Source organism: Paenibacillus macerans (assembly GCF_050565405.1).
Taxonomy (GTDB): domain Bacteria; phylum Bacillota; class Bacilli; order Paenibacillales; family Paenibacillaceae; genus Fontibacillus; species Fontibacillus macerans_B.
The window spans coordinates 1-55,745 of the sequence record NZ_JBNYYG010000024.1 but is presented as its reverse complement, the minus strand read 5'-3'; the positions used below and the strand labels follow the sequence as shown (position 1 = coordinate 55,745).

Below are 55,745 nucleotides of genomic sequence, written 5' to 3'. Positions count from 1 at the left end.
CTTAGAAACAGCTTCGTGATCAAAAGTTGATTTTTAAACTACCTTACACTGAAAGGATAGTGCAGTATGGCATTGCAGATCTATAACACCTTAACCCGGGCGAAGGAAGAGTTCGTCAGCCTGACGCCGGGAAAAGTGAATATGTATGTTTGCGGACCCACCGTATACGGTTATATTCATATTGGTAACGCGCGGCCGATGATCTTTTTTGATATCGTGCGAAGTTACCTGGGGAATCAGAAATACGAAGTCAACTATGTCGTCAACTTCACGGACGTCGATGACAAGCTGATCCGCAAAGCCGAAGAAATGAACACGACCGTACCCGAAGTGGCCGAGATGTTCATTAAGGCGTACTACGAGGATTTGGACGGGCTCGGGATCCCCCGGGCTACGGCCAATCCGCGAGTAACGGATAATATGGGCGTCATCATCGACTTCATCCGGGATCTGGAGCAAAAAGGCTTCGCCTATGAAAACGGCGGGGACGTATTTTACCGCACGAAGAAGTTCCCGGAATACGGCAAGCTGTCGGGGCAAAACATCGAAGAGCTGCAGTTCGGCATCCGCATCGATGTGGACGAGCGCAAAGAGCATCCGGAGGATTTCGTGCTGTGGAAAGCCGCCAAGCCGGGGGAAATCTACTGGAGCAGCCCTTGGGGCGAGGGGCGGCCGGGTTGGCACATCGAGTGCTCGGCCATGTCCCGGAACATGCTCGGCGATACGCTGGACATTCACGGCGGGGGCCAGGACCTGCAGTTCCCGCACCATGAGTGCGAAGTTGCGCAGTCGGAAGCCGTTACCGGCAAACCGCTGGCAAATTATTGGATGCATAACGGTTATATTAATATCGGCGGGGAAAAAATGTCGAAGTCCCTGGGCAACGGCATTCTCGTGAAGGACTTGCGCGCCCAATACAAGCTTGAGGCGATTCGCTACTTCATGCTATCCACCCATTACCGCAACCCGCTGAATTTCACCGAAGAAACGATGCAGCAGGCGGAGCGCAGCGTTGAGAGGATCAGCCATGCGGTGAACAATCTTCGCCATCGTTTGAACGCGGCCGTCCAAAGCGGATCGGACCAAGCAACACCGGCTTGGATCGAGAAGCTGGAGGCCGTCCGTCGGTTGTTCCATGCCAAAATGCAGGACGATTTCAATACTCCGGACGCGATCACGGCGGTGTTCGAATGGGTCAGCGAAGTAAACGGCCTGCTTCAGCAGCCGGTCGTTAGCCGTGCCGATCTGCAGGCCGCCCTGCAGCTGTTCGAGGAGATGAACGGCGTGCTTCGCATCGCCATGCCGGCCGAAACCGAGCTGCCGAGCGAAGAGATCGAAGCGCTGATCGCTGAGCGGACCGAGGCGCGGAAGGCTAAAAACTGGGTGCGTGCCGATGAAATCCGCGACCTGCTCGACGCCCAGGGCATCGTGCTCGAGGACACGCCGCAGGGCATGAGATGGCGGCGCAAATGAGCGGGGCGGACGGGCAACAAGGCCGTACTCCCGCGGAAGCCGGAGGGCCGGAAGAGGCTGCGCAGGCCGAGGCCTCACCGCCTCTACCGTCGCCTGCGCCGCAGCCGGCCCCGGAAGCGGCGCCGCCGCTCGCCCCGGAGGCTGCCACCGAGGCCTTCGGGGGGCCCGCAGCGCTCTGGTTTCCCGACGAGCCGTCCAAGCCCGCCCGGCTGCTGCCGCCGCTGGCCTTGGCTTATATCGGCGACGCCGTCTACGAAGTAGCCGTCCGCCAGCATGTGATAGCCCGCGCCAATTTGCGGCCGCACCATCTGCACGGCCAGTCGACGAAGTACGTTTCGGCCAAGGCGCAGGCGGAGCTGCTGGCGCTGCTGGAGCCGTTGCTGAACGAAGAGGAGAAAGACGTCGTACGGCAGGGCCGCAACGCCAAGTCGGGTACCGTCCCGAAAAACGCGAATGTGCTGGATTACCGCCTGGCTACCGCTTTTGAATGCCTGGTCGGCTTTCTCTACTACGCCGGAGCGCATGACCGGCTTCGCTGGCTGATCGCCCAAGGCTTCGCCCATTTGGAGAACAGCCGAAATTCATGAGGAATGCGGCAAATGATTAATTCAGGAGGAATTCGTTTGGAGGACCAAGAATGGATCGGCGGCAAGCACTCGCTGCTCGAAGCGCTGCATGCCGGAAGAACGATCAATAAAATATGGGTGGCCGAAGGCGCCCAGAAACATTTAGCCCAGCCGATCGTGGCCGAGGCCAAAAAACACGGCATCGTCGTGCAGTTCGTAGACAAAAGAAAGCTGGACCAGCTGGCTCCCGGCCTGCAGCACCAAGGCGTCGTCGCTCAGGTTGCGCCTTATGCCTACGCCGAGGTGGACGACCTGCTGGCCAAAGCCGCGGAACGCGGGGAGGCCCCGTTTCTGCTGATCCTGGACGAGATCGAGGATCCGCATAACCTCGGCTCGATTTTAAGGACGGCCGAATGCACCGGGGCTCATGGCGTCATTATTCCGAAACGCCGTTCCGCGGCAGTGACCGCGACCGTATCCAAAACATCCGCCGGCGCGGTGGAGTATGTTCCCGTGGCCCGGGTCACCAATCTGGTGCAGACGATGGAGCAATTGAAGGAAGCGGGAGTATGGATCGTCGGTACGGATGTCGGGGCAAAAGAAGAGATGTACCGGAGCGGCAATGTGCTGACCGGTCCGGTGGCGATCGTCATCGGCAATGAAAACAAAGGCATGGGCCGCCTAGTGCGGGAGACCTGTGATGTTCTGCTGAAGCTTCCGATGAACGGCCGATTGAACTCCTTGAACGCCTCGGTCGCCGCAGGGGTTATCATGTACGAAGTGCTGCGCAGACGACGCGCTGAAGGATAAAGGCCATGCGCGAACTGCGCGATGTGCTTCTGGTTGACGGGTACAACATGATCGGCGGGTGGCCCGAGCTGGCGGAACTCTCCAAGGAGGACCTGCAGGGGGCCCGGGACAGGCTGCTCGAGCGGCTCGCCGATTATCAGGCTTTTTCCGGAAAAAAAGTGATCGTCGTCTTCGACGCTTACCGGGTGCCGGGACTGGGGAAGATGTACGCGCAGAACAAGGTGGAGATGTATTTTACCAAGGAGAAGGAGACCGCGGACGAATGCATCGAACGGCTGGTCGGCGAGCTCAGCCACCGGCGGCGGCAAATCTACGTCGCTACCAGCGACATGGTGGAGCAGCATGTCATATTCGGCCAGGGCGCCCTGCGCATTTCGGCCCGGGAATTGCTGATCCAGGTGGAGCAAAGCGAGAAGGAGATCCAGACCAAAATCGCCGAACGCAGTGCGAAATCGAGCCGCAATACCGTAGACTCCAAGCTGAGCCCGGAGCTGCGCCAACTGTTCGAACGATGGAGAAGGGAATGAAAGCCATTTCTATTGATTCTGCTTCCAAATACCCTTGACAAAGTTCGACTTTACATCTTTTGGTACTTTTGCGGTTGACGCTAATATGCACCTTCATATATACTGTTCGTATTACTTGACTGAGTGACGGAGAACCGTGCGTTGCAGCCGGAGGGATTGTGGTGAGTGTCAAACTCGAATCATGGGTAAGGTTTGACTATGAGATCCAAAATGACGAAGACATTGTCGAAGCGGTCCGCGATGGCGACAGTGAAGCGCTGGAGTACTTGATTAACAAGTACCGCAGTTTTGTACGCGCCAAAGCCAGATCCTATTTTCTCATCGGCGCCGATCGCGAAGACATTATCCAGGAAGGCATGATCGGACTCTACAAATCGATCCGCGACTTTCGGGGAGACAAGCTGGCATCGTTCAAAGCGTTTGCCGAGCTGTGCATTACGCGCCAGATCATTACGGCCATCAAGACGGCGACGCGGCAGAAGCACATTCCGCTGAATTCGTACGTTTCTTTGGACAAGCCGATTTACGATGAGGACTCTGACCGGACTTTGCTGGATGTTATTTGCGGTTCCCAGGTAAGCGACCCGGAGGAATTGATCATTAACCAGGAGGAGTTTACCGGCCTGGAGGACAAAATGTCCGAAATTCTCAGCGATCTTGAGCGGAAAGTCCTCATGCTTTACTTGGATGGGCGTTCCTATCAGGAGATCGCGGTGGATCTGAATCGTCATGTGAAATCGATCGACAACGCCCTGCAGCGCGTGAAGCGCAAGCTGGAACGCTATTTGGAAGTGCGGGACGGCAGCTTTTGAACTCTTTTCCTCTTAATAGACCTTATAACGAAGAATAAACGAGGGTGCTCTCTTTGCGGGCAGCCCTTTTTTTGCCAAGATTCCCCCACGCCGGAATTGCCGGTTTATAACCGACATCAGTCCTTGACGCCGCTATATCCACGACTTCATTTTCATGTTCCCGCCTCCTGGTAGGCAGGCCGAATTCTCCCCGCAGGGTTTATCTTCCAAAATAGTGAGCCATACTGTTAATAATCGAAGAGGTTAGCTTGATGTCTCGTTGACACGGGTAGTGCCATGTGATAAAGTGTTTTAGGTAGGCCTAATTTTGTGTTCCCTTTTTTAAGTGTGGACACTTTACTTTAGGTCAATATAGAGACGCTCATTTAGAATGTCTTCGGGAGGTGCACATCATGCGGGTAATTATTACGTTGGCTTGTACGAACTGTAAACAAAGAAACTACACGACAACGAAAAACAAGCGTAACCACCCCGACCGCATGGAGATGAAGAAATTTTGCAAGTTTTGTAACGAGCAAGTTCCTCATCGCGAAACCAGATAGTCTTTGGAGGTGTAATCGCGCATGAAACGTAGTTTCAAGTCGTTGTTTTCTTTTTTCTCTGAGAGCTGGGCTGAGCTTAAAAAGGTTCGCTGGCCTAATCGTAAAGAGCTGACTAATTATACGCTGATTGTGCTCGGTACAATTACCGTTGTCGCGATTTATTTTTGGGTTCTGGACATCGGCATCTCTGCTGTGATCGAAGCGATAATTTAAGAAGGGTCCATAGGTGGCTTGATATGGAAAAAAGATGGTATGTCGTTCATACCTATTCCGGGTATGAGAACAAAGTCAAAGCCAATTTGGAAAAGCGCGTCGAGTCCATGGGCATGGAAGACAAGATATTCCGCGTTCTTGTTCCGATGGAAGAAGAAGTGGTGAACAAAGACGGGAAGAAGAAGACCGTCATGCGCAAAGTTTACCCCGGTTACGTCTTGGTGGAAATGATCCAAACCGACGATTCTTGGTACGTTGTCCGCAACACGCCGGGAGTCACGGGTTTTGTCGGCTCAACGGGTTCCGGTTCCAAGCCTACGCCCCTGCTTCCCGAAGAAGTGGAGCAGATCCTGGCGCACATGGGCATGGAAGAGCCGAAGCCGGTCATCGAATTCGAGCTCAAAGAATCCGTACGCATCAAAGTTGGTCCGTTTGCCAATTTTGTCGGCTCGATCGAGGAGATTTTGACCGAGAAGAGCAAAGTCAAGGTTCACGTCAACATGTTTGGACGAGAAACCCCGCTTGAACTGGATTACACTCAAGTGGAGAAGATATAAGTAAGTGCTCAAAAAATCAGATGATTATTTGAGCTGCTTCTAAAGGTTTCTTAGGGTTTCAAAGTGGGAGGGACTGTCAGGTTCCGTCTACCACAATTAGGGCAAGGAGGTGTTTTACATGGCGAAAAAAGTTATCAAAGTGGTAAAACTGCAAATTCCTGCGGGTAAAGCGAACCCTGCACCTCCGGTAGGTCCGGCGTTGGGTCAAGCGGGTGTCAACATCATGGCATTCTGTAAGGAATTCAATGCACGTACCGCCGATCAAGCAGGTTTGATCATTCCGGTTGAAATTTCGGTGTTTGAAGACCGTTCTTTTACATTCATCACCAAAACTCCTCCGGCAGCCGTTCTGCTTCGCGTTGCAGCGAAGATCGAGAAAGGTTCCGGCGAACCGAACAAGAAGAAAGTAGCTACCGTGAATCGCGACACCGTTCGTCAAATCGCGGAGCAAAAAATGCCTGACCTGAACGCAGCGTCCGTGGAAGCGGCTATGCGCATGGTTGAAGGTACCGCTCGCAGCATGGGCATCACGATCCAAGACTAATCTTGGGATCGACGGATGAGGTTCTATGAACCCATCCCCGGATGGATTGCTATGTTGCGAAACGCGTTAACATAGAAATTCATCCTAAGTGGGAGGAATTTCCGCTAATACCACAAAGGAGGACGAATTCATGGCTAAACACGGTAAAAAATACCTGGAAGCCGCTAAGCTGATCGACAGCGAAGCGACATATGAGCCTTTGGAAGCCGTTGAACTGGTGAAAAAGGCAGCGACTGCGAAATTCGACGAAACCGTTGAAGCTGCAGTTCGTTTGGGCGTAGACCCTCGTAAACAAGACCAAGCCGTTCGTGGTGTGGTTGTCCTGCCGCATGGCACGGGTAAAACCCAACGCGTTCTGGTATTCGCCAAAGGCGACAAAGCAAAGGAAGCGGAAGCGGCCGGAGCTGACTTCGTCGGCGATCAAGACATGATCAACAAAATCCAACAAGGCTGGTTCGAGTTCGATGTCTGCGTAGCTACACCGGACATGATGAGCGAAGTTGGTAAACTCGGCCGTCTGCTCGGCGGTAAAGGCCTTATGCCTAACCCTAAAGCAGGCACGGTTACGTTTGACGTAGCTAAAGCCGTTACAGAAATCAAAGCGGGTAAAATCGAGTATCGTCTGGACAAAGCAGGCCAAATCCATGCGCCGATCGGTAAAGTATCCTTTACTTCCGACCAATTGAACGAGAACCTCAAAGCTCTCGTCGACGCATTGAACCGGGCTAAGCCGGCTGCCGCTAAAGGCGTGTACTTGAAGAATATCGCGATTTCTTCGACCATGGGCCCAAGCGCTCGCGTTAACACAGCCGTTTACAGATAATACCTTCCGCGTCTTGCGGGTAAGGGATTGACACGCAAGTGACGCCCTTGGTATACTGAGTGAGTTGTTTTGATGTGAGACTTAAATAAGAATATGCTTACCGTAGACAGTAGGTGCCGTAAGGCTTAATCTCCTACCGAGGTGTTGTGATAGAACGTCGATGCATGCAGCTTTGCTGTTGTATAAAGATGATCCATCAAGCCTTCGTGATTCTACGGAGGCTTTTTTCAATGCCTTTAAGTGGCATGAAAGGCTCATGTAATCTAATAGGAGGTGTACAGTTTGGCAAACGTAAAAGTGATTCAAGCAAAACAGGAAGCCGTTGATGCCGTAACGACGAAGCTGCGCGAAAGCGTAACGACGGTTGTTGCCGACTACCGCGGACTTAATGTTGCTCAAGTTACGGAACTTCGCAAACAGCTTCGTGAAGCTGGCATCGAGTTCCAAGTGCTTAAGAATACGCTTGTTCGTCGTGCTACAGCCGCTGCAGAACTTACTGAACTGGACGAAGTGTTGACCGGTCCAACGGCCATCGCGTTCAGTACGGAAGATGCAGTAGCTCCAGCGAAAATTCTGAGCGATTTCGCTAAGAAAAACGATGCTCTTAAAGTGAAAGGTGGCGTGGTTGAAGGCCGTGTTGTCGGCGTCGACCAAATCAAAGCGCTCGCGGATCTTCCGTCCCGCGAAGGTCTCCTTTCGATGCTCCTCAGCGTGCTTCAGGCACCCGTGCGCAACTTCGCACTCGCCGTCAAAGCCGTTGCCGAGAAAGAAGAAGGCAGCGCAAGCGCGTAAGCCTATTCTTCTGAAGCAAGTCATTTGATTCATCAAAACCCAATAAACTATTATATAATGGAGGTTCTACCATGAGTAAAGAAACGATCTTGGAAGAAATCAAAGGTATGACCGTTCTTGAACTGAACGATCTCGTTAAAGCAATCGAAGAGGAATTCGGCGTAACTGCAGCAGCTCCGGTTGTTGTAGCTGGCGGCGGCGCAGGCGCTGCTGTTGCTGAAGAGCAAACTGAGTTCGACGTAATCCTGACGAACGCTGGCGCTTCCAAAATCAACGTAATCAAAGTCGTTCGCGAAATCACGGGCCTTGGCTTGAAAGAAGCAAAAGACCTGGTTGACAACGCACCAAACGCACTGAAAGAAAAAGTGGGCAAAGAAGAAGCGGACGCGGTAAAAGCGAAATTGGAAGAAGCAGGCGCAACTGTAGAAGTGAAGTAATCGCTTTTTCTCTTACGGCAAACCCCTTGAACTTGATTCAAGGGGTTTGTTGCTTAACGATTGATTTCGGCTCTGCGGGCGGGAGATAGATACAATAGTAGGGCGGCGGATAAACGCTTGCTATTTTTTAACGGAGGGAAGTTGCGTAGATGTCGGATCACTACTATACCAGCCGGCCGAAGGCGGCTCACGATCGGAAAATGTGGGATGCAACGCTGCGAGGACAAACCTACCGCTTTATTAGCGATGCGGGAGTGTTTGCCAAAGGTGGCGTCGATTTCGGCAGCCGTACTTTGATTGAAGCAATGGATATACCGATGGATGCCGAAGTGTTGGACATCGGCTGCGGGTACGGGCCGATCGGCTTGACGGCGGCGCGGTTGGCGGGCCGGGGACATGTGACGATGATCGACGTCAACGGCCGGGCGGTGGAACTGGCCAAGGAGAATGCGGCTGCCAACAAGGTGGACAACGTCACCATTTTGGAAAGCGACCTGTTTGCGGCAGTTGGAGATCGGCAATTCGACGTTGTGCTGACGAATCCGCCGATTCGAGCCGGCAAAGCTACGGTGCATGCCATATTCGAAGGAGCCTTTGAACGTCTGCGTTCCGGCGGGGCGTTATGGGTCGTTATTCAGAAGAAGCAAGGCGCGCCGTCGGCCAAGGAGAAGTTGGAGTCGCTTTTTTCGCGCGTGGAGGAAGTGACGAAAGACAAGGGGTATCGGATTTTTAAAGCGGTAAAGGCCTAAAGATAATTCAAATTTTAACCATTTAAATATACGGTTGACTTGACAAATCCGTTATGTTATTATTATAAAATGTCAGTATTAGGATGCCCTCTGTGGCTTTAGTTTGGTGAAATGTCAATAGTTTTGCGAAAACAATGCATAAAAACGTGTTGTTTTACGTATAATATGCGCATTTTGGATAAACTAATATATACGGGGACATCAGGGCAGAAAAGACACGGATAATGATGCTCTTTTTTCGAAAGCATTCGATAAGGGCTTTTCTTTATTTGTGGATGAATCCGTATGGGTCTATTATAAGGGCACAAACACGGGTTCGCAATGAATTTTTAAAGTGAGTAGACATGAGGGGTGAGTTTAAGTTGGCAGGACATCTTGTTCAATATGGTCGACGCACTCGGCGTAGTTATGCGCGAATTAACGAGATACTCGAAGTTCCGAACCTGATCGAAATCCAACAGAAATCCTATGAGTGGTTCTTGGAAGAAGGCCTTCGGGAAATGTTCCAGGATATCTCGCCGATTCAGGATTTCACCGGAAATTTGGTGTTGGAGTTTATCGATTACAGCCTGGGCGAACCGAAGTATACGGTGGATGACGCGAAGGAACGCGACGTTACCTATGCGGCGCCGCTTCGGGTAAAAGTCCGGCTCATTAATAAGGAAACCGGCGAAGTCAAAGAGCAGGAAGTATTCATGGGAGATTTCCCGCTGATGACCGAAACCGGTACGTTTATTATTAACGGTGCGGAACGGGTCATAGTCAGCCAGTTGGTTCGCTCTCCTAGCGTCTATTTCAGCACAAAAGTGGATAAGAACGGCAAGAAAATGTATACCGCAACCGTCATTCCTAACCGCGGCGCTTGGCTTGAGTTGGAGACGGACGCGAAGGATATTATTTACGTGCGGATCGACCGTACCCGTAAAATTCCGGTGACCGTGCTGCTGCGCGCACTCGGCTTCGGAACGGATGCGGAGATTTTGGATTTGCTCGGCAACGACGAGTACATCCGCAACACGCTGGATAAAGACAACACGGATTCGACGGAGAAAGCGCTGATCGAAATCTACGAGCGTCTGCGTCCGGGCGAGCCGCCGACTCTGGATAATGCGAAGAGTTTGCTCGTGGCCCGCTTCTTTGATCCAAAACGCTATGACCTGGCCAATGTAGGCCGTTACAAAATTAATAAAAAGCTGCACATCAAAAACCGCTTGTTCAATCAACGGCTCGCCGAGTCTTTGATCGATACGAGCACGGGCGAAATCATCGCCGAAGCCGGCCAAATGGTGGACCGCCGTTTGCTGGACGAAATTTTGCCGCTCCTGGAGAACAACGTAGGTTTCAAAAACTACCACGTTGCCAACGGCGTGCTTGATGCGGACGATGTACCGCTGCAAACGATCGATGTGTTCTCGCCGATCGAAGACGGCAAAGTGGTCAAAGTGATCGCAAACCGCAACATCGATAAATCGGTGAAGCATATTACCCCTGCTGATATTATTTCTTCGATCAGCTATTTTATCAATTTGCTGCACGGCATCGGCAGCACGGACGATATCGACCATCTCGGCAACCGTCGTCTGCGCTCGGTCGGCGAATTGCTGCAGAACCAATTCCGCATCGGCCTTTCCCGGATGGAACGCGTCGTGCGCGAAAGAATGTCGATTCAGGACGCTAACGTGATCACGCCGCAGGCGTTGATTAACATTCGTCCGGTCATCGCATCGATCAAAGAGTTCTTCGGCAGCTCGCAGCTGTCCCAGTTTATGGACCAAACCAATCCGCTTGCCGAACTGACGCACAAACGCCGTTTATCCGCGCTCGGTCCCGGCGGTTTGACCCGGGAACGCGCCGGCATGGAAGTGCGGGACGTTCACCCGTCCCACTACGGCCGGATGTGTCCGATCGAGACCCCGGAAGGTCCGAATATCGGCTTGATCAACTCCTTGTCGACCTTTGCGCGGATCAACGAATACGGCTTTATCGAAGCGCCGTATCGTTGGGTTGATCCGAAGACGGGTACCGTGACGGAACAAGTCGCTTACCTGACGGCGGACGAGGAAGACAACTACATCATCGCCCAAGCGAACGCGAAGCTCACGGAAGACAACCAATTCGAGGATGAGTCCGTCATCGTTCGTTACAACAAGCAGTCGGATAACATCCTGACGATGCCAAGTAACCGCGTTGACTACATGGACATTTCGCCGAAACAAGTGGTGTCCGTGGCAACGGCTTTGATTCCGTTCCTGGAAAATGACGACTCCAACCGTGCGCTCATGGGTTCGAACATGCAACGTCAGGCGGTGCCGCTGCTGATTCCTAAGGCTCCGTTGGTCGGAACCGGCATGGAACATAAATCGGCCAAAGACTCCGGCGTGTGCATCGTGTCGAAATATGACGGTATCATCGAACGTTCGGCGGCCAACGAAATTTGGCTGCGCCGCGTAGAAACGGTTGACGGCAAGGAAGTCAAAGGCGACCTTGTTAAATATAAGTTACACAAATTCATGCGTTCTAACCAAGGAACCTGCATTAACCAGCGTCCGATCGTGAAGCGGGGAGACGTCGTCAAGAAGGGCGATATCCTGGCAGACGGTCCTTCGACGGAAATGGGCGAATTGGCACTGGGCCGCAACGTAGTCGTTGCCTTCATGACATGGGAAGGCTACAACTACGAGGATGCGATCCTGCTGAGCGAGAAGCTGGTGAAAGAGGACGTTTACACCTCGATCCATATCGAGGAATACGAATCCGAAGCCCGCGACACGAAGCTCGGACCGGAAGAGATTACCCGCGATATCCCGAATGTCGGGGAAGAAGCGCTGCGTAACCTGGACGAACGCGGAATTATTCGCGTGGGTGCGGAAATCGGCGCAGGCGACATCCTTGTCGGTAAAGTAACGCCGAAAGGCGTAACGGAGCTGACGGCGGAAGAACGCTTGCTGCATGCCATCTTCGGGGAGAAAGCGCGCGAAGTCCGCGATACGTCCTTGCGTGTACCACATGGTACTGACGGGATCGTCGTTGACGTGAAGGTGTTCACCCGCGACAACGGCGACGAATTGCCGCCAGGCGTAAATCAGCTTGTACGCGTATATATCGCGCAAAAACGGAAAATTTCCGAAGGCGATAAAATGGCTGGACGCCATGGTAACAAAGGGGTCGTAGCCCGTATTTTGCCGGAGGAGGATATGCCGTTTATGCCGGATGGAACGCCGGTACAGGTTGTCCTGAATCCGCTCGGCGTACCGTCGCGGATGAACATCGGGCAGGTGCTGGAGATCCACCTGGGCATGGCCGCTTTGCAAATGGGCATCCACGTTGCTACGCCTGTATTTGACGGCGCAAACGAGGAAGACGTCTTCGACACGATGGAAGAAGCCGGCATGCAGCGCAACGGTAAAACCGTGCTGTACGACGGCCGGACGGGCGAATGTTTCGAGCGCGAAGTTACCGTCGGCGTCATGCACATGATCAAGCTGGCGCACATGGTTGACGATAAAATCCATGCCCGTTCCACGGGTCCGTACTCGCTCGTTACCCAGCAGCCGCTGGGCGGTAAGGCGCAGTTCGGCGGACAACGTTTCGGGGAGATGGAAGTGTGGGCGCTGGAAGCCTACGGCGCCGCCTATACGCTGCAAGAAATTCTTACCGTCAAATCCGACGATGTGGTCGGCCGGGTGAAAACCTACGAATCCATCGTCAAGGGCGAGAACGTGCCTGAACCGGGCGTGCCTGAATCGTTTAAGGTTTTGATCAAAGAGCTGCAAAGCTTGGGTATGGACGTCAAGATTCTGACCGAAAACGAAGAAGAGATTGAGATGAAGGAAATCGACGACGAGGAAGATGCGTCCGGCGATAAGCTCAGCCTCAATCTGGAAGGCGCGGAAGTCGGAGTAGAATAGAGCGTAAAAAGAGTCAAATCAGGACTTGGTTAAGGAGGGATGCTCCTTGTTGGACGTCAACAACTTCGAGTTTATGAAAATTGGGCTTGCTTCCCCAGATAAAATTCGTTCTTGGTCCCGCGGAGAAGTGAAGAAACCGGAAACGATCAACTACCGTACATTGAAACCGGAAAAGGAAGGGCTGTTTTGCGAGAAAATTTTCGGCCCGACCAAAGACTGGGAATGCCATTGCGGTAAATATAAACGCGTTCGCTATAAAGGCGTCGTCTGCGACCGCTGCGGCGTCGAAGTCACGAGAGCCAAAGTCCGCCGCGAGCGGATGGGACATATCGAACTGGCTGCGCCGGTGTCCCATATTTGGTACTTCAAAGGGATCCCTAGCCGTATGGGCCTTGCGCTCGATATGTCGCCGCGTTCCCTGGAAGAGATCATTTATTTTGCATCTTATGTCGTAACGGATCCGGGTGAAACACCGCTCGAGAAAAAGCAGCTCCTGTCCGAGAAGGAATACCGCAGCTACCGCGAGAAATACGGTTACGGGTTCCAGGCCGGCATGGGCGCGGAAGCCGTGAAAAAGCTGCTGCAGGACATCGATATCGACAAAGAGCTTGATTTCCTGAAAGAAGAGCTGCGAACGGCCCAAGGCCAGCGCCGCAACCGGGCGATCAAACGCCTGGAAGTCATCGAAGCTTTCAAAAGCTCCGGCAACGAGCCGGAGTGGATGATCCTCGACGTGCTCCCGGTCATTCCGCCTGAGCTTCGTCCGATGGTTCAACTCGACGGCGGCCGTTTCGCGACGTCCGACCTGAACGATTTGTACCGCCGCGTCATCAACCGGAACAACCGTTTGAAACGTTTGCTGGATCTCGGCGCGCCGGACATCATCGTGCAAAACGAAAAACGGATGCTGCAGGAAGCCGTTGACGCCTTGATCGACAACGGGCGCCGCGGCCGTCCGGTAACGGGCCCGGGCAACCGTCCGCTCAAATCTTTGAGCCACATGCTCAAAGGTAAACAAGGTCGTTTCCGGCAGAACCTGCTCGGTAAACGGGTTGACTATTCCGGTCGTTCCGTTATCGTCGTAGGTCCGTACCTGAAAATGTATCAATGCGGCCTGCCTAAGGAAATGGCGCTGGAGTTGTTCAAGCCTTTCGTCATGAAAGAGCTGGTCAACAAAGGCCTTGCGCATAACATCAAGAGCGCGAAGCGCAAAGTCGAACGCGTGAGCCCGGAAGTTTGGGACGTGCTCGAAGAAGTCATCAAGGAGCATCCGGTTCTGCTGAACCGTGCGCCTACGCTTCACCGGCTGGGGATCCAGGCTTTTGAACCGATCCTGGTCGAAGGCCGCGCCATTCGTCTTCACCCGCTCGTATGTACGGCGTACAACGCCGACTTCGACGGCGACCAAATGGCCGTACACGTTCCTTTGTCTGCGGAAGCTCAAGCGGAAGCCCGTATTTTGATGCTGGCCTCCGGCAACATCCTGAACCCGAAAGACGGCAAGCCGGTCGTTACGCCTTCGCAGGACATGGTCCTCGGCTCCTACTATCTGACCATGGATAATAAGGAAGCCCAAGGGGCGGGTATGATCCTCAGTTCGGTGAACGAGGCGGTATCGGCTTATCAACGCGGAACGGCTTCGCTTCATGCCCGGGTGGCCATTCCGGCCAAGGCTTTGGGCAAAACCGGCTTTACGGAGGCCCAGCAGAATGCTTTGCTGATTACGACGGTAGGTAAAATTATCTTCAATGAGATTTTCCCGGCCAGCTTCCCGTACATCAACGAAGCGACCCGCGTCAATCTGTTCCAAGGAACGCCGGATCATTACTTTATCCATGATAAAGGTGCCAATGTTCTGGAACGGATCATGGATGCGCCGCAAGCCAGCGGGGTAGGCAAGGAGTATCTCGGCGAAATCATCGGCCGCTGCTTCGAAATCTACCATACGACGGAAACCTCCATTATTTTGGATAGAATCAAGCAGACCGGGTTTACCTACTCGACGCGTGCCGGGGTTAGTATCGCGGTGTCGGACGTTATCGTGCCGCAGGAGAAGCAAGACATCCTGCACGATTCCGACGAGAAAGTCCGCGTAGTTACCAATCAATACCGTCGCGGTTTGATTACGAACGAAGAACGTTATGACCGCGTTATCGATATCTGGTCCAAATGTAAGGACCAAATTACCGAAGTGCTCATGAAATCGATGGACCGTTACAATTCCATCATGCTCATGGTCGACTCCAAGGCACGCGGTAACAAATCGCAGATTACTCAGCTCGGCGGTATGCGGGGGCTGATGGCGAACCCGGCGGGCCGGATCATCGAGCTCCCGATCAAATCGAATTTCCGCGAAGGCCTTACCGTCCTCGAGTACTTCCTGTCGACGCACGGCGCGCGGAAAGGTTTGGCCGATACCGCGCTGCGGACCGCCGACTCCGGTTACCTGACACGGCGTCTCGTCGACGTGGCCCAGGACGTGATCGTCCGCGAGGAAGATTGCGGTACGGATAAAGGCTTCACCGTCAGCGTCATCCAGGACGGCAAAGAGGTCATCGAGGATCTGTACGACCGTATCGAAGGCCGGTATTCGTTCGAAACGATCAAACATCCGCAAACGGGCGAGATCATCATTCATCGCAACGAATTGATCGACTCCGACAAAGCGCATGAAATCGTCAACGCAGGCATCGCCAAGCTGCAAATCCGTTCCGTACTCAGCTGCCGCGCCCGTCATGGCGTCTGCAAGAAGTGCTACGGACGCAACCTGGCAACCGGCAAGCACGTGGAGATCGGCGAAGCGGTCGGCATCATCGCGGCTCAATCGATCGGCGAACCGGGAACCCAGCTCACCATGCGTACGTTCCATACCGGGGGCGTTGCGGGTGACGATATTACCCAAGGTTTGCCGCGGATTCAAGAGCTGTTCGAAGCCCGGAACCCGAAAGGTCAAGCCACGATCAGTGAGATCGACGGCATGATCAAGGAAATCCGCGAAGCGAAGGACCGTCGCGAAATCGAGGTTCAAGGCGAAGCGGAAACGAAGGTTTACTCCGTCACTTACGGTTCCCGTCTGCGCGTCAGCGAAGGCGATGAAATCGAAGCCGGCGACGAGTTGACCGACGGTTCGATCGACCCGAAAGAAATTTTGCGCATCAAAGGGATTCGCGGCGTGCAGAACTACATTTTGCAGGAAGTACAACGCGTATACCGTAACCAGGGCGTAGAAATCAACGACAAGCACGTTGAGGTCATGATTCGTCAGATGCTGCGCAAAATCCGGATCGTGGACGCCGGGGATACGCCTCTTCTGCCAGGTTCTTTCGTAGACTTGCACGAGTATGAGGTTGCCAACAAGGATGCGATTCTGTCGGGCAAAGAACCGGCCGTTGCCAAACCGGTCCTGCTGGGGATTACGAAAGCATCGCTGGAGACCGATTCCTTCCTGTCCGCCGCTTCCTTCCAGGAAACGACGCGGGTGCTTACCGATGCAGCCATCAAAGGCAAAGTGGATAAGCTGCTCGGCTTGAAAGAGAATGTCATTATCGGGAAGCTGATTCCAGCCGGTACGGGCATGAACCGTTACCGCAGCATTCAATTCGAAGAGCCGGAGCAAGATCAGGCTGCAGAAGAGAATCTGGAACCCGTATCCGTCGAATAGACGATAGGTAATCATAACGCCGGCGCGGCCCCGATGGTAAATTGATCCTGACCGGGCCGTGCCGGCGTCTGTTTTTATTGTAGTAACGGGTAGAAATATGCCGTAAAAGCGCGTATAGCAAGCAGTCTCTTGCGATTATCGAATCTTTGAAATTCGCTAAAACATTTGCTTGACATCGGCTATCGCGGAGTGCTACTATATCATAGTGCGTGAGTACGGATAGACCCTGTGCTTTGGAGGACGTTAGTTATGTCTAATGATAAAGGACTGCGGGACGCACCCGTCAAAATCGGTACCAAGCAAACCATGCGAATGGTAGAGCTCGGACGGGCCGAGGAAGTTTATGTGGCTGAGAATGCAGATCCGCGCCTTACATCGAAGATCATTGCCTTATGCAACCAACATGCCGTCAAGGTCACTTACGTGGACACGATGGTCAATCTCGGCAAAGCTTGCGGGATTGAAGTGGGGGCGGCGATGGCTGCGATCGTAAAACCATAGCTGATAGAACTGTTTTTGCTAACGAGAGAAATCTCTTCGGCAAAAACTTTTCCTTTGTTCTTTTATGAACCGCCTGGGTCTGTGGGCTTAATCATGAGGTTTGTAAAGAAACATGAATCTTGAGGAAGGGGGTGGCAACAACATGCCAACTATTAACCAATTAGTACGCAAAGGACGCCAAGATAAGGTGTACAAATCCAAATCGCCAGCGTTGCAAAGAGGGTTTAACGCCCTGAAACGTGAGGCTACGGATTTGAGTTCCCCGCAAAAACGCGGCGTCTGCACTCGCGTAGGTACGATGACTCCGAAGAAACCGAACTCCGCGCTTCGTAAATATGCCCGTGTTCGTTTGACGAACCGTGTAGAGGTGACGGCTTACATTCCGGGTATCGGACATAACCTGCAAGAGCACAGCGTGGTGCTGATTCGCGGCGGCCGGGTCAAAGACCTTCCGGGTGTACGTTACCATATCGTACGCGGAGCTTTGGATACCGCCGGCGTTAACAACCGGATGCAAGCCCGTTCCAAATACGGCGCGAAACGTCCAAAAGCGAAAAAATCCTAAGATCGCCTAAGATGAGCGTTCAAAAAGCCGTCCTGACTTATTGAACAACCGATTCAATGAGAGTTCGAAAAGTCGGCTTTTCAGCACCGAGAAGGTTGGATGAAGCTAGGGACGGAGTAGCGGAGCGTAGATAGTTCTACGTGAGCAACGGAAGGCCCGGCTGAATTCAAGATTCGATGCCGAATAAGCTTCGTGACCTGCTTCGTGATCAAAAGATGACTTATTGAACAACATCTATAGGTTTGAATTATTGCTGAAAGGGGGATAACTAAATGCCACGCAAAGGTCCAGTTACCAAAAGAGACGTGTTGCCGGATCCGGTGTATAACAGCAAGCTTGTTACTCGCTTGATCAACCGCATCATGCTTGACGGCAAACGCGGCGTTGCTCAAAGCATCCTTTACAATGCGTTCAACCTCATTCAAGAACGTACGGGGAATGACCCGATGGAAGTGTTTGAAGCAGCAATCAAGAACATCATGCCTGTACTGGAAGTTAAAGCTCGCCGTGTCGGCGGTGCGAACTACCAGGTTCCAATCGAAGTTAAACCGGAGAGACGTACATCCTTGGGATTACGTTGGCTCGTAAACTACTCCCGCAACCGCGGTGAGAAAACGATGGAAGAGCGTTTGGCTGCCGAGATCATCGACGCATCCAACAACACAGGCGCTTCCGTTAAGAAACGCGAAGATACGCACAAAATGGCGGAAGCGAACAAAGCGTTCGCGCACTACCGTTGGTAGGATAACGCCCGTAATTCAAAACTTCTATTTTGAAGGGAGACAGATTCATGGCAAGAGAGTTCTCCTTGAAAAATACACGTAATATCGGGATCATGGCGCATATTGACGCCGGTAAGACAACCACGACGGAACGGATCTTGTTCTATACAGGCCGTACGCACAAAATCGGGGAAGTTCACGAAGGTGCTGCGACAATGGACTGGATGGAGCAGGAGCAAGAGCGCGGAATCACGATTACGTCCGCTGCGACAACCGCTCAATGGAAAGGTCACCGCGTAAATATCATCGATACCCCGGGACACGTCGACTTCACCGTTGAAGTCGAACGTTCCCTTCGTGTATTGGACGGGGCTGTAGGCGTATTCAGTGCAAAAGAAGGCGTTGAGCCTCAGTCTGAAACCGTTTGGAGACAAGCTGACCGCTATGGCGTTCCTCGGATCGCTTATGTCAACAAAATGGATATTATCGGTGCCGATTACCTGAACGTTGTCAAAGATATGCGCGAGCGTCTGCAAGCGAACGCAGTTGCCATCCAACTGCCGATCGGTGCGGAAAATGACTTTGTCGGCATTATCGACATCGTCGCTCAAAAAGCGTTTATGTACAGAGACGATTTGGGTCAACAAATCGACGAAGTGGAAATTCCGGCGGAATTCACCGCTCAAGTTGAAGAACTTCGTGCGGAACTGGTGGAGAAAGTCGCTGAGCTGGATGAAGAATTGACGATGAAATACCTCGAAGGCGAGGAAATCACCGTTGAGGAATTGAAAGCCGCGCTCCGCAAGGGCGTTGTCGAAGTGAAAATCTTCCCGGTTATCTGCGGATCTTCCTACCGCAACAAAGGGGTTCAGTTGATGCTGGACGCCGTGATCGATTACTTGCCAGCACCAATTGACGTACCAAGCATCCAAGGTCACTTGGAAGACGGTACGGAAGTGGAACGCCACTCTTCCGACGAAGAGCCGTTCTCGGCGCTTGCATTTAAAATCATGACCGACCCTTACGTGGGTAAACTGACGTTCTTCCGCGTATACTCCGGTATTTTGCAATCCGGTTCCTACGTGTTGAATGCAACGAAAGGCAAACGCGAACGGATCGGCCGTATCCTGCAAATGCATGCCAACAGCCGTCAAGAAATCAGCGAAGTATACTCCGGTGACATTGCCGCGGCCGTAGGTTTGAAAGATACAGGTACGGGTGATACACTGTGTGATGAGAAGGCACCGGTTATTCTCGAATCGATGAACTTCCCTGATCCGGTTATCGAAATCGCCGTTGAACCTAAGACGAAAGCCGACCAAGACAAAATGGGCGTTGCTCTCGGCAAGCTGACTGAAGAAGACCCTACGCTTCGTGCTCATACGGATGAAGAAACGGGCCAAACGATCCTTGCGGGTATGGGTGAGCTTCACCTGGATATCATCATCGACCGGATGCGCCGCGAATTCAAAGTCGAAACGAACGTAGGTAAACCTCAGGTTGCTTATCGTGAAACCTTCAAGGCGCCTGCTCGCGTTGAAGGTAAATTCGTTCGTCAGTCCGGCGGCCGTGGTCAATACGGTCATGTCTGGGTGGAATTCGAACCGCTGGAACCAGGTACAGGCAACCAATTCGAGAGCAAAATCGTCGGTGGTTCCGTACCTAGAGAGTATATTGCTCCTGCACAACAAGGTATTGAAGAAGCTATGAAGAATGGCGTACTTGCAGGCTTCCCGCTTGTAGACGTAAAAGCCACGATCGTAGACGGTTCGTACCATGATGTCGACTCCAGTGAAATGGCGTTTAAAATCGCCGGTTCCATGGCGCTTAAAGCTGCCAAGGAGAAATGCCAACCGGTATTGCTTGAGCCGATCATGAAAGTTGAAGTAACGGTTCCGGAAGAATACATGGGTGATGTAATGGGTATGCTGAACTCCCGTCGCGGCAGAATCGAAGGTATGGATTCCCGTGGGGGCGCGCAAATCATTCGTGCCAAGGTACCTCTTTCCGAAATGTTCGGTTACTCGACAACCCTTCGCTCCGGTACGCAAGGACGCGGCGTGTTCTCGATGGAGCTTTCTCATTATGAAGAAGTTCCAAGAAGCATCTCCGAAGAAATCGTATCCAAGAACAAAGGCGGAGAATAATTATTTGTACTTACTGATCGGAAGTAATCCTCTTCCGGTCGGTCAAACATAACAATCCATATTTTAAGGAGGAACTGTTTAAAATGGCAAAGGCTAAATACGAACGTACAAAACCGCATGTTAACATCGGTACGATTGGTCACGTCGACCATGGTAAAACAACTCTGACTGCAGCCATCACGACTGTATTGTCCAAAACATATGGCGGTGCTGCTGTAGCATTCGACCAAATCGACAAAGCTCCAGAAGAACGCGAACGCGGTATCACGATCTCGACGGCTCACGTTGAGTATGAAACGAACAACCGTCACTACGCACACGTTGACTGCCCAGGGCACGCCGACTATGTTAAAAACATGATCACCGGCGCGGCTCAAATGGACGGCGCGATCCTGGTTGTATCCGCAGCTGACGGCCCAATGCCGCAAACTCGCGAACACATCCTGTTGTCCCGTAACGTAGGCGTACCTTACATCGTGGTATTCCTGAACAAATGCGACATGGTTGAAGACGAAGAGTTGCTTGAACTGGTTGAAATGGAAGTTCGCGACCTGCTGAACGAATATGAATTCCCAGGCGACGACACTCCAATCATCCGCGGTTCCGCTCGTGAAGCTCTTCAAAACCCTGAAGGCGAATGGGCTAAGAAAATCGTTGAAATGTTCGAAGTGATCGACGAGTACATTCCGCTTCCAGAACGTCCAATCGACAAACCGTTCTTGATGCCTGTCGAGGACGTATTCTCGATTACAGGTCGCGGTACGGTAGCAACGGGCCGCGTTGAACGCGGTACGGTTAAAGTCGGCGACGAAATCGAAATCGTGGGTATCCACGAAGAAACGAAAAAATCCGTCGTTACCGGCGTAGAAATGTTCCGCAAATTGCTCGATTCCGCTCAAGCGGGCGACAACATCGGCGCATTGCTCCGCGGTGTTGACCGTAAAGAAATCGAACGCGGTCAAGTATTGGCTAAACCGGCTTCCGTTAACCCGCATACTGAGTTTGCCGCTCAAGTATACGTATTGACGAAAGAAGAAGGCGGACGTCATAAACCTTTCTTCACAGGTTACCGTCCACAATTCTATTTCCGTACAACTGACGTAACAGGGATCATCAACCTGCCTGAAGGTACTGAAATGGTTATGCCTGGCGACAACATCGAAGTAACCGTACAACTGATCTCCCCAATCGCGATCGAAGAAGGAACTCGCTTCTCCATTCGTGAAGGCGGCCGTACAGTTGGATCGGGCGCTGTTGTTAAAATCAGCAAATAATAAGGCTTTTGCAGCCTGAATAGAAAGAGCTGTTTCTCGTTTATTGCGGGAAGCAGCTCTTTTTTTGTTGCCGAAAAGGATGGGGAAAACATGATAAACGTGAAGATTTGGTGGCGGCAAACTGTGACAAAGTGGCGAAATGGGCACGGCACCCCCTTATGTTATTGAAAGCCCGCAACAACCATGTTAATATACTAGTATACTACTTGTGAAAACGTTTCCAAACAAGATTTGCAAGCGGTTGAAACCATTTCCAGCCTAGATGAGGAGGGGGATTTCTTTTCATTCATAGTCGAAGGCATTATACTTCGGGAGGAAGAAAATATGAGCTTTAATGACGAGCATTTTCTGTTGAAAGACCGTATCGCCCAGGAACTGTACCACCAGGTGGCCAAGCCGCTGCCTGTCATCGATTACCATTGCCATCTGGATCCCAAAGAGATCGCTGACAACCGCGGATTCTCCAACATGACGGAGCTGTGGTTGGCAGGTGACCATTACAAATGGAGAGCCATGCGCGCTAACGGGGTGCCCGAGGAACAAATCACGGGCAATGCAAGTCCGGAAGAAAAGTTCAGGGCTTGGGCGGAAACGATCGAAGCTTGCATCGGCAATCCGCTTTACCATTGGACGCATTTGGAATTGAAAAAATACTTCGGCATCGAAGAGCCTTTAAGCGCGAGAAATTGGGAACGGGTGTGGACCGCTTGCAACGACCTCCTGCAGAAGCCTGAATTCACGGCAAGAGGTTTGATCGAACAATCGAACGTGGAGATGATCGGCACGACCGATTCCCCGACGGATACGCTCGAGTATCATGAGCAGATGACGGCTATAGCGGATTTTGACACGAAAGTGCTGCCGACATTCCGTCCGGACGAGGCGTTGGATTTTTCGGGCGATACATTTGTGAAATATGTCTCAAAGTTAGAAGCGTGCACGTCTCGTAAAATCGGCAGCTTCAGCGATTTTTTGAAAGCGCTCGAAGACAGAGTAGATTATTTCCATCAAAAAGGCGGGCGGATTTCCGACCACGGTTTAATGCGCATCGAATATGCCGAATCCAGCGAAGCGGAACAGGAGATTTTGTTTCAGAAGAAGCTCGAGGGCCTCCAGCTCACGGCGGAAGAAACCTTGAAATACAAATCAGCTGTTCTGGTAGCGCTTGCCGGGTTTTATAAAAAGAGAGACTGGGCGATGCAGCTTCATTTCGGAGCGATACGCAGCAATAATACGCTTATGCTGGGCAAGTTAGGCCCGAACGCCGGTTACGATTCCATCTATGATCAGGCCGAAGTCGCAGAACCGCTAAACAAACTGTTTGATGCTTTGGAACAACGGGCCGCGCTGCCGAAGACGATCGTCTACAATTTGAATCCGGCGATCAACGATGTCGTGGCTACCGCGATCGGCAATTTTCAAAAGTCCGGGTCGGCCAAATCGTATATTCAATTCGGCGCCGGCTGGTGGTTTAACGACACCAAGCGAGGAATGCTGCGGCAGCTAAACGCTTTGGCGGATCAAGGGTTGTTGATGAATTTCATCGGCATGCTGACGGATTCGCGCAGCTTTATCTCTTACACGAGACATGAGTATTTCCGCCGGATCCTGTGCGATTTGATTGGACAATGGGTTGCCGATGGCGAAATTCCCAACGATCCAGCTCTGCTCGAAACCCTCATTGAGCAGGTTTGCTACAAAAACGCGAAGGCCTATTTTAACTTCTGATCGTCTCTCTGCGATATAGTATGGGAAAAAAAGCACAAATATAAAGAAACCATGGATAAGAGAGGAAGTGTGCAATATGGCAAGGAAGGTCACTATCCCCGTTAGCATCGGATATGGACTTACGGATTTGATGGGTGGAGGCGCTTTTACCATTATCGGGGCCTGGCTGCTCTTTTACTATACCACTTTCGTAGGGCTATCCCCGGTGCAGGCGGCATCGATTGTAGCGATCGCGCGGGTTGTGGATGCGATTGTCAGTTTGTTCATGGGGAGCTTCACCGACCATTTTTACAAAAACCGGCTGGGGAAAAAATTCGGGCGGCGCAAGTTTTTCCTGTTGATCGGTTCGCCGCTGATGGCGGTTTATGTCCTGCTATGGGTCACCGGCATGAACTACTGGTTTTACCTGATCTGCTACCTGTTGTTTGAAATCGTTGCCGCGATGGTGTTGATTCCTTGGGAAACGCTTCCGTCGGAGATGACCAAAGACTTTACGGAAAGAACGAAGCTCTCCACCTGCCGGATGTTCATTTCCGCGTTGGGGACGTTTCTCGCCACGTTTGTGCCGGGGCGCTTGATCAGCTATTTCGGCGAAAACAACGCGCATGCTTACCTCTTGAACGGACTTATCTTTGCTATCCTGTTTGCGGTTTGCGTGTTTATCTCCTACAAGGTGACGTGGGAACGGGATTTGACGCCGGAGATGCAAGCCGAATTGGAACAAAGCCAGGCGAAAAAAACGTTGGGCGAGCAGTTGGCGGCGATTGGCGGTTTGTTTAAAGAGTACGCCTCCACCTTCAGAATCAAAGCGTTCCGTAAGCATCTGGCGATTTATTTGTTGTCGTTTACGGCCAAGGATGTCTACAATACCGTGTTCGTCTTCTTCTGCGTTTATTGCTTAAGCGTGTCGTCATCGCTTGCGGCCAATCTGCTGTCCTTGAGCATCGTAGGTTTGCCGGTCACGCTGCTGGCCGGCTTCGCGATCATCAAGTTCGGCCCGGCCCGGTTGTATACCGTATCTTATTCGACGATGATTGTATGCTTGCTTGGATTTTATGCGGTGTACCTGTACAATCCCAGCTCCAAAATCGCCATTTTATACGTACTCGCGGCGTTATATCAGATGGGGCGAAGCTTGCTGGAATTTACGCCTTGGAACGTGTTTCCGTTCATTCCCGACGTGGACGAGGTGGTGACCCGGCAAAGACGGGAAGGGCTGTTCGCCGCCGTCATGACCTTTGGCCGCAAAACGACGGTAGCCATCGCGACCTTTGTCGTAGGGATCGTGCTCGAAGAGGGCGGCTTCGTCAAAGGACAGGCGCAACAGTCGGCGCAGGCGATTAACACGATTGCTTATACGCTGTTCTTGGGCGCGACGATTCTGCTGGTGTTGGCCTTAATCTTTGCCTTGACTTTCAAATTGAATAAGAAGACGCATGGGATACTGGTGAAGGAGGTTGAACGCCTGAAAGAGACGGGTTCCAAACAAGGCGTGGACCCGGAGACCAAGGCGATTGTCGAAAATCTGACCGGTTACCGGTATGAACAGGTTTGGTCGGCGTCATCCTCCAAAATTTCCTTATAAGAAGAACACTATGACAGAAAGCGGGAATCAAGCATGACGGTGTTGGGAGCAAGTCACGTTAAGACGCAGCCGGAAGCTTTTACTCAAGCGGGAATTCGGCTGCCCGGATTCGATATCGAACGAATTGCCCGGAACACGATGGAAGCGCCGGTGTGGGTGCACTTTGGGGCAGGCAACCTGTTTAAGGGCTACCATTCGGTATTGCAGCAGCGCCTGATTCAGGCGAAAGCCGCGGATAAAGGCATTATCGTCGTCGAAACCTTCGACGAGGAAATCATCGACAAAGTCTACCACCCATACGATAACCTGGGATTACTGGTGGTCATGAAAGCCGATGGAAGTTTGCAGCAAGAAGTGATCGCCAGCGTAGTGGAGAGCATTTATGCCGACAGCGGCAACGCTTCCGCCTGGGAACGGCTGAAGGCGATATTCCGCAATAGCTCTTTGCAGATGGTTACATTTTCTATCACGGAAAAAGGCTATAACCTGAAAGACATGAACGGCGGATTGCGCGAGGCGATTATCCGGGAACTGGAACAGGGCCTGGCACGTCCGGAGCATGCGATGATCAAACTGACGGCGCTGCTGCATGAACGATACCGGAACGGCCGGCAGCCGCTGGCTTTGGTCAGCACGGACAATTTCTCGCATAACGGCGACAAGCTGAAGGAAGCGGTATTGACCGTGGCCGAGCAATGGGCCAAGCGGGGATTTGTTGATGAGGGCTTCATTCCGTATCTGACGGACGAAAGCAAAATCACTTTCCCGTGGAGCATGATCGACAAGATTACGCCGCATCCTTCGGCAAGAGTCCAAGCGCAGCTGCGGGAGGCCGGCTTCGAAAGCGCCGATATCGTGAGAACGCAAAAGAATACGGTGACGGCTCCTTTCGTCAACACCGAAGAATGCGAGTACCTCGTCATTGAGGATTCTTTTCCGAATGGGCGTCCGGCTCTGGAAAAGGCAGGCGTGTACTTTACGCGGCGGGAAATCGTGGATCAGGTTGAGAAAATGAAGGTTTGCACTTGCCTGAATCCGCTGCATACGTCACTGGCGATCTTCGGCTGCTTGCTGGGGTACGCCTCCATTTCGGAGGAAATGAACGATGCGGATCTGCGGGCGCTGGTTACGAAGATCGGCTACGATGAAGGTATGCCGGTGGTTACGAATCCGGGGATTATCGATCCGCTGGAATTCATCCACGAGGTGATCGACAAACGTCTGCCGAATCCGAACATACCGGATACGCCGCAGCGGATTGCCTCGGATACGTCGCAAAAACTGAAGATCCGCTTCGGCGAAACGATCAAGCTCTATGCCGAACGCGAGGATTTGGAAGTGCGGCAGCTGGAGCTGATTCCGCTGACGATCGCCGCCTGGATCAGATACCTGCTTGGGATCGACGATCAAGGGCAAGCATTTGCGATCAGCCCCGATCCGCTGCTAGCGGAACTGCAGCAGCAGCTTGGTGCCTTGCGTTACGGCGAACCCGAATCGGTGGGGAATACGCTTCGCCCGGTCTTGTCCAATGAAACGATTTTTGGCATGGACCTGTATGCGGCAGGATTAGGCGACAAGATCGAACGGCAAGTGCGGGGGCTGGTCAGCGGCGACGGCGCCGTCCGGAATGCGCTGAAAGCACATCTTGCCCTATCGCAAGAAATCAATGGATGAACATGAATGGAGTGGACAAACGATGAAAATGACTTTTCGCTGGTTCGGCAGCGCCGACGATAGCGTAACCCTGGAGCAGATTCGCCAAATTCCCGGCATGACCGGCATTGTAGGAGCATTGTTTGACGTACCTGTCGGCGAGGTTTGGCCGAAGGAGAGAATCGCCAAGTTGAAAAAAGAAGTGGAGGATGCGGGGCTCGAGCTGGAGATCATCGAAAGCGTCAATATCCATGACGATATCAAAATCGGCTTGCCGTCCAGGGACCGATATATCGAGAATTACAAGCAGACGCTTCGCAACCTGGCCGAATACGGCATCAAAGTGATCTGCTATAACTTTATGCCGGTGTTCGACTGGACGCGTACCGATCTGGCCAAACCGCTCGCCGACAAATCGACGGTGCTGTCCTACAAGCAGGCGGTCGTCGATCAAATCGATCCGACCCGCATGATGGATACGTTTAAGGAATCGGCAAACGGATATTCCTTGCCGGGCTGGGAGCCGGAACGTTTGGCCGAATTGAAGACCCTGTTCCAAAAGTATGAAGGCTTGACTGAAGACAAACTATTCGACAATCTGCAGTATTTCCTGGAAGGGGTCATTCCGACCTGCATCGAATGCGACGTCAAGCTGGCCATCCATCCGGACGATCCGCCGTGGCCGATTTTCGGATTGCCGCGCATCGTGAAGAACGAGGCCGATCTGGAACGGATCGTGGGTCTCGTCGACAGTCCTTACAACGGGCTCACGTTGTGCTCCGGATGCCTGGGAGCCAATCCCGAGAACGATATTCCGAAGCTGGTCCGCCGGTTCGGGGCAATGGGTCGTATTCATTTTGCCCATGTTCGCAATATTAAAATTCATGAAAACGGGGACTTCGACGAATCGTCTCATCTATCCAGCGACGGTTCCCTGGACTTGTTCGAAATCATGAAGGCTTATCACGATATCGGATTTACGGGGTATGTCCGTCCGGACCATGGACGCATGATTTGGGGCGAAAAAGCACGCCCGGGATACGGGTTGTATGATCGTGCGCTTGGCGTAACCTACCTTAACGGCCTGTGGGAATCGATCGACAAATTAACCGTTAAATAAACCTGCAAAAGAAAAACCCTCAGCCGAAGCGGCCGGGGGTTTTTGGCTTATTCGAAATAATCCTTGAATTCGGCGATCACGGCGTCCTTTTCGTCGATCATCAGCTGCAGATGGCGGGATGCCAATTCTTCGGCTATTCGCGCGTCTCCTAGTTTGACAGCGTTCAGGATGTCCTTGTGATGCTCGATCAAATGCTGAAGGTCAAGGTTTAGAAAAGAGCTTCTCAGCCAGCGGTACCGGTTCAGGTGCGAATTGAACGACTGATGCCAGTTCCACACGTTTTCTTTATGATCGATTTGATAAAACATATAATGAAACTTCTCGTCGAGCTCGAAGAAATGCTCGGGCTTGTTCTTAAGCGAATAAAACTCCTGCAGATCGATGATATCCTGGATGGCGGCGATTTGTGCGTCGCTGATATGGTTGCAGCAATTGGACACGATCACCTTCTCGATGTTCTCGCGGACAAAACGGGCTTCTTCCGCCAGTTTCATATTGATTTTGGATACATAAGTCCCGCTTTGCGGAACGATCTGAAGCAAGCCCTCGCGGCTCAAGCGAATGAATACCTCGCGGACGGGCGTCCGGCTGGTGTTCGTTTGCTCGGCGATTTCCTGCTCGGAGATCTTTTGGCCGGGGGTATATTCCATGGTCAGGATCCGGTTCTTTACGGTATTATAGATGCTGTCCCGGTTGTTTGTGTACGAAGGCATGACTGATTTCTCCTATAATATTAATAGACCAGTTATCAACGGTTAAAATTAGGCTAACATATAATTCGCTAAAACGAAATAGCGGAATGAAATCACCCTCATTCATAATCCCAGATCCTTGATTTCGGCCATGCCGAAAACTTCAGATTTTATGCTTGCATTCCGCCTATGTTTTCTATATAATAGTGAATGTTGTTCTGTGACGTTGCGATGATGTGAGAGGTTACCGACACACCCGGCCCCTTTGCCATGGGAGCGTGAGTTGGAAAATTTTCACGGAGTATGTCCGATACTAAATTGGGCGATAGAAGGAGGGACTAAAATGGCAAAGCAAAAAATTCGTATTCGTTTGAAAGCTTACGACCACAGAATTCTTGATCAATCCGCAGAGAAAATCGTTGAAACGGCAAAACGTTCGGGTGCTGGCGTATCCGGGCCGATTCCGTTGCCGACCGAGAAACAAGTGATTACTATTCTCCGCGCGGTGCACAAGTACAAGGATTCCCGGGAGCAATTCGAAATGCGGACGCACAAACGTCTGATCGACATTGTGAACCCGACTCCACAAACTGTGGATGCCTTGATGCGCTTGGACCTGCCGTCCGGTGTAGATATCGAAATCAAATTGTAATACCTACTATTGTAAGGTAATCAGGAAAGGAAAAGAGGTGTCAACATGAAAGGTATCTTAGGGAAAAAACTTGGAATGACTCAAGTGTTTACTCCGGAAGGGAACGTAATTCCCGTGACGGTTATTGAGGCAAGCTCTAACGTGGTTCTGCAAAAGAAAGATCTGGAGAACGACGGTTACGAAGCGATCCAAATCGGCTACTCCGATAAGAAGGAAGCCAGAGCAAACAAACCGGAAGTTGGGCATGCGAAGAAAGCAGGCGCAACGCCTAAGCGCTACGTTCGCGAAATTCGCGGTGTTGATTTGGCAGGATACGAGGTTGGCCAAGAGGTCAAAGTCGATATTTTTGCTGAAGGCGAATTTGTTGACGTAACAGGTATTTCGAAAGGTAAAGGATTCCAAGGCGTTATCAAACGCTGGGGACAGAGCCGCGGCCCGATGGCGCACGGTTCCCGTTACCATCGCAGACCAGGTTCGATGGGCTCCATTCAAGCGAACCGCGTTCCGAAGGGCAAACACCTTCCGGGACATATGGGCAGCGAAACCGTAACGATCCAAAACCTTGAAGTCGTTCGCATCGACGCAGAACGCAACGTATTGCTTGTTAAAGGCTCGATTCCAGGTCCTAAAAACAGCTTCGTTAAAATCAAACAAACCATTAAGAAATAATCGTTATAAGAAAGGAGGAACAACAAATGCCAAAAGTAGCACTTTTCAATATTAGCGGTAGCCAAGTGGGCGAAGTGGAATTGAACGATGCCGTATTCGGGATTGAACCGAACACGCATGTTCTTCACGATGCTGTTGTGATGCAGCGCGCTTCCCTGCGTTTCGGTACCCATAAAGTTAAAGGACGCTCCGAAGTTCGTGGCGGCGGCCGCAAGCCTTGGAAACAAAAAGGTACGGGTCGTGCGCGCCAAGGCTCCATTCGCTCTCCGCAATGGGTAGGCGGCGGTACGGTATTCGGACCGACTCCGCGCAGCTATTCCTACAAATTGCCGAAGAAAGTACGTCGTTTGGCGATCAAATCGGCCTTGTCGTCGAAAGTGATCGACCAGGACATCATCGTGCTGGACGCACTTACGATGAACGCTCCAAAAACGAAAGAATTCGCAGCGATTTTGAACAACCTGAAAGTGGAACGCAAAGCACTGGTTGTAGCTCCTAGCTACGACGATAACCTGGCGCTTTCCGCGCGCAACATCCCAGGCGTTAAATTCGTAGCGGCTGACGGCATTAATGTTCTTGACGTGCTGACGCACGACAAACTGATCATTACGAAAGAAGCAGTTCAGAAGGTAGAGGAGGTGCTCGCGTAATGAAAGATCCTCGTGATATTATCAAACGCCCGGTGATTACGGAACGTACGGCTGAATATATGAGTGACTTGAAATATGTATTTGAAGTTGATATTCGCGCCAACAAAACCGAAATCAAGAAAGCTGTAGAAGCGATCTTTGGTGTGAAGGTTAGCAATGTGAACACCCTGCGCGTTCCTGGAAAGCCAAAACGTTACGGACGCCACTTCGGATACACTCCCGAATGGAAAAAAGCGTTCGTTACTCTGGCGGCTGACAGTAAACCGCTTGAATTTTTTGAATCGGTATAAAATCGTTTAAAGTAAGGAGGGAAATCTAGTGCCAATCAAAAAGTACAAACCGACATCCCCGGCAAGACGCGCCATGAGCGTGTCCACCTTCGAAGAAATTACGACGGATCAACCGGAGAAATCTTTGCTTGCGCCGCTGAGCAAAACGGCTGGCCGCAACAACCAAGGTAAAATTACCGTTCGTCACCATGGCGGCGGACATAAGCGTAAATACCGCATTATCGACTTCAAACGGAACAAAGATGGAATTCCAGGCCGCGTTGCTACGATCGAATACGATCCGAACCGCACCTCGAACATCGCTTTGATCCACTATGCCGATGGCGAAAAACGCTACATTATCGCGCCTAAAGGTTTGAAAGTAGGCGACGTGATCGAATCCGGCGCAGGTTCCGACATCAAAATCGGTAACGCTATGCCGCTGGAGAACATCCCGGTGGGTACCGTTATCCACAATATCGAACTGAAGCCCGGCAAGGGCGGACAACTCGTTCGCGCAGCCGGTACGGAAGCTCAATTGCTGGGTAAAGAGGACAAATACGTAACGATCCGCCTTTCTTCCGGCGAAGTTCGTAAAGTCCTGAAAGTGTGCCGCGCGACGATCGGTTCCGTAGGTAACGGTGACCATGAACTCGTGAAAATCGGTAAAGCGGGACGTAATCGCTGGCTCGGACAACGTCCGGAAGTGCGCGGTGTCGTCATGAACCCGAACGATCACCCTCACGGTGGTGGCGAAGGTCGCGCTCCGATCGGCCGTAAATCTCCGTTGTCTCCTTGGGGCAAACCGACCCTTGGTTACAAAACGCGTAAAAAAGGCAAAGCTTCTGATAAATATATCGTTCGCCGCCGTACGAAGTAATCCGCATTACGCGGATCACTTCGCGGCTTGTGGATAAAGCGGGCGAAACAAGCAGCGTAATGTGAAGGGAGGATAAATGAATGAGTCGCAGTCTGAAAAAGGGACCTTTTATTGATGGTTACCTGTTGAAGAAAGTGGAAGAAGCGAGCGCGTCGAACAAGAAAATCGTGATCAAAACGTGGTCCCGTCGCTCCACGATCTTCCCGCAATTCATTGGTCATACGTTTGGTGTATATGACGGCCGCAAGCATGTTCCGGTATACGTTACGGAGGACATGGTCGGACATAAACTGGGCGAATTTGCTCCAACCCGTACCTATAAAGGTCATACGGATGACGATAAGAAAACGAGACGTTAATTCGATAAGTTCTTCGTTTGAGAGGAGGTAATACACATGGAAGCAAAAGCACATGCAAGATCTATTCGTATTGCTCCCCGCAAAGCTCAGCTCGTTATCGATCTGATCCGCGGCAAGCAAGTCGGCGATGCGATCGCGATTCTCCGCCACACTCCAAAGGCGGCTTCCCCGATCGTGGAGAAGCTCTTGAACTCGGCGATTGCCAATGCTGAACACAACTATTCTATGGATGTTAATAAATTGGTGATTACGCAAGCATACGTAAACCAAGGCCCGACAATGAAACGTTTCCGTCCGCGGGCTATGGGACGCGCTAGCCGGATCAACAAACGCACCAGCCACATTACATTGGTGGTATCCGAAAAATAAGGAGGGAAAACGTGTGGGCCAAAAGGTAAATCCGGTCGGATTACGAGTAGGGATTATCCGTGATTGGGAATCCAAATGGTACGCAGGCAAAGATTTTGGTGATCTTTTGCTGGAAGACGTAAAAATTCGTGAACACCTGAAAAATAAACTGAAAGACTCCGCGGTATCTCGGATTGAGATCGAGAGAGCGGCTAATCGTGTGAACGTAACGATCCACACAGCCAAGCCGGGCATGGTTATCGGCAAAGGCGGTTCGGAAGTGGAAAACCTGCGTAACGAAATTACGAAAATCGCAGGTGGCAAAAAGGTTCACATCAATATTTCCGAAATCAAGCACCCTGACCTTGACGCAATTTTGGTCGCAGAAAGCATTGCACAACAATTGGAACGTCGCGTTTCTTTCCGTCGTGCGCTGAAACAAGCGATTCAAAGAACGATGCGTTCGGGAGCCAAAGGGATTAAAACAGCAGTCAGCGGTCGTCTCGGCGGTGCTGAAATTGCTCGTACGGAAGGCTACAGTGAAGGAACTGTTCCACTTCATACGCTCCGCGCCGACATCGATTACGGTACGGCAGAAGCGCATACGACTTACGGCCGCATCGGCGTAAAAGTATGGATCTATCGTGGAGAGGTTCTTCCTACGGCTAAGAAACAACAAGCTGCTCAGGAAGGAGGCAACTAATCATGTTGGTACCAAAACGCGTAAAACACCGCAAGCAACAACGCGGTAATATGAGAGGCCAAGCGAAAGGCGGCACCGAACTCAACTTCGGCGAATACGGCCTGCAAGCTCTTGAGCCAACTTGGATCACCAACCGTCAAATCGAAGCGGCGCGTATTGCAATGACGCGTTACATCAAACGTGGCGGTAAAGTATGGATTAAAATTTTCCCTGACAAGCCGATTACCCAAAAGCCTCTTGAAGTTCGGATGGGTAGCGGTAAAGGTAACGTAGAGAAATGGGTCGCAGTTGTGAAACCTGGCAAAATCATGTTTGAGCTTGCCGGCGTATCTGAGGAAATCGCACGTGAAGCAATGCGTCTTGCTGCTCACAAACTGCCGATCAAAACGAAGTTTGTGAAACGTGAAGAATTGGGTGGTGAAGCAAATGAAAGCTAATGAACTTCGCAACTTAACCACTGCAGAAATCGAACAAAAAATCGCAGGTTTCAAAGAGGAACTCTTTAACCTTCGTTTTCAATTGGCTACCGGCCAACTCGACAACCCGACTCGGATCCGCGATGTGCGTAAGGAAATAGCTCGTGCTAAAACCGTAATCCGTGAAAGAGAACTCGGGATCATCAGTTAAGAAGCGCTCAAGCGTAAGCGAAGCGCCTAAGTCCAGGAAGGAGGCTAACCATGAGCGAACGTAATAGCCGTAAAGTGCAAATTGGTAAAGTCGTCAGCGACAAGATGGACAAAACGATCGTTGTTGCTGTAGAAACCTACAAAAAGCATAATTTGTACCATAAGCGCATTAAATACACGAAAAAGTTTAAAGCGCATGACGAAAATAATACTGCGAAAATCGGAGATACCGTTAAAATCGCCGAAACTCGCCCGCTGTCCAAAGACAAACGCTGGAGACTCGTTGAAGTCGTTGAAGAAGCGGTTATTATCTAATAGCAAGGTAGCTTAGACCGAAAGGAGGAAATATCCATGATTCAACCATTTACACGTTTGCACGTTGCCGACAATTCCGGCGCGAAGGAACTGATGTGTATCCGCGTTCTGGGCGGTACCGGTCGTCGTACAGCACAAATCGGGGATCTGATCGTTTGTTCCGTTAAACAAGCAACACCAGGCGGCGTTGTCAAAAAAGGTGATGTAGTCAGAGCGGTTGTCGTTCGTACGAAACGTTCGGTTCGTCGTAAAGACGGTTCCTACATCGCATTCGACGAGAATGCAGCGGTTGTTGTTAAGGAAGATAAGAGCCCGCGCGGAACACGTATTTTCGGACCAGTAGCCCGCGAACTTCGCGACAAGGACTTTATGAAAATCGTTTCCTTGGCTCCGGAAGTGATCTAATTGTGACGCCCCTCTCGGGGAAGTGCGATAAACAGGAGGTGTAAAACCAAGTGCCTAGACTGAAAAAGATTCTTGAATCTCATAACAATAAGCTGCACGTCAAAAAAGACGATACGGTTATCGTGATCTCCGGTAAAGACAAAGGCAAAAAAGGCCGCGTCATCGCCGCTTATCCTCGCGAAAACCGCGTGCTTGTGGAAGGCGTGAACATGGTTAAGAAACATCAAAAACCAAATCAGCTGAACCCGCAAGGCGGCATCATCGAGAAAGAAGCTCCGATTCACGTATCGAACGTCATGCACGTTGATCCTAAGAGCGGAAAAGTAACCCGTATCGGTTACAAAGTATTGGACAACGGCAAGAAAGTTCGCGTAGCTAAGAGATCCGGAGAAGTAATCGACTAATCCAGGAACGTAAAGAAAGGAGGTCCATGATTCATGGCAGCAAGATTGAAAGAACGCTTTTTGAACGAAGTGACACCTGCTTTGGTTCAAAAATTCAACTATACGACAGTAATGCAAGTGCCTAAAATCGAGAAAGTCGTTATCAACATGGGTGTTGGCGAAGCTGTGGCTAACTCCAAAGTGCTTGATTCCGCAGTGAACGACATGCAGCTGATCGCTGGTCAAAAACCGGTTATCACTCGCGCCAAGAAATCCATTGCCGGTTTCAAACTTCGCGAGAACATGCCGATCGGCGTTAAAGTAACGCTGCGCGGCGAGCGCATGTACCATTTCCTAGACAAACTGTTTAACGTAACGCTTCCGCGCGTTCGTGACTTCCACGGCGTATCGACGAAAGCATTCGACGGTCGCGGCAACTATACGCTAGGTCTGAAAGAACAGCTCATCTTCCCTGAGATCGAATACGATCAAGTGGATAAAGTACGCGGTATGGATATCGTTATCGTCACTACGGCGAAAACCGACGAAGAATCCCGTGAGCTGTTGACGCAGCTTGGCATGCCATTTGTAAAGTAACTCTAAGTCAATAATTCTCCGAAAATATTTGGGAGGTGTCAGGCTAAAGTGGCAAAAACTTCGATGAAAGTTAAACAACAACGTACACCTAAATTCAAAGTGCGGGCATATACCCGCTGTGAACGTTGCGGTCGTCCACATTCGGTTTTGCAAAAGTTCAAAATTTGCAGAATTTGTTTCCGTGAATTAGCTTATAAAGGCCAGATTCCTGGCGTGAAAAAAGCAAGCTGGTAATTAATCAACAACGGGAAGGAGGTTTACACGTATGACTATGTCAGATCCAATTGCAGATATGCTTACACGTATTCGCAACGCGAACACAGTGCGTCACGAAACGGTAGAACTGCCTGCGTCCACGATCAAGAAACAAATCGCCGAAATTCTGAAGCGTGAAGGTTTCATTCGTGACGCCGAATATATCGATGATAACAAACAAGGGATGATTCGTATTTTTCTGAAATACGGCCCTAACAACGAACGCGTTATCTCCGGTTTGAAGAGAATCAGTAAACCAGGCCTTCGCGTGTACACGAAAAGCAACGAAGTTCCTCGTGTCCTCGGCGGTTTGGGTATCGCGATTATCTCCACTTCCAAGGGAGTCATGACCGACAAGGAAGCTCGCCAGTCCAAAGCCGGCGGCGAAGTTGTCTGCTACGTTTGGTAATTAACGTCTTATAACAAGGAGGTGCAATAAATGTCTCGTATTGGTCGCAAACCAATTACAGTACCAAGTGGTGTGGATATCACACTTGATAATAGCGTCATTACGGTAAAAGGGCCGAAAGGCACTTTGACTCGTGAGCTTCACAAGGACATCAAGGTAGCGGTTGAAGAAAACGTGATCACCATTGAACGTCCTTCTGACAATAAATTACATCGTTCTCTGCATGGCACGACTCGCTCCGTCGTGAGCAACATGGTCAGCGGAGTAACGGAAGGCTTCTCCAAATCGCTCGAGCTGGTTGGCGTCGGTTACCGTGCAAGCTTGACCGGCAACAAACTCGTTCTGAACGTAGGTTACTCCCATCCGGTGGAAATCACTCCGGAAGCAGGCATCGAATTTGAAGTGCCTACGAATACGAAGATCATCGTAAAAGGGATCAATAAAGAGCGCGTAGGTGAATACGCCGCTAAAATTCGTTCCGTTCGCGCACCTGAGCCGTACAAAGGCAAAGGGATCAAGTATGAAGGCGAACGCATCATTCGTAAAGAGGGTAAAGCCGGTAAGAAGAAATAAGTTTCTTCTTAGCGGACTTGTCCTTCTGGCGTCTTGAAATGAAATGTCTGTAACGGTAAACCGAAGGGAGTGAAAGGGAAGTCATGATTACTAAAGGTGATAAGAACAAAGCCCGTCTGAAAAGACATTTGCGTGTGCGTAAAAAAATCGAAGGAACGGCAGCTCGTCCAAGACTGAACGTATACCGTTCTTCCAAACATATCTACGCTCAATTGATCGACGACGTAGCAGGCGTAACGCTGGCTAGCGCTTCGACGGTTGACAAAGAGTTGAGCACATCGATCGGCAACGGCGGCAATGTGGAATCCGCTCGCAAAGTTGGCGAATTGATCGCAAAACGCGCTCAAGACAAAGGGTTCAAAAACGTTGTGTTTGACCGTGGGGGATACTTGTACCATGGACGGATTCAGGCGCTGGCTGACGCAGCCCGCGAAGCAGGCCTGGAATTCTAAAATATTCTCTAAAAGGAGGTTAACGACTTGCGTGTAGATCCGAACACTTTAGAACTGACTGAAAGAGTTGTAAATATTAACCGCGTAGCTAAAGTAGTTAAAGGCGGACGTCGTTTTAGCTTCAGCGCGCTCGTAGTTGTCGGCGACGGCAAAGGTTGGGTTGGCGCCGGTATCGGTAAAGCAGGCGAAGTTCCTGACGCGATTCGCAAAGGAATTGAAGATGCGAAGAAAAATCTTGTTCATGTTCCACTCGTGGGAACTTCGATCCCTCACCAAGTGATCGGGCATTTCGGCGCCGGCCGCGTGCTGCTGAAACCGGCATCCGAAGGTACCGGGGTTATCGCCGGCGGTCCGGTTCGTGCCGTACTCGAACTGGCTGGCGTGGGCGACATTTTGACAAAATCTTTAGGTTCTTCGAATTCCATCAACATGGTCAACGCGACTTTGGAGGGCTTGTCCCGTCTGAAACGCGCTGAAGATGTTGCGAAATTACGCGGTAAATCCGTCGAAGAACTTCTCGGTTAAGGAGGGAATCTCATGGCTAAACTGCAAATTACCCTCGTGCGTAGTTTGATCGGTCGTCCGGAGAACCAACGTACTACCGTGAAAACATTGGGACTTCGCAAAATCAACCAGTCCGTGGTTCACAATGATAATCCAGCCATTCGCGGCATGGTTAATCAAGTCAGCCACCTGGTTTCGGTTCAAGAAATCGAAGGTTAAGGATTTCGGGAACTTTTTAAGGGCCAACAATAAATAAGGAGGTGCAACGAACGATGAAGTTACATGAACTTTCCCCAGCACCTGGCTCCCGCCAAGAACGCAAACGCGTAGGCCGCGGTACAGGTAGCGGCATGGGTAAAACATCCACTCGCGGTCACAAAGGTCAAAACGCTCGTTCCGGCGGTGGTGTGCGTCCAGGCTTCGAAGGCGGACAAAACCCGCTGTATCGTCGCTTGCCAAAACGCGGGTTTGTTAATCCGACGCGGAAAGAGTACGCGATTGTGAACATCCAAGATTTGAACAACTTTGCGGCGGATACGGAAGTTACTCCTGAACTGTTGTTTGAACAAGGAATCGTGAAAGACGCGAAAAGCGGCATCAAGATTCTCGGCAACGGCGAAGTTACTGTCAAGTTGACAGTTAAAGCGAATAAGTTCTCCCAATCTGCGGTAGAGAAAATCGAGGCTGCCGGCGGTAAAACCGAGGTGATCTAATGTTTAAAACCATTAAGAACATATGGCATGTTCAGGACCTGCGCAACCGCATTCTCTTCACGCTGTTTATCTTTCTCATCTACCGGATCGGTTCTTTCGTTCCGGTTCCGGGCGTTAATAAAGACGTCTTTGAAGCGACGAACGGCGCCGGAAGCGATTTGTTCGGGCTCTTGAACACCTTCTCGGGTGGCGCACTCAAGAACTTCTCGATCTTCGCTCTCGGGATTATGCCTTATATCACGGCTTCCATTATCGTACAACTCTTGTCCATGGACGTTATTCCGAAGTTTGCGGAATGGGCCAAGCAAGGGGAACACGGCAAGAAGAAGATGGCCCAGGTTACCCGTTACGGTACGGTCATCTTGGCGATCATTCAGGCATTTGCCACATCGATCGGCTTCAACCGGCTGTATGGTACGGAAATGGTTCCAAACGCCACGTTTGCGGACTACCTCGTGATTGCGATTGTTTTGACAGCCGGTACTTCATTCCTTATGTGGCTTGGTGAGCAGATTACCGAGAAAGGGATCGGCAACGGGATCTCGCTGATTATCTTTGCCGGGATCGTGGCGGCGATTCCAACGCATATCCAGTCGATTGCTCAATCCGAGTTTATCGTTGAAGGCCAAGCGTTCATGAACGTCGTTAAATCGTTGGCTATCATCCTCGTGTGCGTGCTGATCGTCATTGGAGTCATTTACATCCAGCAGGCTGTACGGAAAATTCCGGTACAGTACGCAAAACGTGTGGTAGGCAACAAAATGTATGGCGGGCAGAATACGCATATTCCGCTCAAAATCAACGCAGCCGGCGTTATTCCGGTGATTTTCGCTGTCTCCTTGCTGCAATTCCCGATCGTGATCGCCAGCTTTTGGTCGACGCACACTTGGGCGCAATGGATCAGCAGCAACTTGTCCCATGACCGTCCGCTGGGGATGGTGCTTTATGTTGTCATGATCATCGGCTTCACGTTCTTCTATACGTTCGTACAGATGAACCCGCAGCAGATGGCGGACAACATGAAGAAAAACGGTGGGTATATTCCGGGGATTCGCCCGGGGAAAACGACCGCTACTTATCTGACCCGGGTCTTGACCCGTTTGACGATGACCGGCGCCCTGTTCCTCGCGGCTATTTCCATCCTTCCAATCGGTTTGGGTGCCTTGGCTAGTCTGCCGCGTACGGTTCAAATCGGCGGTACCTCGATCCTGATCGTTATCGGCGTTGCGCTGGATACGATGAAAACGATCGAAGGCCAGCTGATCAAGCGTCACTATAAAGGTTTTATCAATAAATAGTCGGTAGGTACCAGGAACAGGCTGTTCAACGGCCGTACCTGGCACCTAACTGCGCTATTTCTTGTTGTAGAGGAGTCTTGGAGGGAGTGAGAGACATGAACCTATTATTCATGGGGCCTCCTGGAGCAGGAAAAGGAACGCAAGCCGAGGTCATCGTTAACGAATTCGGTATTCCTCATATCTCTACCGGCGACGCATTTCGCCTGGCCATTAAACAGGAAACACCTGTGGGGATGAAAGCGAAGGAATATATGGATCAGGGACTTCTGGTGCCTGATGATGTGACAGTGGGGATCGTTCGCGAACGCCTGCAGCAGTCCGATTGCGAAAAAGGTTTTTTATTGGACGGATTTCCAAGAACCCTTTCGCAAGCGGAATCGCTGGAGGACCTGCTTCAAGGCATGGGTCGCAAGCTGGACCACGTCATCAACCTGAAAGTGGACCGGAACAAGCTGCTGGCGCGGCTGACCGGACGCCGGATCTGCAAATCCTGCGGTTCCACTTATCATGTGATCTTTAATCCTCCGGGGCAGGAGGGTGTTTGTGATAAATGCGGCGGCGAGCTGTATCAACGTTCCGACGATAACGAAGAGAGCGTAGGTACGCGGCTGGACGAATATATCAACAAAACGGCACCGCTTCTGAAGTTCTATGAGGACAAAGGCCTGCTGCGTCAAGTGGATGGTGAACAGGAAATCGATGCGGTCTCGAAAGAAATCGTATCACTACTGCGAGGTTAGGTGTAATGATCATTTGTAAATCCGAAACGGAACTGGGCTTTATGAGAGAAGCTGGGCGAATCGTAGCGGAAACGCACAGGCTCATGGCACAATCGATTGAGCCTGGAATTACGACGGGAGAACTCGATCAACTCGCCGATAAATACATTCGCAGTCAGGGCGCCGTTCCGTCCTTTAAAGGTTACAACGGTTTTCCTTACAGCATTTGCGCTTCGGTCAACGAAGAATTGGTACACGGATTTCCCGGCAAACGCAAATTGAACGAAGGCGATATCATCAGTTTGGATATCGGCGCGGAGTACCGTGGTTTCCATGGGGACTCGGCGTGGACTTATCCGGTAGGCGAAATTTCGGAGGAAGCCAAGAAGCTCTTGGAAGTCACCGAAGGATCGCTGTATGCGGGTCTCGCACTCGTTAAACCGGATGTCCGGTTGTTCACGATCTCGCATGCGATTCAGCAGTTTATCGAAGCTGCCGGTTTTTCCGTGGTTCGGGAATATGTCGGTCACGGCATCGGCTCGAATTTACACGAAGAACCGCAAATCCCGAACTATGGTTTGCCTGACCGGGGACCACGTTTAAAGCCTGGCATGGTCCTGGCGATTGAACCGATGGTTAACGTGGGGAAACGATATGTTAAAACGCTGGATGACAATTGGACAGTCGTAACGGTAGACGGCTCGTTATGCGCTCATTTTGAGCATACCGTAGCTGTAACTCCGGACGGCATGGAAATTTTCACGAAGCTGGATGCGTAGGTGATGAAGGTGATGCACCGCTCAGAGCCGCAGCTCGGTCAACTGGTGAAGGTTCTCAAAGGCAGAGATGCCGGGGCGATATACGTGATTATCGGGATCGTGGATGACAAGTTCGTCTGGATCGCGGATGGAAACAAACGCAAGTTTGATCAACCCAAACGGAAAAACGCCCAGCATCTTGAGCTACTGCCCATGGTCAGCAGCGAGGTTGTTCAGAGTTTGCAGGAAAGCGGGCGGGTGACGAACGGCAAGCTGCGACATGCCGTGATCGTTCATTCGAAATCCGCCAATTCCATTGCTGAAGAGAAAGGAGACTGACTGTGGCTAAAGAAGATGTCATTGAAGTCGAAGGCGTGGTCATCGAACCATTGCCGAATGCTACATTCAAGGTTGAGCTCGAGAACGGCCATCAAATTCTCGCTCACGTATCCGGAAAGCTGCGGATGCACTTTATCCGTATTTTGACGGGTGACAAAGTAGTAGTACAACTTTCGCCTTACGATTTGTCAAAAGGCCGGATCACTTACCGTAAATAGCTATACCATTTGCCATAAACATGTGGTATAATATTCAGGTTGAGTTGTTTCGATGATTAGGTTTATGATTGCAAAGAAGTTTTACATCCGTAAAACTAAGCTAGTCCTTACGAATAGAGTTTTGCTTCGCAGAACTTGAGGAGGTAATTAACATGAAGGTAAGACCTTCTGTAAAGCCGATTTGCGAAAAATGCAAAGTCATTCGTCGCAAAGGCAATGTCATGGTGATTTGCGAAAATCCGAAACACAAACAAAAACAAGGTTAAAGAAGGGGGTGTAGCGTAAAATGGCACGTATTGCTGGTGTGGATTTGCCACGTGATAAACGCGTTGAGATCGCCTTAACTTACATTTTCGGAATCGGTAAAACGACTTCCCAGAAAATCCTGAGCACAACAGGCATCAATCCGGACACTCGTGTTCGCGATTTGACGGAAGATGAGGTTAGCAAACTACGCGAAACGATCGACAAAACGGTCAAAGTTGAAGGCGACCTGCGTCGTGAAATTTCCTTAAATATTAAGCGTTTGATCGAAATTGGCTGCTACCGCGGAGTGCGTCATCGTCGCGGCTTGCCGGTTCGCGGACAACGTACGAAAACGAATGCCCGTACTCGTAAGGGTCCTCGTCGTACTGTAGCGAACAAGAAGAAATAAGAAGGGGGGATAACAGACAATGGCTAAACCGAAAAAAGTCGTACGTACAAAACGTCGTGACCGGAAAAATATCGAATCGGGTGTGGCACATATCCGCTCCACCTTCAACAATACGATCGTTACGATTACGGATCCGCACGGTAATGCGATCTCTTGGGCCAGCTCCGGCGGTCTTGGTTTCAAAGGCTCTCGTAAGTCGACTCCGTTTGCTGCGCAAATGGCTGCGGAATCCGCTGCCAAAGCGGCAATGGAGCATGGCATGAAGAGCGTTGAAGTTATGGTTAAAGGCCCTGGAGCCGGCCGTGAAGCCGCTATCCGCTCCTTGCAAGCGGCAGGCCTTGAAGTCAACATGATCAAAGACGTAACTCCAATTCCTCATAACGGCTGCCGTCCTCCAAAACGCCGCCGCGTTTAATGAAGCCGCGCTGAAGCAGTGGTATAACAACAGTGCCACTTGGAAACAATGGTTGTTTAGGCATACTACATGATCAACTTCAGCAAACTAGGCAGTTTCAAAGGAACGACGTTTTGAAGGAGGGGTACTTTCGTGATAGAAATCGAAAAGCCAAAAATCGAGACCGTAGAAGTTAACGATGAAGGCACCTATGGGAAATTTGTAGTAGAACCACTTGAGCGTGGATATGGCACCACACTGGGCAACTCGCTTCGCCGGATTTTGCTCTCTTCTCTGCCGGGTGCTGCGGTAACCTCGGTCCAAATCGATGGAGTTCTGCATGAATTCGCGACTATCCCGGGCGTCATGGAAGACGTTACGGAAATCATCCTGAACCTGAAAGCTCTCTCGCTTAAGATCCATTCGGACGAGGAGAAAATCCTTGAGATCGATGCGGAAGGCGAAGGAGTCATTACGGCAGGAGATATCCGTGCGGACAGCGACGTGGAAATCCTGAATCCGGATCTGCATATTGCTACGCTTGAGCCGGGTTCCAGACTTCACATGCGCATTTATGCCGGCCGCGGTCGTGGTTATGTTCAGGCAGATCGGAATAAGCGAGATGATCAACCGATCGGTGTCATTCCCGTCGATTCGATCTATACCCCGATTACTCGCGTCAATTACGTGGTTGAGAATACCCGTGTTGGCCAAGTGACCAACTACGACAAGCTTACGCTTGAAGTGTGGACCGATGGCAGTATTAGACCTGAAGAAGCGGTGAGCCTCGGCGCAAAAATTTTGACCGAGCATCTCTTCCTGTTCGTGGGCCTTACGGACGAAGCGAAAGACGCGGAAATCATGGTCGAAAAGGAAGAAGACAAGAAGGAAAAAGTGCTTGAAATGACGATTGAAGAGCTTGATCTCTCCGTTCGTTCCTATAACTGCCTCAAACGTGCCGGCATTAATACGGTACAAGAGCTGACGACGAAAACCGAAGAAGATATGATGAAGGTGCGCAACCTGGGTCGTAAGTCTTTGGAGGAAGTTCAAGAGAAGCTCGAAGAGCTTGGTTTGGGATTGCGTACTGAAGAGTAAGATAGCTTGAATCGTTTTAGCGAAGGAGGGAAAACTCATGGCATACCAAAAGTTGGGCCGCGATTCCAGCGCACGTAAAGCTTTGTTCCGTGATCTGGTAACCGACCTGTTCTTATACGAACGCATCCAAACGACGGAAGCAAAAGCGAAAGAAGTTCGTTCGATCGCCGAGAAGCTGATCACCAAAGCAAAACGCGGAGATTTGCACGCCCGTCGTCAAGTAGCAGCTTATGTTCGTCGCGAATCGATCGACGGCGAGCAGGATGCAATCCAAAAGCTGTTTACGGAACTGGCAACTCGCTACAACGGCCGTCCAGGCGGATACACTCGTATCCTGAAGCTGGGACCTCGCCGCGGCGACGCTGCTCCTATGGTTTATCTGGAACTGGTAGACCGGGCTTAGTTCCGGAAAGCCAACCATATTCTGCGTGTGAAACTCTCTGTCGGCTTGCCGTTTGGCATGGCTTTCGGAGAGTTTTTTCTATGTCAGCTCTCTGTTTATGCTGTACTTGAACTGGTCGAAGAAAGGCCAGAGGGTGAAATGATTCAGCACTCACGAACAAGGAAGGAAGGTACCGATGCGCAATTTGCTGATGACCGTCAGCTATGACGGAACGAACTACTTCGGTTTTCAAACCCAACCGGGCGGCAATACCGTGCAGGATCACATCGAGGCGGCCATCCGCCAATTGACGGGAGAAGAAGTAAAGATCCATGGCTCGGGGCGGACCGATGCCGGGGTGCATGCCCGGGAGCAGCCGTTTCATTTTCACACGGCCTCGCAAATTCCGGTAGAGCGCTGGCGCCTCGCGCTAAACGGGCGTCTTCCTTCCGATATCCGGGTCATGAGCGCTCGCGAAGTTCCCCTATCCTTCCATTCCAGGCGTTCGGCTAAACGGAAGACCTATCGTTACACGATTAATGCCAATCGGATTCCGGACGTATTTCAGCGCAATTATCAGTTCCACCATCCCGGCAAACTGGATGTTGCCGCTATGCGGGACAGCTTGCCGTTTTTGCTGGGAACGCATGATTACACGTCTTTTGCTTCCCGGCACTCGACCAAGGCGAGCCATATTCGTACCATTTATGATGTCCGTTTGGTCGTGGATCCATCACCGGATGTTCCTGGAACCGGAGGGCAGGGCATCATTGATTTGTATATCACCGGCAACGGTTTCCTCCAGCATATGGTGCGAATTATTGTAGGGACGCTGCTCGAAATCGGGGAAGGCAAACGGAAGCCGCAAGCGATGAAGGCGATTCTGGAAGCCAAAGACCGCAAAGCGGCGGGTCCTACGGCCGAAAGCAAAGGACTTATGCTGTGGCAAGTGGAATACGACGAAATCATCGAATAAGCCTGAAACCTGAGGACTCATCTTACGTAACATATTTAAAAATGTGAATATGCGATATGAATCCAAGGAGGTTTTTTTGAATGAAATGTCCGGTATGTAACGATGTGCGAATGAGGGAAGTGGAGAAGGACGGCGTGCTGATCGATGTATGTCCGGATTGCAAAGGCGTATGGCTGGATCGCGGGGAATTGGATAAGCTGCTGAGTGAAATTCGGGAAATCCGCCCGGCGTTCAACGAATGGTACGAAAGCGACCATCATCGTCCAAAGAGCAATCCGAATCCGGGTTACAACCCCCCTCCTCAACAGGGCTATAACCAACCGCCCCAACAAGGATATGATCCGAGATATTCCGGGCACGGATATGATAAGGGACACTACAAACACAAGAAGAAGAAGTCGGCGCTCGACATATTCGGCGACCTGTTCGACTGAGCCTGGAATTAATGCTCTTTCTTTTCAAAAAAGGCTTGCGTATTATTTTCGCTTCCTGTAAAATAAAAATTGTGTTTTCTTGATGGCTATCCCACAGCCCCCAATCAAGAAAGCCGACCATAACCAGATTTTATGACTTGCTGACAATGAACGAAACGATCGAAGATAAAGATGCTGGAAAAGGTCATGCGACCCCGAAGAGCAAGATCGTTCTCAGCATTATTGAACCATTTCGGACGATATTGAAGGAGGATCTTTACATGCGTACCACTTATATGGCGAAGCCAGCCGAAGTAGAGCGCAAATGGCATATCATCGATGCCGAAGGCAAAACGCTGGGCCGTCTGGCAAGCGAAGCTGCTGCTCTCATCCGCGGTAAACACAAACCACAATTCACTCCACACGTTGACGGCGGCGACTTTGTTATCGTCATCAACGCGGAGAAAATCGCCTTGACCGGCAAAAAGATGGACAACAAGAAGTACTATCGTCATTCCCTGCATCCGGGCGGTTTGAAAGTGACCGTTGCCAAGGATATGCTGAGAACGAAACCTGAACGTGTAATCGAGTCCGCCGTTCACGGCATGCTGCCTAAAACTCGCCAAGGCGAGAAAATGAAGCTGAGATTGAAAGCTTACGCCGGCACAGAGCATCCACACGCGGCACAAAAACCTGAAGTTTACGAACTTCGCGGATAATTAAAAGGGAGGACAGTTTCATGGCACAAGTACAATACTATGGGACAGGTCGTCGTAAACATTCGGTAGCTCGTGTTCGCCTTGTACCGGGTGAAGGACGCATTGTCATCAATAAACGCGACATCAATGAATATTTCGGTCTGGAAACACTTAAGCTGATCGTTAAACAACCCCTGACTTTGACGGAAACGCTCGGCAACTACGACGTGATCGTTATCGCTCATGGTGGCGGTATTTCCGGTCAGGCTGGCGCCATTCGTCACGGGATTTCTCGTGCATTGCTCAAAGCGGACCCTGAGTTCCGCGGTTCGCTGAAGAAAGCGGGCTTCCTGACTCGTGACCCACGGATGAAAGAACGTAAGAAATACGGCCTCAAAGCAGCTCGCCGTGCTCCTCAGTTCTCGAAACGTTAATATTTGCCTTGCATTCAAAAGCCCTTCTCCGCTAAGCGGAAAAGGGCTTTTTGGTGCAATGGCGACTCAACCGCATCATATGTGCATAATTTCACATACAGGCAATGCGCTCCATGTTAACATCTTCTTGGCAAAACAACAATGTATAAAGTGGGGGTATTGATTTTGAAAAACGTAAAGATGATCGGAACCGCTCTCATCCTTGCACTGGCTTTGACGGCTTGCGGCGGTAACGACAAAGAAGCGACAAACAATACGGGAGCAGTAAACGGCAGCGCCAATGAACCGGCGGCAACGACCGACAATGCCGGGACGGCTGGAGCTTACAAAGACGGCACCTATAAAGGGATCTATGATCGTAAGGACGTTAGAAACTGGACGGCTTACGTAGAAGTAACGGTCAAAGACGGTAAAATCGAAAAGGCTTACTACGATTACACGAACGAAAACGGCGATCTCAGAACCAACGACGAAAACTATACGAACGCGTTTAAAGATGCCAACAAAATGACGCCTCGCGAAGCTTTCGACCAGCTTGGCACCAAACTGGTGGAGGTTCAAGAGGCGGCTAAAGTGGATGCCGTAACCGGTGCCACTCATTCCTCCAGAAACTTCAACGAATTGGCCGCGGCTGCTTTGGAGCATGCGAAATCCGGCGATTCGAGCGATGCGGTCGTGAATCTTTACGATGACGGCACCTACAAGGTCGAAGCGGATGCCTTTGACGAACATGGCTGGAAACCGCAGCTGGAACTGGTGATCAAAGATCACAAAATCGATGCCGTGACCTTCGATTACGTCAATGAAGAGGGCAAGTTGAAAACGGAAGATGCCGAATACAAAGCAGCGATGGAACCTCAATCCGGCACGTACCCGGCGAAATACACCGAAGAGCTGGAAAAACAGCTGGTTGAGAAACAGCAGATCGGCGATGTGGACGCGATTTCCGGAGCGACTACTTCTTCCAACAACTTCACTGCGTTGGTGGAATATGCTTTGGACGATATGGCCGAAGTTGGGGATGCCTCGACCAAAGCGATCAAAATCGAAGAATAATTTTTCCGCATCACGAATAGGAATGACCTGGTCTCTCTTAGGAGAGGCTAGGTCTTTTTTTCATTTCGGTTTTTTTTGGGTTGACTTATAAGACGGATGTTATATACTTAAAAATATAATTCAAATCTGTTTAGTGGGATTAATTTCATGCTAAGACAACCTATTGCGGGAGGTCAGAAGAAATTGAACTTATTGGAGAAGGAACAGCTGATTCAAGTCAAAGCGGATGAGTTTGAAACATTAACGCCGCAGGAAGTGATTGCTTGGGCGGTAGAGACGTTTCCCAACATTACCTTTGCCTGCAGTTTTGGTGCCGAGGATGTCGTATTGGTCGATATGCTGCAGAAGATTAGCCCGAAGAGCGATATTTTCTATTTGGATACGGACTTTCATTTCAAGGAAACTTACGAGACGCGCGATGCGATCGCGGCCAAATACAATTTGGAGTTTGTGCGGGTATCTCCCAAGTTGACGCCGGAGGAGCAAGCGCAGCAGTACGGGGAGGAGCTGTGGAAAACCGATCCGAACGCTTGCTGCAACCTTCGGAAGGTAGAGCCTCTGACTCGGGTGCTTACCGGCTATGAGGCTTGGATTACCGGGATCCGCCGGGACCAAGCTCCGACGCGGGCAGGTGCCAAGAAGATCGAGTACGACACCAAATTCGGGCTGGTCAAATTCAACCCGATTGCGGATTGGACCTCCGAAGATGTCTGGAACTATATCCGTGAGCACGAAATCATTTATAATCCTCTTCATGACCGCAATTATCCAAGCATTGGCTGCGAATATTGCACACGTCAGGTCATGCCGGGAGAAGATCCGCGTGCGGGACGCTGGGCAGGGTCGGAGAAGACGGAGTGCGGGTTGCACAAATAAGGGAATAGGTGAAGCAGAGACTCAAGATTGGGGGAATAGGGAATGACGGCGATTTTACCGCATGGCGGCAGCTTAATCAACCGGGTCGTAACCGGGGAAGACCGGAACAAATTGCTGGAACTCGCGCAGGGGCTTCCGGCGATCCCGTTGAACGCCTGGGCGATTTCCGACCTGGATCTGATCGGGGTGGGGGCCTTCTCCCCGCTAACCGGCTTTTTGAATGAAGACGACTATCGTTCGGTAGTACAACGCATGCGGTTGGTCGACGGCACCGTGTGGAGCATTCCGATTACCCTCTCGGTTAGCCGGGAGCAGGCGGAAAGCCTTGAGGTCGGCGAGCAAGTCGCCTTGACCGGCGAACCGGACGGCGTGATCTACGGACTGTTGGAGATCGGAAGCATTTACGTCGCCGATCAAGCGGAAGAGGCGCGCAACGTGTTCAAGACTGAAGATCCCGAGCATCCCGGCGTCAAAAAGCTGCTGGAACGGTCGCCTTACTACGTAGGCGGTTCGATCCAAGTGCTTAATCGTCCGGAACCGGCGCGCTTTAAGGAATTTTACTTCGACCCGGCAGAGACGCGGCGCATTTTTGCCGAAAAGGGCTGGCGGACGGTTGTCGGCTTCCAGACGCGCAATCCGGTGCACCGGGCGCATGAATATATCCAGAAAAGCGCGATGGAAATCGTCGACGCTTTATTCCTGAATCCGCTCGTTGGGGAGACGAAGTCGGATGACGTGCCGGCGGATGTTCGGATGAAAAGCTATTTGACGCTGCTCGATCACTATTATCCGGAAGACCGTACGTTCCTGGGCGTGTTTCCGGCGGCGATGCGGTATGCCGGACCACGCGAAGCGGTTTTCCATGCCATGGTACGCAAAAACTACGGCTGCACGCATTTTATCGTGGGGCGGGATCATGCCGGAGTCGGCGATTATTACGGGACGTATGAAGCCCAAGAAATCTTCTCCAACTTTACGGCCGAAGAGCTTGGCATCTCGCCGTTGTTCTTCGAACATAGCTTCTTCTGCACGAAATGCGGCAACATGGCATCCAGCAAAACCTGCCCTCATCCGAAGGAGGATCATCTGACGTTATCCGGCACGAAGGTGCGCGGCCTGTTGCGCGAAGGCCTTTGTCCTCCGCCGGAATTTACCCGGCCCGAGGTGGCGCAAGTGTTGATCGAAGGAATGAAGCAGCAAGTTCATAACTAAACTGTCGTATTAGCCCGGCGCCTGCACAGGCGAGGCATATTTGTCCACCTTGTCCCATATCATGAGTAATGTCATGATGGGAGAAAGGTGGCTTTTTTATGCGCGATCGAAACAAGGTGACGTTATGGATTTCCTTGAACCACATCAGAATAGCGCTGCTCGGCTTAGGCCTGATTGCGGTGCTTGTCGGCATTGCTTTGTATCAGGCCCCCACGCAGAAGGTATCGAAATATTGGAGCCTGCCGTTAGCGGGACAGATTATCGCGCTTGACGCAGGCCACGGCGGACCGGATGGCGGGGCGAGCAGCCGGCAGGGATTGATCGAGAAAGATATCAATCTGGCGGTTTCCTTATATCTGCGCGATTATTTGCAGCAGGCCGGAGCGGTCGTCGTCATGACGCGGGAAGCAGATAAGGACCTGGCTAACGCCGACACGAAAGGGTACAGCAAACGTAAGACCGAGGATCTGAAAAGCCGCGTGCGGTTCGTGGAGGAGAGGCAGGCGAATCTGCTGGTCAGCATTCATATGAACAGCATCCCGTCCCCCCGGTGGAGGGGGGCGCAAACTTTTTACTATCCGAGCCATGGGGACAGCGCGAATCTGGCGGCTCTCGTGCAGGAAGAGCTGAAGCGGAATCTGGAGAATACCGACCGGGTCGCGAAACCTGCGGACAAAAAGGTGTATTTGATCGAATCGGTTAAAATTCCTTCCGTGCTCGTGGAGGTCGGGTTCTTGTCCAACCCCGGGGAAGCGCAACTGCTCGGCAGCGAAACGTATCAGCGGAAAGTGGCTGCCTCGATCTATCAAGGCATTTTACGGTATTATTCCGGCGAAAGAATACAAATTCCGGCAGACGATGTCAGGTAATGCTATAATAAACATCATATAGTGAGAGTTCTGAACAACCCCTTAATGGACCAGTCAACTATCTGATGAAGTCGAGGTGCTGTCATTGTTAACGAAGGAGCAACTCCAGGCGGCGTTGCGCCCCATTGCGGAGCCGATCACGGGGCTCAGCCTGGTGGAAATGCAATGGATTCGCGATGTGATGATCAAGGAAGACCGCGTCAATTTAACCGTCGTATGCGCAGATAAAAATAACGAGCAAAACGCCAAGGTGGAACGGGACATCCGTTTTCGCCTGTCCGAAGCGGGCATTACCGACGTCCATCTGCGTTTTCGTGAGGCTTCGGAACAGGAGCGCGAAGCCGTGCTTGGCGCACAGCAAACTGCCGAGCAAGCCGAACAGCGTGAATTGAAGGGCCATGGTGCCGGACTGGAACGCCTGCCGATTTTGGACCCTATGTCGGGTGTCCATTTTATCGCGGTGGCCAGCGGCAAAGGCGGGGTAGGCAAATCGACCGTAACGGTCAATTTGGCCGTCGCGCTGGCGCGCCAGGGCAAGAAGGTCGGTTTGATCGATGCCGACATTTACGGCTTCAGCGTCCCCGATATGATGGGGATCGAGGAAGCTCCGCTGGTGGAAGACGGAGAAATATTGCCTGTTGAACGCTTTGGCGTCAAAGTGATGTCGATGGGATTTTTCATACAGGACAACAATCCCGTGATTTGGCGGGGACCGATGCTGGGGAAAATGTTGCGGCAATTTTTCAGCGACGTTCGCTGGGGCGAACTAGACTATTTACTGCTGGACTTTCCGCCCGGAACCGGGGACATCGCCCTCGATGTGCACCAAATGATCCCGCAAAGCCGCGAAATCATCGTTACAACGCCTCATGCCACGGCGGCTTTCGTCGCCGCCAGAGCCGGTACCATGGCGCTGCGCACCGAGCATGAAGTGCTGGGCGTCGTCGAAAATATGGCTTATTATGAATGTTCCAAATGCGGCGAGAAGGAGTATCTGTTTGGCCGGGGCGGCGGAGCGCGGTTGGCGGAATCGCTGCATACCGAACTGCTGGCGCAAATCCCGCTTGGCGCGCCGGACAACCATCCTTCCGAGCCGGATTTCTCACCGTCCGTGTATAGGCCGGAGAGCCCGGCAGGCAAGCTATATACCGAGCTGGCCCTTCTGGTCGCCGGCAAGTGCCAAAAAGACTGACCCTTCCGGGTCAGTCTTTTTTCTGCGTACGGGACGGATCAGGAAGAACCGCCACCGCCTCCTCCTCCTTCTTTGCTTTGTCCGCCTTCCTCTTCTCCACCGCCGCCTTCTTGCTTTGGTTCTTTTTCAACTTTCGGCTGCAGTTGTTCTTGAACGACGGTTTTTAACAGCTCCAGGACTTCCATTTTGAACAAGGGGCTTTGCATGGCTTCCTGCATGACCGTCATCGACTGCTTGCGGTAATCCGGCGTTTTGGTTAAATCCAGAAACATCTTCATCACTTCAGGCGATTTCAAGATGTCGCTGACCGACTTCTGATACGTCGGATCCTTGATCAGCTGCATATGAAGCTCTTTGCTCTGGGAGTTGACCGCTTTGGCAAAATCTCCGGCAAATTGGGGATCGGTCATGATCTTCTCGATTTCCTTTTTGTATTCCGGAGAGGTGATGGTCTCCTTCACCGCCATTCTGACTTCATTCGACGTTTGCGAAGGGAGAATCATCTTGATTCCAAAGCTTCCTCCGGCTCCGGCTCCGCTTCCGCCTCCACCGCCGCCGGAGCCGGAGCCGGAGGAACCGGAGCCGGATTCGGAACCTGACTCTCCGCCGCCGCCGCTTTCACCACCGCCACCGCTCTCGCTGCCTCCGCTTGGGGGCGCGCTGAGCGCTTCGTATATCGCTTTCTTGCCTTCATCCGTTTTCAGGATGTCGATGACCATGGATTTGGTTTCTTTATATCCCCCACCCTGGGAAGAGGAGGAGGAGCTTTGTTCAGAACCGCAGGCCGCTAGCGGAAGAGTAAATGCACATAAGAAGCATAAAATCCAACGGGTACCCCGCCATTTCATGGTTCCCTTCCTCCTTATCATCATTGCTGAGGTTAGTATGCGGCTTCAAAACGGATTTATCCCATTGAAATGACTGAAAAGAATGGTTTTTTACCGGGATCGTTGGTAAAATATTTCGATAGTGGGGGTGAAAGGGCTTGAACCTGAAAAATTGGCTATATCTATTTTGGACTTCTTTGGCAGTGGGCGCAGCCGGATCGTTAATCGTCGGCTTGCTGTTGCAATGGACCGATACGATGCAATACAACGGGGCCGCAGACGTCTTGGTCAATATCGGCATTTTGCTTGGCGTTGGAGTTATGGTCAGCGTTTATTCCCAAATGGGCTTTTTCGCCTATTTGATGATCAATTACATGGGGAACGGCGTCTTCTCCAAAAAGACTTGGCAATATGTGCAGTTGGTGTTGACCGCGCTTGCGCTGCTCGAACTGATGTTTTTCCGGATTTTTGTCGGCGGGGAAAAAAGCGGGGTTTCCGATATCGTACTCGGTATCTTCATCCTGATTGTGGCTTTGGGTACTGCGTTCTATAAAGCGAAACTAACGAACGTGACGGCATGGATACCGACGTTATTTTTTATGATCGCGGTAACGATCGTCGAGACGGTGGGCGTGTTGAAAATAGGGGTCAATCAGGCGACAGCCTGGATCGTGGCTCCGCTCATTGCCTGCAATGCTTACCAGATCCTGATATTGCACCGGGTGTTGAAGCCGCTTAAGTAATGTACATAATAAAAGCCCAGCTTAAGAACTGGGCTTTTTTTCTTAAGTTTTGGGTCCTGCCGATGATTACATGCCGGCTGCGATGTCCATCTGCCGTTGAAGCCAGGCCTGATCACGGACTTCGCTGCCTTGCACACTCGCTTCCTGCAGCAGGTCGGTGACGGTGACGAATTCGTAGCCTTGTTTGCGAAGCTCGTCGATGATGATCGGCAGCGCCTCATGCGTCTGTTTGACGGAATCGCTGGCATGCAGAAGGACGATATCTCCTGGATGCGCTTTTTTTACGACGCGGTCGACGATGGCCTGCACGCCTTTATTCATCCAATCCTGGGAATCGGTATCCCACTGGATCACTTTATAGCCTTGGCTTGCCGCGATTTTCAGCACCCGTTTGTCGAAATCGCCGTTGGGCAGCCGCAGCAAGTTTGGCGCTTTGCCCGTCAGGTCGGTGAGAATCGTATGGGCCGTGGTGATTTGCCGGGAAATCTCCTCTTCGCTAAGACCGCTGTAATTGACGTGTTTATGGCCGTGGCTGCCGATTTCATAACCCTGTTGTTGAATCGCCTTGACGATTTCCGGATGGGTTTTGCTCCATGGCGAGGAGAGGAAGAAAGTGGCTTTCTGGACATTTTTATCTTTTAACACTTTGAGAATCGGCTCGGTTCTCGTGTCGCCCCAACTGATATCGAAGGTTAGGGCAATGACCTTTTTGTTCGTGGAAACACTATAGATGGCCGACGGCGTGCTTTCTTCGGAAAACACGGTAATCTGCCCTTGCTCCACGTAAATGACGCCGGCGGCAAAAAGGGCCGCGGCAAAAACAAAGAAAAACCGTTTGATTTTTTTTCCGTTCAGGACATAGAAGAAGTTGTTCATGAAATATTAAGCCCCTCTCGTCATCAGAATGAATAGGTTCCGGAAGTGATCCGCTTGTACCAATGTATGCTTTTCCCAACGCTTTATGACGCTCTTGTCCCTAAAAGGTAGTTCAAAAATTAATCTTTTGATCACGAATTCAGCCGGGCCTTCCGTTGCTCACGTAGGATTTTCCTACGCTGCGCTTCTCGGTGCTATAAACCTAATTTTTTGAACTCGAACTATAACTTTGAAGGAGGCTAAACGACATGCTATCGATTCGGCGATTCATGCGCGATTTGCGCCATTATAAGAAGGCAATGCTGCTCTCGATCCTGATCTTTGCGGCGGGTGCCGCGTTGGGCGCGGGGAACGTCGATTTTTTGACGAGGCTGATTATGCCGGATATAGAAAGACTGGGGGAGTATAGCCGGAATTTGGCCCAGTCGGATCATCCCGAGTTGAATTTCTTCATGTTTATCTTCGTGAACAATGCCGTGAAAAGCATCGTAGTCATTCTGCTTGGCGGGCTATTCGGCCTGCTGCCGGCGTTTTTTCTGCTGATGAACGGTTTGGCCTTGGGATTCGTAGTGGCCGCGGCGGGGGCGAACGGTGCCAATATGGCGGATTTGGTGGTTCGCGGATTGCTGCCCCATGGCATTATTGAAATTCCGGCGATTCTCATCGCGGCGGGATTTGGCTTGCAGTTTGGGTACACGGCACTCAAAAGCTTGGGAGAGCTTGGGGCAAGGGACGTCTCGGAACGCACAGTGAATTGGCGGGAGTTTTTCACTTCCCTTAGCCGCGGTGCCGTTTGGATCGTGGTGCTGCTGCTGATCGCTGCGGCGGTCGAAAGTACGCTGACCTACTATTTGGTTGGGACATCGCGATAGTAATTCATATAATAAACTTTTTCCATAGGCATTCATAATTTTCCCAAAAAGTGTGCATAACATTAAAGCGCCTGATCAAGTTGGTTTAGAGAAACGGCGAAAATGGGTAATAAGGTGTACGACCCTCCCCGATACCTTTACCTGATCACTTTACTGAAAGAGGAGATGTTGCGCATGCTGGGAATGCTGTTTAATGATAAAGAATGCAAGGAATTGGACTACGTATTGCGTAAAGAGCTGGATGAAATGTTGCTGGATATGAGCGATACTCGTCTGGATCAGGATATTCGGCATGCAATAGCCAACCGCTATAAAACGATCTTCCGAATGTATGCCCGCTTCGCCCCTTCCAAGGAATTATCCAAATATGCCCGCCGGGCCCGGTTTCCTCAAGTAAAACAATAGGTTAAAATTGGAGTTGACGGCGGGGTTCGGCTTGTGTTAAATTATCATTCGTCCCACTTTTTACGGGATGTGATCTCGGGCCGGCAGGGAGACATTGGCAAGAAAAAAGTTTCGAAAAACTCTTGCAAAAACCTAGCCACCTGTGATATATTATAAAAGTCGCCGCTGAAACGCGGTGATGAACGAAAACGAAGTTGATCTTTGAAAACTGAACAACGAGTGAGTATAAAAATGAGAAGAAATTCTCGTCAGTTTTTCTAAATGAGCAAGTC

70 protein-coding genes and 1 other annotated feature are annotated in these 55,745 nt (G+C 51.2%); of the genes, 67 read left to right on the top strand and 3 right to left on the bottom strand.

Annotated elements, in window-relative coordinates:
* Positions 1-66 precede the first annotated feature (66 nt).
* From cysS to uxuA, 24 genes are all read left to right on the top strand, one after another.
* Entirely contained in the window at positions 67-1,473 is a 1,407-nt protein-coding gene (cysS, locus tag ACQ4N8_RS15610; RefSeq protein ID WP_430705286.1) for a cysteine--tRNA ligase, read from the top strand.
* A 212-nt stretch (positions 1,474-1,685) separates the two neighbouring features.
* Positions 1,686-2,060, top strand: a complete 375-nt coding sequence (locus ACQ4N8_RS15605) for a Mini-ribonuclease 3 (RefSeq protein ID WP_430705303.1) — start codon at positions 1,686-1,688, stop codon at positions 2,058-2,060.
* 36 nt (positions 2,061-2,096) lie between these two features.
* Positions 2,097-2,849, top strand: a complete 753-nt coding sequence (gene rlmB / locus ACQ4N8_RS15600; RefSeq protein WP_430705285.1) for a 23S rRNA (guanosine(2251)-2'-O)-methyltransferase RlmB — start codon at positions 2,097-2,099, stop codon at positions 2,847-2,849.
* Between the two features lie 5 nt (positions 2,850-2,854).
* A complete protein-coding gene (locus tag ACQ4N8_RS15595; RefSeq protein ID WP_430705284.1) occupies positions 2,855-3,376 on the top strand; it encodes an NYN domain-containing protein in 522 nt (173 codons plus the stop codon).
* A gap of 158 nt (positions 3,377-3,534) precedes the next feature.
* The gene (gene sigH, locus ACQ4N8_RS15590; protein WP_430705283.1) at positions 3,535-4,188 is read left to right on the top strand and encodes an RNA polymerase sporulation sigma factor SigH; all 654 of its coding nucleotides are present in this window, start codon (positions 3,535-3,537) and stop codon (positions 4,186-4,188) included.
* A gap of 392 nt (positions 4,189-4,580) precedes the next feature.
* Positions 4,581-4,730 carry a 50S ribosomal protein L33 gene (rpmG, locus tag ACQ4N8_RS15585; protein ID WP_071784256.1) on the top strand — a complete coding sequence of 50 codons (150 nt, stop codon included), beginning with the start codon at positions 4,581-4,583 and terminating at the stop codon, positions 4,728-4,730.
* A 21-nt stretch (positions 4,731-4,751) separates the two neighbouring features.
* A complete protein-coding gene (gene secE, locus ACQ4N8_RS15580; protein ID WP_009226623.1) occupies positions 4,752-4,943 on the top strand; it encodes a preprotein translocase subunit SecE in 192 nt (63 codons plus the stop codon).
* A 23-nt stretch (positions 4,944-4,966) separates the two neighbouring features.
* Positions 4,967-5,500: a transcription termination/antitermination protein NusG gene (nusG, locus tag ACQ4N8_RS15575; RefSeq protein ID WP_430705282.1), complete on the top strand. Its 534-nt coding sequence runs from the start codon at positions 4,967-4,969 to the stop codon at positions 5,498-5,500.
* A gap of 118 nt (positions 5,501-5,618) precedes the next feature.
* Positions 5,619-6,044, top strand: coding sequence for a 50S ribosomal protein L11 (gene rplK, locus ACQ4N8_RS15570; protein ID WP_026263624.1), 426 nt, complete (start codon positions 5,619-5,621; stop codon positions 6,042-6,044).
* A 130-nt stretch (positions 6,045-6,174) separates the two neighbouring features.
* Entirely contained in the window at positions 6,175-6,867 is a 693-nt protein-coding gene (gene rplA, locus ACQ4N8_RS15565; protein ID WP_430705281.1) for a 50S ribosomal protein L1, read from the top strand.
* Positions 6,868-6,949: 82 nt separating this feature from the next.
* Positions 6,950-7,105 (top strand) — a sequence feature (ribosomal protein L10 leader region).
* A gap of 44 nt (positions 7,106-7,149) precedes the next feature.
* The gene (gene rplJ / locus ACQ4N8_RS15560) at positions 7,150-7,659 is read left to right on the top strand and encodes a 50S ribosomal protein L10 (protein WP_430705280.1); all 510 of its coding nucleotides are present in this window, start codon (positions 7,150-7,152) and stop codon (positions 7,657-7,659) included.
* Positions 7,660-7,730: 71 nt separating this feature from the next.
* A complete protein-coding gene (gene rplL, locus ACQ4N8_RS15555) occupies positions 7,731-8,096 on the top strand; it encodes a 50S ribosomal protein L7/L12 (RefSeq protein WP_430705279.1) in 366 nt (121 codons plus the stop codon).
* A 149-nt stretch (positions 8,097-8,245) separates the two neighbouring features.
* Entirely contained in the window at positions 8,246-8,845 is a 600-nt protein-coding gene (locus tag ACQ4N8_RS15550) for a class I SAM-dependent methyltransferase (RefSeq protein WP_430705278.1), read from the top strand.
* Between the two features lie 362 nt (positions 8,846-9,207).
* Positions 9,208-12,753 (top strand): DNA-directed RNA polymerase subunit beta, encoded by a 3,546-nt coding sequence (gene rpoB / locus ACQ4N8_RS15545; protein ID WP_430705277.1) that lies wholly within the window; start codon positions 9,208-9,210, stop codon positions 12,751-12,753.
* A gap of 46 nt (positions 12,754-12,799) precedes the next feature.
* The gene (gene rpoC, locus ACQ4N8_RS15540; RefSeq protein WP_430705276.1) at positions 12,800-16,414 is read left to right on the top strand and encodes a DNA-directed RNA polymerase subunit beta'; all 3,615 of its coding nucleotides are present in this window, start codon (positions 12,800-12,802) and stop codon (positions 16,412-16,414) included.
* Between the two features lie 249 nt (positions 16,415-16,663).
* Positions 16,664-16,915, top strand: a complete 252-nt coding sequence (locus tag ACQ4N8_RS15535) for a ribosomal L7Ae/L30e/S12e/Gadd45 family protein (protein ID WP_430705275.1) — start codon at positions 16,664-16,666, stop codon at positions 16,913-16,915.
* Between the two features lie 142 nt (positions 16,916-17,057).
* Positions 17,058-17,480 carry a 30S ribosomal protein S12 gene (gene rpsL, locus ACQ4N8_RS15530; RefSeq protein ID WP_018753998.1) on the top strand — a complete coding sequence of 141 codons (423 nt, stop codon included), beginning with the start codon at positions 17,058-17,060 and terminating at the stop codon, positions 17,478-17,480.
* Positions 17,481-17,752: 272 nt separating this feature from the next.
* Complete coding sequence (gene rpsG / locus ACQ4N8_RS15525; protein WP_091234482.1) at positions 17,753-18,223, top strand: 30S ribosomal protein S7; 471 nt, start codon at positions 17,753-17,755, stop codon at positions 18,221-18,223.
* 47 nt (positions 18,224-18,270) lie between these two features.
* Positions 18,271-20,349 carry an elongation factor G gene (gene fusA, locus ACQ4N8_RS15520; RefSeq protein ID WP_430705274.1) on the top strand — a complete coding sequence of 693 codons (2,079 nt, stop codon included), beginning with the start codon at positions 18,271-18,273 and terminating at the stop codon, positions 20,347-20,349.
* A gap of 83 nt (positions 20,350-20,432) precedes the next feature.
* Positions 20,433-21,623, top strand: coding sequence for an elongation factor Tu (gene tuf, locus ACQ4N8_RS15515; protein ID WP_430705273.1), 1,191 nt, complete (start codon positions 20,433-20,435; stop codon positions 21,621-21,623).
* A gap of 324 nt (positions 21,624-21,947) precedes the next feature.
* Positions 21,948-23,351 carry a glucuronate isomerase gene (gene uxaC / locus ACQ4N8_RS15510; RefSeq protein WP_430705272.1) on the top strand — a complete coding sequence of 468 codons (1,404 nt, stop codon included), beginning with the start codon at positions 21,948-21,950 and terminating at the stop codon, positions 23,349-23,351.
* Positions 23,352-23,427: 76 nt separating this feature from the next.
* On the top strand, positions 23,428-24,936 hold the full coding sequence (locus tag ACQ4N8_RS15505) for an MFS transporter (protein ID WP_430705271.1): 1,509 nt from the start codon (positions 23,428-23,430) through the stop codon (positions 24,934-24,936).
* 33 nt (positions 24,937-24,969) lie between these two features.
* On the top strand, positions 24,970-26,610 hold the full coding sequence (locus ACQ4N8_RS15500) for a mannitol dehydrogenase family protein (RefSeq protein ID WP_430705270.1): 1,641 nt from the start codon (positions 24,970-24,972) through the stop codon (positions 26,608-26,610).
* A gap of 22 nt (positions 26,611-26,632) precedes the next feature.
* On the top strand, positions 26,633-27,709 hold the full coding sequence (gene uxuA / locus ACQ4N8_RS15495; RefSeq protein ID WP_430705269.1) for a mannonate dehydratase: 1,077 nt from the start codon (positions 26,633-26,635) through the stop codon (positions 27,707-27,709).
* A 47-nt stretch (positions 27,710-27,756) separates the two neighbouring features.
* Here the strand turns inward: uxuA and ACQ4N8_RS15490 are convergent, their stop codons facing one another.
* Positions 27,757-28,422: a GntR family transcriptional regulator gene (locus ACQ4N8_RS15490; RefSeq protein WP_430705268.1), complete on the bottom strand. Its 666-nt coding sequence runs from the start codon at positions 28,420-28,422 to the stop codon at positions 27,757-27,759.
* Positions 28,423-28,744: 322 nt separating this feature from the next.
* Between ACQ4N8_RS15490 and rpsJ the strand changes: the two genes are divergently transcribed.
* From rpsJ to ACQ4N8_RS15290, 40 genes are all read left to right on the top strand, one after another.
* Positions 28,745-29,053 carry a 30S ribosomal protein S10 gene (gene rpsJ, locus ACQ4N8_RS15485; RefSeq protein ID WP_006676490.1) on the top strand — a complete coding sequence of 103 codons (309 nt, stop codon included), beginning with the start codon at positions 28,745-28,747 and terminating at the stop codon, positions 29,051-29,053.
* A gap of 45 nt (positions 29,054-29,098) precedes the next feature.
* Positions 29,099-29,722 carry a 50S ribosomal protein L3 gene (gene rplC, locus ACQ4N8_RS15480; protein ID WP_430705267.1) on the top strand — a complete coding sequence of 208 codons (624 nt, stop codon included), beginning with the start codon at positions 29,099-29,101 and terminating at the stop codon, positions 29,720-29,722.
* Between the two features lie 26 nt (positions 29,723-29,748).
* Positions 29,749-30,372, top strand: coding sequence for a 50S ribosomal protein L4 (gene rplD, locus ACQ4N8_RS15475; protein ID WP_430705266.1), 624 nt, complete (start codon positions 29,749-29,751; stop codon positions 30,370-30,372).
* Complete coding sequence (gene rplW / locus ACQ4N8_RS15470) at positions 30,372-30,662, top strand: 50S ribosomal protein L23 (protein WP_430705265.1); 291 nt, start codon at positions 30,372-30,374, stop codon at positions 30,660-30,662. The genes rplD and rplW overlap by 1 nt, the downstream gene beginning before the upstream one ends.
* Positions 30,663-30,690: 28 nt before the next feature.
* Complete coding sequence (rplB, locus tag ACQ4N8_RS15465) at positions 30,691-31,521, top strand: 50S ribosomal protein L2 (RefSeq protein WP_430705264.1); 831 nt, start codon at positions 30,691-30,693, stop codon at positions 31,519-31,521.
* 80 nt (positions 31,522-31,601) lie between these two features.
* Entirely contained in the window at positions 31,602-31,880 is a 279-nt protein-coding gene (gene rpsS, locus ACQ4N8_RS15460; protein WP_430705263.1) for a 30S ribosomal protein S19, read from the top strand.
* Between the two features lie 36 nt (positions 31,881-31,916).
* The gene (gene rplV / locus ACQ4N8_RS15455; protein WP_059040325.1) at positions 31,917-32,249 is read left to right on the top strand and encodes a 50S ribosomal protein L22; all 333 of its coding nucleotides are present in this window, start codon (positions 31,917-31,919) and stop codon (positions 32,247-32,249) included.
* 13 nt (positions 32,250-32,262) lie between these two features.
* Positions 32,263-32,931, top strand: coding sequence for a 30S ribosomal protein S3 (rpsC, locus tag ACQ4N8_RS15450; RefSeq protein WP_430705262.1), 669 nt, complete (start codon positions 32,263-32,265; stop codon positions 32,929-32,931).
* Positions 32,932-32,933: 2 nt separating this feature from the next.
* Complete coding sequence (gene rplP / locus ACQ4N8_RS15445) at positions 32,934-33,368, top strand: 50S ribosomal protein L16 (RefSeq protein WP_059040326.1); 435 nt, start codon at positions 32,934-32,936, stop codon at positions 33,366-33,368.
* On the top strand, positions 33,358-33,558 hold the full coding sequence (rpmC, locus tag ACQ4N8_RS15440) for a 50S ribosomal protein L29 (protein ID WP_018753986.1): 201 nt from the start codon (positions 33,358-33,360) through the stop codon (positions 33,556-33,558). Before rplP ends, rpmC begins: the two co-directional genes overlap by 11 nt.
* 50 nt (positions 33,559-33,608) lie before the next feature.
* Positions 33,609-33,872, top strand: a complete 264-nt coding sequence (rpsQ, locus tag ACQ4N8_RS15435; protein ID WP_430705261.1) for a 30S ribosomal protein S17 — start codon at positions 33,609-33,611, stop codon at positions 33,870-33,872.
* Positions 33,873-33,908: 36 nt separating this feature from the next.
* The gene (gene rplN, locus ACQ4N8_RS15430; RefSeq protein ID WP_059048890.1) at positions 33,909-34,277 is read left to right on the top strand and encodes a 50S ribosomal protein L14; all 369 of its coding nucleotides are present in this window, start codon (positions 33,909-33,911) and stop codon (positions 34,275-34,277) included.
* 50 nt (positions 34,278-34,327) lie between these two features.
* Positions 34,328-34,681 (top strand): 50S ribosomal protein L24, encoded by a 354-nt coding sequence (gene rplX / locus ACQ4N8_RS15425; RefSeq protein ID WP_009226649.1) that lies wholly within the window; start codon positions 34,328-34,330, stop codon positions 34,679-34,681.
* A 33-nt stretch (positions 34,682-34,714) separates the two neighbouring features.
* A complete protein-coding gene (rplE, locus tag ACQ4N8_RS15420) occupies positions 34,715-35,257 on the top strand; it encodes a 50S ribosomal protein L5 (protein ID WP_430705260.1) in 543 nt (180 codons plus the stop codon).
* A 48-nt stretch (positions 35,258-35,305) separates the two neighbouring features.
* The gene (locus tag ACQ4N8_RS15415; RefSeq protein WP_013312154.1) at positions 35,306-35,491 is read left to right on the top strand and encodes a type Z 30S ribosomal protein S14; all 186 of its coding nucleotides are present in this window, start codon (positions 35,306-35,308) and stop codon (positions 35,489-35,491) included.
* A 31-nt stretch (positions 35,492-35,522) separates the two neighbouring features.
* The gene (gene rpsH, locus ACQ4N8_RS15410; protein WP_430705259.1) at positions 35,523-35,921 is read left to right on the top strand and encodes a 30S ribosomal protein S8; all 399 of its coding nucleotides are present in this window, start codon (positions 35,523-35,525) and stop codon (positions 35,919-35,921) included.
* Positions 35,922-35,951: 30 nt separating this feature from the next.
* Complete coding sequence (gene rplF / locus ACQ4N8_RS15405) at positions 35,952-36,494, top strand: 50S ribosomal protein L6 (protein ID WP_430705258.1); 543 nt, start codon at positions 35,952-35,954, stop codon at positions 36,492-36,494.
* A gap of 83 nt (positions 36,495-36,577) precedes the next feature.
* Positions 36,578-36,946, top strand: coding sequence for a 50S ribosomal protein L18 (rplR, locus tag ACQ4N8_RS15400; RefSeq protein WP_430705257.1), 369 nt, complete (start codon positions 36,578-36,580; stop codon positions 36,944-36,946).
* A gap of 27 nt (positions 36,947-36,973) precedes the next feature.
* Entirely contained in the window at positions 36,974-37,471 is a 498-nt protein-coding gene (gene rpsE / locus ACQ4N8_RS15395) for a 30S ribosomal protein S5 (RefSeq protein WP_430705256.1), read from the top strand.
* A gap of 12 nt (positions 37,472-37,483) precedes the next feature.
* Complete coding sequence (rpmD, locus tag ACQ4N8_RS15390) at positions 37,484-37,669, top strand: 50S ribosomal protein L30 (protein WP_018753977.1); 186 nt, start codon at positions 37,484-37,486, stop codon at positions 37,667-37,669.
* A 53-nt stretch (positions 37,670-37,722) separates the two neighbouring features.
* The gene (gene rplO, locus ACQ4N8_RS15385) at positions 37,723-38,163 is read left to right on the top strand and encodes a 50S ribosomal protein L15 (RefSeq protein ID WP_430705255.1); all 441 of its coding nucleotides are present in this window, start codon (positions 37,723-37,725) and stop codon (positions 38,161-38,163) included.
* Positions 38,163-39,461, top strand: coding sequence for a preprotein translocase subunit SecY (secY, locus tag ACQ4N8_RS15380; RefSeq protein WP_430705254.1), 1,299 nt, complete (start codon positions 38,163-38,165; stop codon positions 39,459-39,461). The genes rplO and secY overlap by 1 nt, the downstream gene beginning before the upstream one ends.
* A gap of 95 nt (positions 39,462-39,556) precedes the next feature.
* Entirely contained in the window at positions 39,557-40,201 is a 645-nt protein-coding gene (locus ACQ4N8_RS15375; RefSeq protein ID WP_430705253.1) for an adenylate kinase, read from the top strand.
* A 5-nt stretch (positions 40,202-40,206) separates the two neighbouring features.
* The gene (gene map, locus ACQ4N8_RS15370; protein ID WP_430705252.1) at positions 40,207-40,959 is read left to right on the top strand and encodes a type I methionyl aminopeptidase; all 753 of its coding nucleotides are present in this window, start codon (positions 40,207-40,209) and stop codon (positions 40,957-40,959) included.
* A gap of 3 nt (positions 40,960-40,962) precedes the next feature.
* Positions 40,963-41,277 carry a hypothetical protein gene (locus ACQ4N8_RS15365; protein WP_430705251.1) on the top strand — a complete coding sequence of 105 codons (315 nt, stop codon included), beginning with the start codon at positions 40,963-40,965 and terminating at the stop codon, positions 41,275-41,277.
* Between the two features lie 2 nt (positions 41,278-41,279).
* Positions 41,280-41,495: a translation initiation factor IF-1 gene (infA, locus tag ACQ4N8_RS15360; RefSeq protein ID WP_193418686.1), complete on the top strand. Its 216-nt coding sequence runs from the start codon at positions 41,280-41,282 to the stop codon at positions 41,493-41,495.
* A 152-nt stretch (positions 41,496-41,647) separates the two neighbouring features.
* Positions 41,648-41,761, top strand: a complete 114-nt coding sequence (gene rpmJ, locus ACQ4N8_RS15355; protein ID WP_003333770.1) for a 50S ribosomal protein L36 — start codon at positions 41,648-41,650, stop codon at positions 41,759-41,761.
* Between the two features lie 20 nt (positions 41,762-41,781).
* Positions 41,782-42,150 (top strand): 30S ribosomal protein S13, encoded by a 369-nt coding sequence (rpsM, locus tag ACQ4N8_RS15350; protein WP_036712625.1) that lies wholly within the window; start codon positions 41,782-41,784, stop codon positions 42,148-42,150.
* A gap of 19 nt (positions 42,151-42,169) precedes the next feature.
* On the top strand, positions 42,170-42,565 hold the full coding sequence (gene rpsK, locus ACQ4N8_RS15345; RefSeq protein ID WP_018753969.1) for a 30S ribosomal protein S11: 396 nt from the start codon (positions 42,170-42,172) through the stop codon (positions 42,563-42,565).
* A 132-nt stretch (positions 42,566-42,697) separates the two neighbouring features.
* Entirely contained in the window at positions 42,698-43,642 is a 945-nt protein-coding gene (locus tag ACQ4N8_RS15340) for a DNA-directed RNA polymerase subunit alpha (RefSeq protein WP_430705250.1), read from the top strand.
* Between the two features lie 37 nt (positions 43,643-43,679).
* Entirely contained in the window at positions 43,680-44,045 is a 366-nt protein-coding gene (rplQ, locus tag ACQ4N8_RS15335; RefSeq protein ID WP_430705249.1) for a 50S ribosomal protein L17, read from the top strand.
* 175 nt (positions 44,046-44,220) lie between these two features.
* The gene (gene truA, locus ACQ4N8_RS15330) at positions 44,221-45,000 is read left to right on the top strand and encodes a tRNA pseudouridine(38-40) synthase TruA (protein ID WP_430705248.1); all 780 of its coding nucleotides are present in this window, start codon (positions 44,221-44,223) and stop codon (positions 44,998-45,000) included.
* Positions 45,001-45,080: 80 nt separating this feature from the next.
* A complete protein-coding gene (locus ACQ4N8_RS15325) occupies positions 45,081-45,434 on the top strand; it encodes a zf-TFIIB domain-containing protein (RefSeq protein WP_430705247.1) in 354 nt (117 codons plus the stop codon).
* A 260-nt stretch (positions 45,435-45,694) separates the two neighbouring features.
* Positions 45,695-46,132 (top strand): 50S ribosomal protein L13, encoded by a 438-nt coding sequence (gene rplM, locus ACQ4N8_RS15320; protein WP_155608393.1) that lies wholly within the window; start codon positions 45,695-45,697, stop codon positions 46,130-46,132.
* A gap of 20 nt (positions 46,133-46,152) precedes the next feature.
* Complete coding sequence (gene rpsI, locus ACQ4N8_RS15315) at positions 46,153-46,545, top strand: 30S ribosomal protein S9 (protein ID WP_430705246.1); 393 nt, start codon at positions 46,153-46,155, stop codon at positions 46,543-46,545.
* 165 nt (positions 46,546-46,710) lie between these two features.
* Positions 46,711-47,601: an FMN-binding protein gene (locus ACQ4N8_RS15310; protein ID WP_430705245.1), complete on the top strand. Its 891-nt coding sequence runs from the start codon at positions 46,711-46,713 to the stop codon at positions 47,599-47,601.
* A 183-nt stretch (positions 47,602-47,784) separates the two neighbouring features.
* Positions 47,785-48,477, top strand: a complete 693-nt coding sequence (locus ACQ4N8_RS15305; RefSeq protein WP_430705244.1) for a phosphoadenylyl-sulfate reductase — start codon at positions 47,785-47,787, stop codon at positions 48,475-48,477.
* 42 nt (positions 48,478-48,519) lie between these two features.
* Complete coding sequence (gene sat / locus ACQ4N8_RS15300; RefSeq protein ID WP_430705243.1) at positions 48,520-49,689, top strand: sulfate adenylyltransferase; 1,170 nt, start codon at positions 48,520-48,522, stop codon at positions 49,687-49,689.
* 98 nt (positions 49,690-49,787) lie between these two features.
* Positions 49,788-50,558 (top strand): N-acetylmuramoyl-L-alanine amidase CwlD, encoded by a 771-nt coding sequence (gene cwlD, locus ACQ4N8_RS15295; RefSeq protein WP_430705242.1) that lies wholly within the window; start codon positions 49,788-49,790, stop codon positions 50,556-50,558.
* An 85-nt stretch (positions 50,559-50,643) separates the two neighbouring features.
* Complete coding sequence (locus ACQ4N8_RS15290) at positions 50,644-51,750, top strand: P-loop NTPase (RefSeq protein ID WP_430705241.1); 1,107 nt, start codon at positions 50,644-50,646, stop codon at positions 51,748-51,750.
* Positions 51,751-51,788: 38 nt separating this feature from the next.
* Here ACQ4N8_RS15290 and gerD read toward each other — a convergent pair whose 3' ends face one another.
* Positions 51,789-52,598, bottom strand: a complete 810-nt coding sequence (gene gerD / locus ACQ4N8_RS15285; RefSeq protein ID WP_430705240.1) for a spore germination lipoprotein GerD — start codon at positions 52,596-52,598, stop codon at positions 51,789-51,791.
* Between the two features lie 137 nt (positions 52,599-52,735).
* Here gerD and ACQ4N8_RS15280 point away from each other — a divergent pair, with 137 nt between their 5' ends.
* A complete protein-coding gene (locus tag ACQ4N8_RS15280) occupies positions 52,736-53,320 on the top strand; it encodes a KinB-signaling pathway activation protein (RefSeq protein WP_430705239.1) in 585 nt (194 codons plus the stop codon).
* A 66-nt stretch (positions 53,321-53,386) separates the two neighbouring features.
* On the opposite strand, the gene pdaB is transcribed toward ACQ4N8_RS15280, so the two are convergent.
* Positions 53,387-54,196, bottom strand: coding sequence for a polysaccharide deacetylase family sporulation protein PdaB (gene pdaB / locus ACQ4N8_RS15275; protein ID WP_430705238.1), 810 nt, complete (start codon positions 54,194-54,196; stop codon positions 53,387-53,389).
* 248 nt (positions 54,197-54,444) lie between these two features.
* Between pdaB and ACQ4N8_RS15270 the strand changes: the two genes are divergently transcribed.
* Complete coding sequence (locus tag ACQ4N8_RS15270; RefSeq protein ID WP_430705237.1) at positions 54,445-55,068, top strand: stage II sporulation protein M; 624 nt, start codon at positions 54,445-54,447, stop codon at positions 55,066-55,068.
* A 174-nt stretch (positions 55,069-55,242) separates the two neighbouring features.
* Positions 55,243-55,473: a hypothetical protein gene (locus ACQ4N8_RS15265; protein WP_430705236.1), complete on the top strand. Its 231-nt coding sequence runs from the start codon at positions 55,243-55,245 to the stop codon at positions 55,471-55,473.
* The last annotated feature ends 272 nt before the right edge of the window (positions 55,474-55,745 follow it).

Excerpts from the sequence above, each read along its gene's own strand:
- cysS (WP_430705286.1), top strand. The coding sequence starts at position 67 with ATGGCATTGCAGATCTATAACACCTTAACCCGGGCGAAGGAAGAGTTC.
- ACQ4N8_RS15595 (WP_430705284.1), top strand. The coding sequence starts at position 2,855 with ATGCGCGAACTGCGCGATGTGCTTCTGGTTGACGGGTACAACATGATC.
- rpmG (WP_071784256.1), top strand. The coding sequence starts at position 4,581 with ATGCGGGTAATTATTACGTTGGCTTGTACGAACTGTAAACAAAGAAAC.
- secE (WP_009226623.1), top strand. The coding sequence starts at position 4,752 with ATGAAACGTAGTTTCAAGTCGTTGTTTTCTTTTTTCTCTGAGAGCTGG.
- nusG (WP_430705282.1), top strand. The coding sequence starts at position 4,967 with ATGGAAAAAAGATGGTATGTCGTTCATACCTATTCCGGGTATGAGAAC.
- rplK (WP_026263624.1), top strand. The coding sequence starts at position 5,619 with ATGGCGAAAAAAGTTATCAAAGTGGTAAAACTGCAAATTCCTGCGGGT.
- rplA (WP_430705281.1), top strand. The coding sequence starts at position 6,175 with ATGGCTAAACACGGTAAAAAATACCTGGAAGCCGCTAAGCTGATCGAC.
- rplL (WP_430705279.1), top strand. The coding sequence starts at position 7,731 with ATGAGTAAAGAAACGATCTTGGAAGAAATCAAAGGTATGACCGTTCTT.
- ACQ4N8_RS15550 (WP_430705278.1), top strand. The coding sequence starts at position 8,246 with ATGTCGGATCACTACTATACCAGCCGGCCGAAGGCGGCTCACGATCGG.
- ACQ4N8_RS15535 (WP_430705275.1), top strand. The coding sequence starts at position 16,664 with ATGTCTAATGATAAAGGACTGCGGGACGCACCCGTCAAAATCGGTACC.
- rpsL (WP_018753998.1), top strand. The coding sequence starts at position 17,058 with ATGCCAACTATTAACCAATTAGTACGCAAAGGACGCCAAGATAAGGTG.
- rpsG (WP_091234482.1), top strand. The coding sequence starts at position 17,753 with ATGCCACGCAAAGGTCCAGTTACCAAAAGAGACGTGTTGCCGGATCCG.
- fusA (WP_430705274.1), top strand. The coding sequence starts at position 18,271 with ATGGCAAGAGAGTTCTCCTTGAAAAATACACGTAATATCGGGATCATG.
- tuf (WP_430705273.1), top strand. The coding sequence starts at position 20,433 with ATGGCAAAGGCTAAATACGAACGTACAAAACCGCATGTTAACATCGGT.
- uxaC (WP_430705272.1), top strand. The coding sequence starts at position 21,948 with ATGAGCTTTAATGACGAGCATTTTCTGTTGAAAGACCGTATCGCCCAG.
- ACQ4N8_RS15505 (WP_430705271.1), top strand. The coding sequence starts at position 23,428 with ATGGCAAGGAAGGTCACTATCCCCGTTAGCATCGGATATGGACTTACG.
- ACQ4N8_RS15500 (WP_430705270.1), top strand. The coding sequence starts at position 24,970 with ATGACGGTGTTGGGAGCAAGTCACGTTAAGACGCAGCCGGAAGCTTTT.
- uxuA (WP_430705269.1), top strand. The coding sequence starts at position 26,633 with ATGAAAATGACTTTTCGCTGGTTCGGCAGCGCCGACGATAGCGTAACC.
- ACQ4N8_RS15490 (WP_430705268.1), bottom strand. The coding sequence starts at position 28,422 with ATGCCTTCGTACACAAACAACCGGGACAGCATCTATAATACCGTAAAG.
- rpsJ (WP_006676490.1), top strand. The coding sequence starts at position 28,745 with ATGGCAAAGCAAAAAATTCGTATTCGTTTGAAAGCTTACGACCACAGA.
- rplC (WP_430705267.1), top strand. The coding sequence starts at position 29,099 with ATGAAAGGTATCTTAGGGAAAAAACTTGGAATGACTCAAGTGTTTACT.
- rplD (WP_430705266.1), top strand. The coding sequence starts at position 29,749 with ATGCCAAAAGTAGCACTTTTCAATATTAGCGGTAGCCAAGTGGGCGAA.
- rplW (WP_430705265.1), top strand. The coding sequence starts at position 30,372 with ATGAAAGATCCTCGTGATATTATCAAACGCCCGGTGATTACGGAACGT.
- rpsS (WP_430705263.1), top strand. The coding sequence starts at position 31,602 with ATGAGTCGCAGTCTGAAAAAGGGACCTTTTATTGATGGTTACCTGTTG.
- rplV (WP_059040325.1), top strand. The coding sequence starts at position 31,917 with ATGGAAGCAAAAGCACATGCAAGATCTATTCGTATTGCTCCCCGCAAA.
- rplP (WP_059040326.1), top strand. The coding sequence starts at position 32,934 with ATGTTGGTACCAAAACGCGTAAAACACCGCAAGCAACAACGCGGTAAT.
- rpmC (WP_018753986.1), top strand. The coding sequence starts at position 33,358 with ATGAAAGCTAATGAACTTCGCAACTTAACCACTGCAGAAATCGAACAA.
- rpsQ (WP_430705261.1), top strand. The coding sequence starts at position 33,609 with ATGAGCGAACGTAATAGCCGTAAAGTGCAAATTGGTAAAGTCGTCAGC.
- rplN (WP_059048890.1), top strand. The coding sequence starts at position 33,909 with ATGATTCAACCATTTACACGTTTGCACGTTGCCGACAATTCCGGCGCG.
- rplE (WP_430705260.1), top strand. The coding sequence starts at position 34,715 with ATGGCAGCAAGATTGAAAGAACGCTTTTTGAACGAAGTGACACCTGCT.
- rpsH (WP_430705259.1), top strand. The coding sequence starts at position 35,523 with ATGACTATGTCAGATCCAATTGCAGATATGCTTACACGTATTCGCAAC.
- rplF (WP_430705258.1), top strand. The coding sequence starts at position 35,952 with ATGTCTCGTATTGGTCGCAAACCAATTACAGTACCAAGTGGTGTGGAT.
- rplR (WP_430705257.1), top strand. The coding sequence starts at position 36,578 with ATGATTACTAAAGGTGATAAGAACAAAGCCCGTCTGAAAAGACATTTG.
- rpmD (WP_018753977.1), top strand. The coding sequence starts at position 37,484 with ATGGCTAAACTGCAAATTACCCTCGTGCGTAGTTTGATCGGTCGTCCG.
- rplO (WP_430705255.1), top strand. The coding sequence starts at position 37,723 with ATGAAGTTACATGAACTTTCCCCAGCACCTGGCTCCCGCCAAGAACGC.
- secY (WP_430705254.1), top strand. The coding sequence starts at position 38,163 with ATGTTTAAAACCATTAAGAACATATGGCATGTTCAGGACCTGCGCAAC.
- ACQ4N8_RS15375 (WP_430705253.1), top strand. The coding sequence starts at position 39,557 with ATGAACCTATTATTCATGGGGCCTCCTGGAGCAGGAAAAGGAACGCAA.
- map (WP_430705252.1), top strand. The coding sequence starts at position 40,207 with ATGATCATTTGTAAATCCGAAACGGAACTGGGCTTTATGAGAGAAGCT.
- ACQ4N8_RS15365 (WP_430705251.1), top strand. The coding sequence starts at position 40,963 with ATGAAGGTGATGCACCGCTCAGAGCCGCAGCTCGGTCAACTGGTGAAG.
- rpmJ (WP_003333770.1), top strand. The coding sequence starts at position 41,648 with ATGAAGGTAAGACCTTCTGTAAAGCCGATTTGCGAAAAATGCAAAGTC.
- rpsM (WP_036712625.1), top strand. The coding sequence starts at position 41,782 with ATGGCACGTATTGCTGGTGTGGATTTGCCACGTGATAAACGCGTTGAG.
- rpsK (WP_018753969.1), top strand. The coding sequence starts at position 42,170 with ATGGCTAAACCGAAAAAAGTCGTACGTACAAAACGTCGTGACCGGAAA.
- rplQ (WP_430705249.1), top strand. The coding sequence starts at position 43,680 with ATGGCATACCAAAAGTTGGGCCGCGATTCCAGCGCACGTAAAGCTTTG.
- truA (WP_430705248.1), top strand. The coding sequence starts at position 44,221 with ATGCGCAATTTGCTGATGACCGTCAGCTATGACGGAACGAACTACTTC.
- ACQ4N8_RS15325 (WP_430705247.1), top strand. The coding sequence starts at position 45,081 with ATGAAATGTCCGGTATGTAACGATGTGCGAATGAGGGAAGTGGAGAAG.
- rplM (WP_155608393.1), top strand. The coding sequence starts at position 45,695 with ATGCGTACCACTTATATGGCGAAGCCAGCCGAAGTAGAGCGCAAATGG.
- rpsI (WP_430705246.1), top strand. The coding sequence starts at position 46,153 with ATGGCACAAGTACAATACTATGGGACAGGTCGTCGTAAACATTCGGTA.
- sat (WP_430705243.1), top strand. The coding sequence starts at position 48,520 with ATGACGGCGATTTTACCGCATGGCGGCAGCTTAATCAACCGGGTCGTA.
- cwlD (WP_430705242.1), top strand. The coding sequence starts at position 49,788 with ATGCGCGATCGAAACAAGGTGACGTTATGGATTTCCTTGAACCACATC.
- gerD (WP_430705240.1), bottom strand. The coding sequence starts at position 52,598 with ATGAAATGGCGGGGTACCCGTTGGATTTTATGCTTCTTATGTGCATTT.
- pdaB (WP_430705238.1), bottom strand. The coding sequence starts at position 54,196 with ATGAACAACTTCTTCTATGTCCTGAACGGAAAAAAAATCAAACGGTTT.
- ACQ4N8_RS15270 (WP_430705237.1), top strand. The coding sequence starts at position 54,445 with ATGCTATCGATTCGGCGATTCATGCGCGATTTGCGCCATTATAAGAAG.
- ACQ4N8_RS15265 (WP_430705236.1), top strand. The coding sequence starts at position 55,243 with ATGCTGGGAATGCTGTTTAATGATAAAGAATGCAAGGAATTGGACTAC.